Annotated in this window: 55 protein-coding genes (2 of these 55 cut by a window edge); 20 read left to right on the forward strand and 35 right to left on the reverse strand. The window is 52.6% G+C overall.

The window, feature by feature from the left end:
* From gshA to AACY98_RS11345, 6 genes are all read left to right on the forward strand, one after another.
* Window positions 1-796 carry the 3' portion of a glutamate--cysteine ligase gene (gshA, locus tag AACY98_RS11320; RefSeq protein WP_126980238.1) on the forward strand. It extends 497 nt beyond the left edge of the window, so only the last 796 of its 1,293 coding nucleotides appear in the window; its start codon lies beyond the left edge, outside the window; it ends in the stop codon at window positions 794-796.
* A 350-nt stretch (window positions 797-1,146) separates the two neighbouring features.
* Window positions 1,147-3,027, forward strand: a complete 1,881-nt coding sequence (locus tag AACY98_RS11325; protein WP_339805086.1) for a potassium transporter Kup — start codon at window positions 1,147-1,149, stop codon at window positions 3,025-3,027.
* 382 nt (window positions 3,028-3,409) lie between these two features.
* Window positions 3,410-4,096, forward strand: a complete 687-nt coding sequence (locus AACY98_RS11330; RefSeq protein WP_126980340.1) for a hydrolase — start codon at window positions 3,410-3,412, stop codon at window positions 4,094-4,096.
* A gap of 254 nt (window positions 4,097-4,350) precedes the next feature.
* Window positions 4,351-5,961 (forward strand): MFS transporter, encoded by a 1,611-nt coding sequence (locus tag AACY98_RS11335; protein ID WP_339805088.1) that lies wholly within the window; start codon window positions 4,351-4,353, stop codon window positions 5,959-5,961.
* A gap of 90 nt (window positions 5,962-6,051) precedes the next feature.
* A complete protein-coding gene (locus AACY98_RS11340; protein ID WP_339805090.1) occupies window positions 6,052-7,905 on the forward strand; it encodes an amidohydrolase in 1,854 nt (617 codons plus the stop codon).
* Window positions 7,906-8,016: 111 nt separating this feature from the next.
* Window positions 8,017-8,262, forward strand: a complete 246-nt coding sequence (locus AACY98_RS11345; RefSeq protein ID WP_339805092.1) for a hypothetical protein — start codon at window positions 8,017-8,019, stop codon at window positions 8,260-8,262.
* Here the strand turns inward: AACY98_RS11345 and AACY98_RS11350 are convergent.
* From AACY98_RS11350 to AACY98_RS11400, 11 genes are all read right to left on the reverse strand, one after another.
* Window positions 8,259-9,479, reverse strand: a complete 1,221-nt coding sequence (locus AACY98_RS11350; protein ID WP_339805093.1) for a M20 aminoacylase family protein — start codon at window positions 9,477-9,479, stop codon at window positions 8,259-8,261. The genes AACY98_RS11345 and AACY98_RS11350 overlap by 4 nt on opposite strands.
* The gene (locus AACY98_RS11355; protein ID WP_339805095.1) at window positions 9,476-10,363 is read right to left on the reverse strand and encodes an N-formylglutamate amidohydrolase; all 888 of its coding nucleotides are present in this window, start codon (window positions 10,361-10,363) and stop codon (window positions 9,476-9,478) included. The genes AACY98_RS11350 and AACY98_RS11355 overlap by 4 nt, the downstream gene beginning before the upstream one ends.
* Before the next feature lie 12 nt (window positions 10,364-10,375).
* Complete coding sequence (locus AACY98_RS11360; RefSeq protein WP_126980231.1) at window positions 10,376-11,413, reverse strand: ABC transporter ATP-binding protein; 1,038 nt, start codon at window positions 11,411-11,413, stop codon at window positions 10,376-10,378.
* The gene (locus AACY98_RS11365; RefSeq protein WP_339805098.1) at window positions 11,410-12,453 is read right to left on the reverse strand and encodes an ABC transporter ATP-binding protein; all 1,044 of its coding nucleotides are present in this window, start codon (window positions 12,451-12,453) and stop codon (window positions 11,410-11,412) included. The genes AACY98_RS11360 and AACY98_RS11365 overlap by 4 nt, the downstream gene beginning before the upstream one ends.
* Before the next feature lie 5 nt (window positions 12,454-12,458).
* Window positions 12,459-13,394: an ABC transporter permease gene (locus tag AACY98_RS11370; protein ID WP_339805099.1), complete on the reverse strand. Its 936-nt coding sequence runs from the start codon at window positions 13,392-13,394 to the stop codon at window positions 12,459-12,461.
* Window positions 13,391-14,368, reverse strand: a complete 978-nt coding sequence (locus tag AACY98_RS11375; RefSeq protein WP_339805100.1) for an ABC transporter permease — start codon at window positions 14,366-14,368, stop codon at window positions 13,391-13,393. The genes AACY98_RS11370 and AACY98_RS11375 overlap by 4 nt, the downstream gene beginning before the upstream one ends.
* A 201-nt stretch (window positions 14,369-14,569) precedes the next feature.
* Entirely contained in the window at window positions 14,570-16,105 is a 1,536-nt protein-coding gene (locus AACY98_RS11380) for an ABC transporter substrate-binding protein (protein WP_339805228.1), read from the reverse strand.
* 537 nt (window positions 16,106-16,642) lie between these two features.
* The gene (locus AACY98_RS11385) at window positions 16,643-19,693 is read right to left on the reverse strand and encodes an efflux RND transporter permease subunit (RefSeq protein ID WP_339805102.1); all 3,051 of its coding nucleotides are present in this window, start codon (window positions 19,691-19,693) and stop codon (window positions 16,643-16,645) included.
* A gap of 26 nt (window positions 19,694-19,719) precedes the next feature.
* Entirely contained in the window at window positions 19,720-20,946 is a 1,227-nt protein-coding gene (locus tag AACY98_RS11390; protein ID WP_339805104.1) for an efflux RND transporter periplasmic adaptor subunit, read from the reverse strand.
* Between the two features lie 256 nt (window positions 20,947-21,202).
* Window positions 21,203-21,715 (reverse strand): GNAT family N-acetyltransferase, encoded by a 513-nt coding sequence (locus tag AACY98_RS11395; RefSeq protein ID WP_126980224.1) that lies wholly within the window; start codon window positions 21,713-21,715, stop codon window positions 21,203-21,205.
* 134 nt (window positions 21,716-21,849) lie between these two features.
* Window positions 21,850-22,356: a TlpA family protein disulfide reductase gene (locus tag AACY98_RS11400; protein WP_339805108.1), complete on the reverse strand. Its 507-nt coding sequence runs from the start codon at window positions 22,354-22,356 to the stop codon at window positions 21,850-21,852.
* Window positions 22,357-22,471: 115 nt separating this feature from the next.
* On the opposite strand from AACY98_RS11400, the gene AACY98_RS11405 reads away from it, so the two are divergent.
* A complete protein-coding gene (locus tag AACY98_RS11405) occupies window positions 22,472-22,912 on the forward strand; it encodes a PTS sugar transporter subunit IIA (RefSeq protein WP_339805110.1) in 441 nt (146 codons plus the stop codon).
* A gap of 42 nt (window positions 22,913-22,954) precedes the next feature.
* Window positions 22,955-23,224, forward strand: a complete 270-nt coding sequence (locus AACY98_RS11410; protein WP_126980221.1) for an HPr family phosphocarrier protein — start codon at window positions 22,955-22,957, stop codon at window positions 23,222-23,224.
* Between the two features lie 79 nt (window positions 23,225-23,303).
* On the opposite strand, the gene AACY98_RS11415 is transcribed toward AACY98_RS11410, so the two are convergent.
* The 7 genes from AACY98_RS11415 to AACY98_RS11445 all read right to left on the reverse strand — a co-directional run bounded on the left by AACY98_RS11415 (window position 23,304) and on the right by AACY98_RS11445 (window position 29,608).
* Window positions 23,304-23,603: an STAS domain-containing protein gene (locus AACY98_RS11415; protein ID WP_126980220.1), complete on the reverse strand. Its 300-nt coding sequence runs from the start codon at window positions 23,601-23,603 to the stop codon at window positions 23,304-23,306.
* A gap of 40 nt (window positions 23,604-23,643) precedes the next feature.
* Window positions 23,644-24,279, reverse strand: a complete 636-nt coding sequence (locus AACY98_RS11420; RefSeq protein WP_339805112.1) for an MlaC/ttg2D family ABC transporter substrate-binding protein — start codon at window positions 24,277-24,279, stop codon at window positions 23,644-23,646.
* A 57-nt stretch (window positions 24,280-24,336) separates the two neighbouring features.
* Window positions 24,337-25,053 carry an MlaA family lipoprotein gene (locus AACY98_RS11425; RefSeq protein ID WP_339805114.1) on the reverse strand — a complete coding sequence of 239 codons (717 nt, stop codon included), beginning with the start codon at window positions 25,051-25,053 and terminating at the stop codon, window positions 24,337-24,339.
* Window positions 25,054-25,075: 22 nt separating this feature from the next.
* The gene (gene mlaD / locus AACY98_RS11430) at window positions 25,076-25,981 is read right to left on the reverse strand and encodes an outer membrane lipid asymmetry maintenance protein MlaD (RefSeq protein WP_339805116.1); all 906 of its coding nucleotides are present in this window, start codon (window positions 25,979-25,981) and stop codon (window positions 25,076-25,078) included.
* Between the two features lie 28 nt (window positions 25,982-26,009).
* Window positions 26,010-26,816: a lipid asymmetry maintenance ABC transporter permease subunit MlaE gene (mlaE, locus tag AACY98_RS11435; RefSeq protein WP_126980217.1), complete on the reverse strand. Its 807-nt coding sequence runs from the start codon at window positions 26,814-26,816 to the stop codon at window positions 26,010-26,012.
* Window positions 26,813-27,676, reverse strand: a complete 864-nt coding sequence (locus AACY98_RS11440) for an ABC transporter ATP-binding protein (protein WP_339805117.1) — start codon at window positions 27,674-27,676, stop codon at window positions 26,813-26,815. The genes mlaE and AACY98_RS11440 overlap by 4 nt, the downstream gene beginning before the upstream one ends.
* Before the next feature lie 390 nt (window positions 27,677-28,066).
* Window positions 28,067-29,608 carry a M48 family metalloprotease gene (locus AACY98_RS11445; RefSeq protein WP_339805119.1) on the reverse strand — a complete coding sequence of 514 codons (1,542 nt, stop codon included), beginning with the start codon at window positions 29,606-29,608 and terminating at the stop codon, window positions 28,067-28,069.
* Between the two features lie 122 nt (window positions 29,609-29,730).
* Here AACY98_RS11445 and moaC point away from each other — a divergent pair, with 122 nt between their 5' ends.
* Window positions 29,731-30,261, forward strand: a complete 531-nt coding sequence (moaC, locus tag AACY98_RS11450; RefSeq protein ID WP_339805121.1) for a cyclic pyranopterin monophosphate synthase MoaC — start codon at window positions 29,731-29,733, stop codon at window positions 30,259-30,261.
* A 50-nt stretch (window positions 30,262-30,311) separates the two neighbouring features.
* On the opposite strand, the gene AACY98_RS11455 is transcribed toward moaC, so the two are convergent.
* The 3 genes from AACY98_RS11455 to AACY98_RS11465 all read right to left on the reverse strand — a co-directional run bounded on the left by AACY98_RS11455 (window position 30,312) and on the right by AACY98_RS11465 (window position 31,570).
* Entirely contained in the window at window positions 30,312-30,701 is a 390-nt protein-coding gene (locus tag AACY98_RS11455; protein WP_339805123.1) for a hypothetical protein, read from the reverse strand.
* Window positions 30,702-30,771: 70 nt separating this feature from the next.
* Window positions 30,772-31,179, reverse strand: coding sequence for a phage holin family protein (locus AACY98_RS11460; protein ID WP_339805125.1), 408 nt, complete (start codon window positions 31,177-31,179; stop codon window positions 30,772-30,774).
* Window positions 31,180-31,267: 88 nt separating this feature from the next.
* Window positions 31,268-31,570: a DUF883 family protein gene (locus AACY98_RS11465; RefSeq protein WP_126980211.1), complete on the reverse strand. Its 303-nt coding sequence runs from the start codon at window positions 31,568-31,570 to the stop codon at window positions 31,268-31,270.
* Window positions 31,571-32,103: 533 nt separating this feature from the next.
* Between AACY98_RS11465 and AACY98_RS11470 the strand changes: the two genes are divergently transcribed.
* Complete coding sequence (locus AACY98_RS11470) at window positions 32,104-33,018, forward strand: SapC family protein (RefSeq protein WP_126980210.1); 915 nt, start codon at window positions 32,104-32,106, stop codon at window positions 33,016-33,018.
* A 109-nt stretch (window positions 33,019-33,127) separates the two neighbouring features.
* Here the strand turns inward: AACY98_RS11470 and AACY98_RS11475 are convergent, their stop codons facing one another.
* The 10 genes from AACY98_RS11475 to AACY98_RS11520 all read right to left on the reverse strand — a co-directional run bounded on the left by AACY98_RS11475 (window position 33,128) and on the right by AACY98_RS11520 (window position 43,107).
* Window positions 33,128-35,611 (reverse strand): CHASE2 domain-containing protein, encoded by a 2,484-nt coding sequence (locus AACY98_RS11475; RefSeq protein ID WP_339805128.1) that lies wholly within the window; start codon window positions 35,609-35,611, stop codon window positions 33,128-33,130.
* Window positions 35,612-35,722: 111 nt separating this feature from the next.
* Window positions 35,723-36,352: an ABC-type transport auxiliary lipoprotein family protein gene (locus AACY98_RS11480; protein ID WP_339805130.1), complete on the reverse strand. Its 630-nt coding sequence runs from the start codon at window positions 36,350-36,352 to the stop codon at window positions 35,723-35,725.
* A complete protein-coding gene (locus AACY98_RS11485; protein WP_339805132.1) occupies window positions 36,349-37,302 on the reverse strand; it encodes an MlaD family protein in 954 nt (317 codons plus the stop codon). Before AACY98_RS11485 ends, AACY98_RS11480 begins: the two co-directional genes overlap by 4 nt.
* Complete coding sequence (locus tag AACY98_RS11490) at window positions 37,302-38,189, reverse strand: ABC transporter ATP-binding protein (RefSeq protein WP_339805134.1); 888 nt, start codon at window positions 38,187-38,189, stop codon at window positions 37,302-37,304. Before AACY98_RS11490 ends, AACY98_RS11485 begins: the two co-directional genes overlap by 1 nt.
* Window positions 38,186-39,319 carry an MlaE family ABC transporter permease gene (locus AACY98_RS11495; protein ID WP_339805136.1) on the reverse strand — a complete coding sequence of 378 codons (1,134 nt, stop codon included), beginning with the start codon at window positions 39,317-39,319 and terminating at the stop codon, window positions 38,186-38,188. Before AACY98_RS11495 ends, AACY98_RS11490 begins: the two co-directional genes overlap by 4 nt.
* A 184-nt stretch (window positions 39,320-39,503) precedes the next feature.
* Window positions 39,504-39,875 carry an adenosylmethionine decarboxylase gene (speD, locus tag AACY98_RS11500; protein WP_339805138.1) on the reverse strand — a complete coding sequence of 124 codons (372 nt, stop codon included), beginning with the start codon at window positions 39,873-39,875 and terminating at the stop codon, window positions 39,504-39,506.
* Window positions 39,875-40,018: a hypothetical protein gene (locus tag AACY98_RS11505; RefSeq protein WP_339805140.1), complete on the reverse strand. Its 144-nt coding sequence runs from the start codon at window positions 40,016-40,018 to the stop codon at window positions 39,875-39,877. Before AACY98_RS11505 ends, speD begins: the two co-directional genes overlap by 1 nt.
* A gap of 21 nt (window positions 40,019-40,039) precedes the next feature.
* The gene (locus AACY98_RS11510; RefSeq protein ID WP_339805142.1) at window positions 40,040-41,584 is read right to left on the reverse strand and encodes a DUF4178 domain-containing protein; all 1,545 of its coding nucleotides are present in this window, start codon (window positions 41,582-41,584) and stop codon (window positions 40,040-40,042) included.
* 37 nt (window positions 41,585-41,621) lie between these two features.
* The gene (locus tag AACY98_RS11515) at window positions 41,622-42,662 is read right to left on the reverse strand and encodes an SPFH domain-containing protein (RefSeq protein WP_339805144.1); all 1,041 of its coding nucleotides are present in this window, start codon (window positions 42,660-42,662) and stop codon (window positions 41,622-41,624) included.
* Between the two features lie 40 nt (window positions 42,663-42,702).
* Window positions 42,703-43,107 carry a DUF350 domain-containing protein gene (locus AACY98_RS11520; RefSeq protein WP_204250873.1) on the reverse strand — a complete coding sequence of 135 codons (405 nt, stop codon included), beginning with the start codon at window positions 43,105-43,107 and terminating at the stop codon, window positions 42,703-42,705.
* 318 nt (window positions 43,108-43,425) lie between these two features.
* Here AACY98_RS11520 and AACY98_RS11525 point away from each other — a divergent pair, with 318 nt between their 5' ends.
* Window positions 43,426-44,937 carry a polyamine aminopropyltransferase gene (locus AACY98_RS11525; protein ID WP_339805147.1) on the forward strand — a complete coding sequence of 504 codons (1,512 nt, stop codon included), beginning with the start codon at window positions 43,426-43,428 and terminating at the stop codon, window positions 44,935-44,937.
* Window positions 44,938-44,948: 11 nt separating this feature from the next.
* Complete coding sequence (locus tag AACY98_RS11530; RefSeq protein ID WP_339805149.1) at window positions 44,949-46,601, forward strand: NAD(P)-binding protein; 1,653 nt, start codon at window positions 44,949-44,951, stop codon at window positions 46,599-46,601.
* A 57-nt stretch (window positions 46,602-46,658) separates the two neighbouring features.
* Here the strand turns inward: AACY98_RS11530 and AACY98_RS11535 are convergent, their stop codons facing one another.
* Together AACY98_RS11535 and AACY98_RS11540 are read right to left on the reverse strand one after the other, a co-directional pair.
* Window positions 46,659-47,150: a single-stranded DNA-binding protein gene (locus AACY98_RS11535; protein ID WP_339805152.1), complete on the reverse strand. Its 492-nt coding sequence runs from the start codon at window positions 47,148-47,150 to the stop codon at window positions 46,659-46,661.
* Between the two features lie 101 nt (window positions 47,151-47,251).
* Complete coding sequence (locus AACY98_RS11540) at window positions 47,252-48,469, reverse strand: MFS transporter (protein WP_339805154.1); 1,218 nt, start codon at window positions 48,467-48,469, stop codon at window positions 47,252-47,254.
* A 301-nt stretch (window positions 48,470-48,770) separates the two neighbouring features.
* On the opposite strand from AACY98_RS11540, the gene fba reads away from it, so the two are divergent.
* The 8 genes from fba (at window position 48,771) to AACY98_RS11580 (ending at window position 56,916) form a co-directional block, all read left to right on the forward strand.
* Complete coding sequence (gene fba, locus AACY98_RS11545) at window positions 48,771-49,835, forward strand: class II fructose-bisphosphate aldolase (RefSeq protein ID WP_339805157.1); 1,065 nt, start codon at window positions 48,771-48,773, stop codon at window positions 49,833-49,835.
* Window positions 49,836-49,984: 149 nt separating this feature from the next.
* On the forward strand, window positions 49,985-50,893 hold the full coding sequence (locus AACY98_RS11550; RefSeq protein WP_339805230.1) for a phosphoribosylaminoimidazolesuccinocarboxamide synthase: 909 nt from the start codon (window positions 49,985-49,987) through the stop codon (window positions 50,891-50,893).
* Between the two features lie 217 nt (window positions 50,894-51,110).
* Entirely contained in the window at window positions 51,111-52,853 is a 1,743-nt protein-coding gene (pilB, locus tag AACY98_RS11555; RefSeq protein ID WP_339805159.1) for a type IV-A pilus assembly ATPase PilB, read from the forward strand.
* Between the two features lie 67 nt (window positions 52,854-52,920).
* A complete protein-coding gene (locus AACY98_RS11560) occupies window positions 52,921-54,138 on the forward strand; it encodes a type II secretion system F family protein (RefSeq protein WP_126980197.1) in 1,218 nt (405 codons plus the stop codon).
* A 38-nt stretch (window positions 54,139-54,176) separates the two neighbouring features.
* Window positions 54,177-55,115, forward strand: a complete 939-nt coding sequence (locus tag AACY98_RS11565) for a prepilin peptidase (protein ID WP_339805162.1) — start codon at window positions 54,177-54,179, stop codon at window positions 55,113-55,115.
* Between the two features lie 63 nt (window positions 55,116-55,178).
* The gene (gene coaE, locus AACY98_RS11570; protein ID WP_339805164.1) at window positions 55,179-55,793 is read left to right on the forward strand and encodes a dephospho-CoA kinase; all 615 of its coding nucleotides are present in this window, start codon (window positions 55,179-55,181) and stop codon (window positions 55,791-55,793) included.
* 122 nt (window positions 55,794-55,915) lie between these two features.
* Window positions 55,916-56,674 carry a cell division protein ZapD gene (gene zapD, locus AACY98_RS11575; protein WP_126980194.1) on the forward strand — a complete coding sequence of 253 codons (759 nt, stop codon included), beginning with the start codon at window positions 55,916-55,918 and terminating at the stop codon, window positions 56,672-56,674.
* Window positions 56,675-56,721: 47 nt separating this feature from the next.
* Window positions 56,722-56,916: a DNA gyrase inhibitor YacG gene (locus AACY98_RS11580; protein ID WP_339805166.1), complete on the forward strand. Its 195-nt coding sequence runs from the start codon at window positions 56,722-56,724 to the stop codon at window positions 56,914-56,916.
* Here AACY98_RS11580 and mutT read toward each other — a convergent pair.
* Entirely contained in the window at window positions 56,898-57,323 is a 426-nt protein-coding gene (gene mutT, locus AACY98_RS11585) for an 8-oxo-dGTP diphosphatase MutT (RefSeq protein ID WP_339805168.1), read from the reverse strand. The two genes, AACY98_RS11580 and mutT, sit on opposite strands and share 19 nt — an antisense overlap.
* Window positions 57,323-57,671 carry the end of an ATP-binding protein gene (locus AACY98_RS11590; protein ID WP_339805170.1) on the reverse strand. Its footprint extends 539 nt past the window's final position, so 349 of the gene's 888 nt are visible here — the last part of the coding sequence; its start codon lies off the right edge, out of view — the gene reads right to left on this strand; the stop codon is at window positions 57,323-57,325. The genes mutT and AACY98_RS11590 overlap by 1 nt, the downstream gene beginning before the upstream one ends.

Raw genomic sequence — 57,671 nt, forward strand, 5'->3', positions numbered from 1 at the left:
CTTTGATCCCTGCACCATCGTTCTCAACAATGACCTGTCCGCCGGTATTCCGGCCGTATTGGAAAATCTGCACGAGCAGTTTTTGCTGCCTCCACTGCACGCAGGATGGGCCATACGACGTAAACACAACCACTTCCGGGCGTATGAAGAAGTGGCTAAAAAATTCTCCAAACTGCTGGGCATTGACCCCTGGCTGATCAACCCGTTGTACTCTTATTGCGGTGAAGTGGACTTCCAGGCCGAAGAAGGGCTGGAATGCCTGCGCTCCAATGTGGACATGCTGCTGTCGAAAATCCGCCGTAAATACAAAGAATACGGCATTCAGGAAAAGCCCTTTGTCGTTGTCAAAGCCGATGCCGGCACTTACGGCATGGGCATCATGACTGTACGCGACGTCAGAGAGCTGGACTCCCTGAACCGCCGCACACGCAACAAAATGAGCACCATTAAGGATGGCCAGACCGTCTCGGAGGTATTGATACAGGAAGGTGTTCTGACCTATGAACAGGTTAACGAAGCCGTTGCCGAGCCTGTGGTATATATGATTGACAGATACGTTGTCGGCGGGTTTTACCGGGTACATTCCAGCCGTGGTACCGATGAAAATCTGAATGCGCCAGGCGCCGGCTTTGTGCCGCTGGCGTTTGCCGAATCGCCCCATCTGCCGCAGCCAGGCATGAAGCCTGGTGCCAGCTCCCCCAACCGCTTTTACATGTACGGGGTCATTGGGCGCTTGGCCATGCTTGCCGCCAGTTACGAACTGGAGGCGACCGATCCGGAAGCCGAAGTATACTGACCCGGCTATTTTGCTATGCAAACAAAAGGAGATGCTGAGCATCTCCTTTTGTTTTTAAGCGGCCATACCACACCCCTGAAATACAACCGCGCCATCTCAGCGTGGCAATGCAAAACTGATCGGGCAGCGGTATTTTAATGAACGTGGTATTCTAGGCAAATATAACTGTTTTCCTCAGAGGCTCTCCCAACCATATGCCATATTGCCCTGTCAACCATGCAGCAGCACTGGCTTCAATCAAACTACAGTAGACATACAACCAGCAGCACCGGCTCATAAACGCCTACCCTTGTATCCAAGGCATATTTGGCAGCCGTATCGCGCCTGCATTTAATGGACACCCCACCCTTATGGCACAACCCTCTTCCCGCAATCGCATGGCGCTGTCTTTGGGTGCTTTAGGCATTGTTTATGGCGACATCGGTACCAGCCCGCTGTATGCATTGAAAGAGGTGTTTGTGCATGCGCACATTCCTCTGACTGAGCACAGTATTTTGGGCGTGCTGTCGCTGGTATTCTGGACACTGACAATCGTTGTTTCCCTGAAATATGTTTACCTGATCCTGAACAATGACAACCGCGGAGAAGGCGGGCTAATTGCCATGATGACGCTGGCCACCCAGGCCGTTCATGACAAGCCGCGTATCCGGCATGTCCTGTTACTGCTGGGCCTGTTCGGCACCGCATTGTTCTGTGGTGACGGCATCATTACACCTGCCGTATCGGTTCTGTCTGCCGTGGAAGGGCTGGAGCTGATTTCCCCCCATTTTCACCGCTATATCATTCCAATTACGCTGGTCATTCTGTTAGCGCTGTTTGCGGCGCAACGCAAAGGCACAGCAGGCATTGCCCGTTTTTTTGGCCCGGTCATGTTGCTGTGGTTTGTGGTTCTCGGAATTTTAGGGATATCGCAAATCATCCACGCCCCGCAGGTACTGCGGGCGCTCAACCCCCTTTACGCCCTTGAATTTTTTACGACATATACGACACTTGGTTTTCTGGCACTGGGTGCCGTTGTGCTCTGCGTCACCGGAGCGGAAGCCCTGTACGCCGATTTGGGGCATTTTGGCCGAACCCCCATCCGCATTGCCTGGTATGGCTGCGCCATGCCTGGCCTGCTTTTGAACTATTTTGGGCAAGGCGCTTATTTGATGTCGACAAAACCGGACCAGGTCGGCACCCCATTTTTCCAGATCGCCCCCTCCTGGGCACTGGTTCCACTGGTCTGCCTGGCCACAGTCGCCACCATCATTGCGTCCCAGGCACTGATTACAGGGGCATTCTCATGTATACGCCAGGCCATTCAACTGGGGTTTCTGCCACGGATGCGCATTATGCATACATCCATTTACCAGACCGGTCAGATCTATATCCCCGTTGTCAACTGGTCATTGTTTGCCGGCATTGTGGTTGTTGTCCTGTTCTTTAAATCATCGGGTAATCTGGCTGCCGCCTACGGTATTGCCGTCACGCTGCAAATGCTGATCACTACGCTGATGTCGTTTTTTGTCATCCGCTATGGTCGCCGTTATCCTTTATGGCTCTGTCTTGCTGCCACAGTCTTTTTCATCAGTATCGACCTGCTGTACTTCAGCTCCAATATCCTGAAGTTTACCGATGGTGGCTGGCTGCCTATTCTTGTGGCATCGCTGGTTAGCATGATCATGCTGACCTGGATGCATGGAAAACAATCTCTAAATCGGGCCCGCCTTCTCAATGCCATCCAGTTACCCCCCTTTCTGGATGCCATTTTTGCCAACCCGCCCTCCCGCGTGGAAGGTACTGCGGTCTTTATGAACAACGACCTTGGCACGGTACCGTTATCGCTGTTGCATAACCTCAAGCATAATAAAGTCATTCATGCCACCAACCTGTTTGTTTATGTTGATCTGCACGAGATCCCCTGGGTCGGGTTCAATGACCGTATCGAGTTAAAACCACTGGGCCATGATTGCTGGCAGGTCACGCTGAATTACGGCTTTAAAAACGAAGTCGATATTCCTGAAGCCCTGAAACTGCTGTCAGGCCGGGGCATTGATCTTGACCCGCTGCAGACATCTTACTTTTTCTCGCGTGAAAACATCGTATCCGCACTCGGAGGCCTCTGCCACATGATGCCCTGGCGAAAAAAGCTGTTTGCCACGTTGTACCGCAATGCTGAAGGCGCTGCGGACTTTTACAACATTCCGGCCAATCGGGTCATTGAACTGGGCAGCAAGGTTGAGATTTAAACATAAGGTGTAGGGCCAGCCCCTCACCTTGAGGCTTTCTGCGAGTCTGCACATTTGGCTGCCTCCAATCATTTTCAAAATGGACAGACTCCGCCGGGCCGCTTCAACTGTGCTCCCAGAATGGTCTATTACTCAAAACTACAAACGCCTTATTTTGCGCACTAGAATGAAATAATCCGATCCCGCAATAGGATTTGGGTTTTCAAAATGTTTGCTTTTAATGAAAGTATTTCTCTGCTGCTGTAATTTGTCGACAGGTTACATGCGCTGTGATGAACAAGTATTAATACACCACACCCATCTGACCTGACATCTGGGCCTGCTGTGCAGGATGCAGGCTAAAAACATCAGCTAAACCATGCTCACTGAAAAGGAACTTATGATGAGTAATGAAAAACTTCAGTTGTTAACCCCTAAAAACTGCCAAGTTATTTTTATTGACCAGCAGCCGCAAATGGCTTTTGGCGTGCAGTCCATGGACCGCCAGGTTTTGAAAAACAATACCGTTGGTTTGGCCAAGGGCGCTAAAATTTTTAATATCCCGACCATCATCACGACCGTTGAGTCTGAAAGCTTTTCCGGCTTTACCTACCCTGAGCTGCTGGATGTATTTCCCAAACAAAAGTTGCTGGAACGCACATCCATGAACTCCTGGGATGACCAGAAGGTACGCGATGCACTGGCCGCAAACAAACGCAAAAAAGTGGTTGTTTCGGGCTTATGGACAGAGGTGTGTAACAACAGCTTTGCGCTGTGTGCCATGCTCGAAGGCGGATACGAAATCTACATGGTTGCCGATGCTTCCGGCGGCACCACCAAAGAAGCACATGACTATGCCATGCAGCGCATGATTCAGGCCGGGGTTGTTCCTGTCACATGGCAGCAGGTTGTGCTTGAATGGCAACGTGACTGGGCCCACAAAGAAACCTATGACGCAGTGATGAATTTGGTCAAAGAACACTCCGGCGCCTATGGCATGGGCGTTGATTACGCTTATACCATGGTGCATAAGGCAGCTCAACGCACCAGCAGCAAACACGAAGTTTTGGCCCCAGTGCCCGCAAAATAATACGCTGAATTTATCTGTATTGGCGCTTGCCATGGCAGTCCTCTTGTCTGCCATGGCAAAAAGCCTGAAAAACTTCATTCTTGCGATACCGCTGCGCCAACACACTCCATCTCTCAATTGCATTTCTCACATTGGCAGCCTACACCAATCACAAGCAATCGCATGAAAATGCATCGTTATGTTACGATGTCTTCAACAACACGTCAGTTTGTGTCTGTTCATCGTATGCTATTCCATAATGAAAAGAGTATCTCATGAACGACCCCAAACACACCTCTTCCCAAGCAGGGCAGTCCTCTAAAAACCCATTTGCCTACAAAGCATTTGCTGTGCTGTGGGTAGCAACCGTTTTGTCGAATATCGGCACCTGGATGCACGATGTAGGGGCCGGCTGGTTGATGACCACCCTGTCCGACTCATCCCCGACCTGGGTCTCGCTTACCCAGGCAGCGACCGCTTTGCCGGTTTTTCTGCTGGCGCTTCCTGCAGGCGCGCTGGCCGATATTCTGAACCGGAAATACATGCTGCTGGTGGTTCAGTCTGTACTCATCTTTGTGGCTGCGGGGTTAGGCATCACGGTGGTACTGGGTATCACCACCCCCTTGCTGCTGCTGATGTTCACATTTCTCATGGGCATTGGCGCAGCCATGACGTCGCCTGTATGGCAGGCCATTGTCCCTAGCCTGGTGCCTCGTCCGGCCCTGCAACAGGCAGTAGCCATTAACAGTGTTGGCGTCAATATCAGCCGCGCCATTGGGCCGGTGCTGGCGGCCATCATTATCGGCGCTATCGGGCTGGCCGCTCCTTTTTTTGTAAATGCCTTAAGTTATGTCATCGTTGTTATTGCATTGCTCTGGTGGCGCCCTGCCGCAACAGGAAGCCACCACCTTCCTGCCGAGCATCTTCCGGGTGCGGTACAGGCCGGTTTGCGTTACGCACTGCACAGTGACCTGCTCAAAGCACCGCTGATCAAAGCCGCTGGTTTCTTTCTGTTTGCCAGCGCATACTGGGCACTGCTGCCATTGATTGCACGGCAGGTTCTGCAAGGCGGCGTGAATCTGTATGGCATTTTATTGGGGTGTATCGGTGTGGGTGCTGTTGCAGGCGCTTTTCTACTACCCACGTTACGTAAACATTTGAATGCCAATCAACTGGTGATGGCAGGCACCATAGGCACGGTTATTACCATGTGTGTTTTTGCCCTGGTTAAGCAGACATACATTACTGGTGCGGTCTGCCTTATTGCAGGTGCCTCATGGATCATGGTACTGACATCATTGAACAGCGCGGTACAGATCGCTTTACCCGAATGGGTACGCGCCCGCGGCCTGTCGGTTTTTGTCATGGTATTTTTTGGCTCGCAGACCTTAGGCAGCATCATCTGGGGGCAGGTGGCCTCTCATACCAGCATCCCGGCAGCACTGCTAATCGCCTCTGCAGGTGCAATCGTTGCGATGTTTGTAACATGGCCGTACCGGCTGCCGCAAAATGATGACATCAACCTTGCGCCATCCATGCACTGGCCGGCCCCTTTGGTGAATTTATCTGCCAATCATGACCGGGGGCCCGTTTTGATTACAATTGAATATAAAATTGACCCTGAAAAGGCTGCCGCATTTGTTTCTGCAATGGACAGGCTGCACAAAGAACGACGCCGTGATGGCGCATATGCATGGGGAATTTTTGAAGACGTGGCTCAACCTGGGCGTTATTTAGAATATTTCATTGTGGCCTCCTGGCTGGAACATCTGCGCCAGCACGAACGTGTCACCGAATATGATCGCGACATTCAGGAAGAAGCACTCGCCTTTCACACCGGGGAACAGCCCCCTGTGGTTTCTCATTTTCTTGCACCGGGCTCTTAACGCATTCCAAAATTTCGTACAACCATGTATGATTCACCCCGAAAATGAATGTGTGTCAATAACGCTTATACGGATACCTGAGAGGAAGACATGAAACCAGATCTTATTCTTGTAAATGGCCAATTCACGACACTGGACCGCAGCAACCCGGCTGCACAGGCCGTTGCCATTAAGGATAACGTCTTTTTTGCCGTAGGCACAGAGCAAGAGGTGCTGGAGTTCAAAGGCGAACATACGCGGGTCATCGACCTCGGCGGGCGGCGTGTCATTCCCGGACTGATCGACAGTCACCAGCATCTTATCCGGGGCGGGCTTAACTACAATATGGAGCTGCGCTGGGATGGCGTCACCTCTTTATCCGATGCCATGTCCATGCTGAAACGGCAGGTCGAGCATACGCCAGCGCCGCAATGGGTGCGTGTGGTGGGCGGTTTTACCGAACACCAGTTTGCCGAAAAACGCTTGCCAACCATCGATGAGCTGAATGCCATTGCACCGGACACACCGGTTTTTATTCTGCACCTGTACGACCGGGCCATTTTGAACCGTGCCGCGTTGCGCGTTGCCGGGTATACCAAAGACACACCCAACCCTCCCGGAGGGGAAATACAGCGCGATGTCAATGGCAACCCAACCGGGCTGCTACTGGCGCAGCCTAATGCCACCATTCTTTATGCCACGCTGGCCAAAGGCCCGAAACTGCCGCTCGAATACCAGTTGAACTCGACCAGACACTTTATGCGCGAACTGAACCGCCTGGGCATTACCGGGGTGATCGATGCCGGCGGTGGCTCGCAAAACTATCCTGATGACTATCAAGTCATCGAAAAACTCGCCGCCAATGGCGAGCTTACGGTACGCATTGCCTACAATCTGTTCACACAACACCCGGGCGCAGAGCTGGATGACTTTAAAGGCTGGGTCCAGTCCGTGACACCAGGTGATGGCGACAGCTATTACCGCCACAACGGGGCTGGTGAAATGCTGGTTTATTCTGCCGCTGATTTTGAAGACTTCCGCGTCCCCCGCCCTGAAATGCCGCAGAACATGGAGCAGGAGCTTGAGCCCGTGATTCGTGTACTGGCTGAAAACCGCTGGCCGTGGCGCTTGCACGCCACTTATGATGAAACCATTTCACGTGCTCTGGACGTTTACGAAAAAGTCAACAAGGATATCCCTTTTGACGGCCTGCACTGGTTCTTTGACCATGCCGAAACCATCAGCCAGCGCAACATTGACCGTATTGCCGCACTGGGCGGGGGCATTGCCATTCAGCACCGCATGGCTTATCAGGGCGAGTATTTTGTCGAGCGCTATGGTGTCAAAGCGGCTGAGGAAACACCGCCAATTGTCAAAATGCTGGAAGCCGGCGTGCCGGTCGGTGCCGGTACCGACGCCACCCGGGTCGCTTCTTACAACCCCTGGGTTGCCCTTTCATGGCTGGTGACTGGCCAGACACTGGGAGGCCTGAACCTGTATCCGCGGCGTAACTGCGTTGACCGCGAACAGGCGCTGCGCCTATGGACAAAGGCCAATGCGTGGTTTTCGGGTGAGGAAGGCAAAAAAGGGCAGATCAAAAAAGGACAGTATGCCGATCTCGCCGTTCTCTCGGATGATTACTTCAAACTGCCCGAAAATGAAATCAAGCAGATTGAATCTGTTCTCACACTGGTCGGCGGCAAAATCGTCTACGGTACAGACCACTTTGAATCACTGGCGCCGCCCCTGCCGGCTGCCATGCCGGACTGGTCCCCTGTACGCGAGTTTGGCGGCTATCAGCGTGCCAACACAGCCATGCAGAACAAAGTGTTTTCGTCGCTGTGCAGTTGTGCACGACAATGCAACCTGCATGGGCACGCCCATGCCAGCGCCTACAGCGAAGCGGTTTCTGCCGATAACCAGAAAGGATTCTGGGGCGCATTTGGTTGCAGTTGCTGGGTGTAAAACAAGTGTGTAAAAAAGCTGCTGACCAGGCAGCTTTTTAATTTAAAATCATGATAGAGACTTATCAACAAGCCACTTTTTCCATCTCATTTATGAGATAGGCATGATTTTATGACCAATAATGATAAACATCATTTCTTGATAGGGCTGGGATTTGTATTTTTTACGTTGTGTCTGCAGTGTCTTTATACAGGAGACCTGAGCTTTTCATCCGGCAGATGGCATTGGCTGGCTTCTATTTTCCCAGAAGAGATCGGCGGCGCAGCTTTATGCTATGGGCTAGTAGGCGCCGCCTTAGTTACCGGCGGACTGGCTGGCAAGTACATTGACAGGAAAAACACCAAAAACCGAAACTAGCCTCTCCCGTTACCCCTTTGAAAAAACGCCTGCGCCAGACGCACCCAGTAGGTGGCACCAATAGGCAGCAATGCATCGTTAAAATCATAATTGGGGTTGTGCAGTTCGCATGGCCCCATGCCTTCATAGGCAGCTTCACGGTGCTCACCACCGCCATTGCCAATAAACAGGTAGCAACCGGGCACTTTTTCCAAAAAGAACGAAAAGTCCTCTGCTCCGCTTAAACGTGGCGTATCACGATCCACCCGATCTTTGCCAAACACCTGCTCTGCGACAGAAGCCGCAAAGTCGGTCTGCGCATCCCAGTTCACCAGTACCGGATAAGCCCGCACAAAATCCAACGCCCCTGTACCGCCATGTACCTGCGGCAGTGTTTGAACCACCTGACGCATTCTGTCTTCAATCAGGTCTAGTGTTGGCGTATCAAATGTACGCACCGTGCCTTTAATCACCGCTTCATCAGGGATTACATTGAACGCATCGCCGGCATGAATCTGCGTCACAGACAGCACCGCACTGGCATCCGGGTTTTTATGCCGTGAAATTACCGTTTGCAGTGCCCCGACCATTTCTGCCGCTATGACAATGGGATCCACGGTTTTATGCGGCATGGCGGCATGTCCGCCAATGCCTTTGATGGTGATGGTAAAGCGGTTGCTTGAAGCCATCATGGCACCTTTGCGAAAATTCAGGGTACCCGCGGCAAGACCCGGCATATTGTGCATACCGTAAATCTCATCACAGGCGAAACGCTCCAGCAGACCATCCTCAATCATATAGCGTGCGCCAGCATTCCCGCCTTCTTCAGCCGGTTGGAAAATAAAATGGATGGTTCCGGCAAAATCACGGTGCCCGGCCAGATAATGCGCAGCACCCAGCAGCATGGTGGTGTGCCCGTCATGACCGCAGCCATGCATGCGCCCCTGTATCAGCGATTTGTGTGCAAAACGGTTGTATTCGGGCATTGGCAATGCATCCATATCTGCACGCAACCCCAGGGTGCGAGACCCCGCACCCTGGCTGCCACGCAACACGCCCACCAGGCCGGTCTGGCCAAGCCCGCGGTGCACTTCAATGCCCCATTTCTCCAGCAAAGCGGCGACCAGATCAGAGGTTCGCTGTTCTTCAAATGCCGTTTCAGGGTGTGCATGGATATCCCGCCGGATTTCAACCAGCCTGGGATGTTCGGTCTGTATTTCCGTGATCAGACTGCTCATTTAACCTGCTCCCTGATATAAGCAGCAATTTCCGTAGAAAGCGCTGTCAGATTGGCCTGCAATGTGCTGAAGCCGGCACTACGCTCCCGCGTTTGCTCATCCATATACAAGCCACGATGAATTTCAATCTGCAGGCTGTGCCGGTTTTCCGCCGGACGGCCCAGACGGGCAATCAGCGCAACCCCCTTGTATGGATCATTGATCGCTACCGTATACCCTTTGGCACGCAAAGACTGCGCCACCAGTTGGGTAAACTCCTCAGAGCACGTGGTCCCATCGCGATTACCCAGCACAAAATCAGCCAGTGTGTAATTCCCGCTCATTTCCAACCCTTCGTACGCGTTGGCAGGCATGGAATGCAGGTTCAAATGCCATACCGCACCGAACTGGGAGTAGGCACGCTCAATATGGTTGCGCAATGCCGCGTGGTAGGGCTGATAATACGTTTCAATTCTGGCCTGCACCTCTTTGGAAGTCAGCAAGCGGTCATAAATAGGGTGCCTTCCGTCATTGCCCGCAACTTTCCAGATCAGCCCAATACCCAGGCGGGATTTTTCTGTAGGGCATGCTTCTCCCGGCCACGCGTCAGACAACATGGTCACATCAATATCATCGGCATCGCGGTTGGGGTCAATATAGCTGCGTGGAAACTCTGCGGCCAGCAGCACGCCGCCCACATCCGGCAGCCCCTGCCACAATGCATGCACGTCGGTATCTTCGCCCGAGCGCAAAATATCAAACGGCACCGAAAACCCGAAGTCCGCCGGGTAACGTACCCCGCTGTGCGGAGAGTCGCAAACCAGCGGAATCGCATCCGCCTTGGGCAACGCCAGGACAAAAGGGGGAAACGGTGTCGGGGTGCTGGGGGTAACAGCTTCTGTCATAACGCAGTTCCTTCAATAGGGTGAAAGCTTGGTCAGATCGTTCAGGTGGCAGGCGCTGATGTGCCCTGCCTCAATAACCTGGTGCAAAGGCATTTCTTTTTTACAGCGCTCCATTGCATTGGGGCAGCGTGGATGAAAGGTGCACCCCGGCGGGGGCGCCAGCGGTGAAGGCAGCTCGCCTTTGATCGGCTGAAACGCGCGCTTCACGGTATCCAGTGTTGGCAGTTCTGATAAAAGCGCCTGCGTATAAGGGTGGTTCGGGTTGTTGAATACCGTTTCGGTCGGCGCAATTTCAACCAGACGCCCCAGATACATGATCAGCACGCGGTCCGAAATATGCCCCACCACGCCCAGGTTATGGCTGATGAAAAGGTAGGTCAGGTTCAGCGTTTCGCGCAGCTCCATGAACAGGTTCAGCACCTGCGCCTGAATGGAAACGTCCAGCGCCGCCACCGCCTCATCACACACAATAACTTTGGGCTTAAGCGCCAGTGCCCGGGCAATGCCAATGCGCTGGCGCTGCCCGCCGGAAAACTGGTGCGGGTAGCGTTGCGCATAATCAGGGTCCAGGCCAACCTGCTCCATCAGGCTGGCCACATATTCTTTCTTTTGCGCCTTTGAAACAATGCCATGTACCACAGGCGCTTCGCCGATGATATCCAGCACGCGCATGCGCGGGTTCAGCGACGCCATCGGGTTTTGAAAAATCATCTGCACACTGAGCTCGTACGCACGGCGCTCGGCGGTCTCCATGGCGCTGATCTTTTTGCCCATATAGGAGATTTCGCCCGCCGTCGGGGGATTGATGCCGGCAATAATGCGCCCCAGGGTCGATTTGCCGCACCCTGATTCGCCCACAATACCAATGACCTCCCCCGGGTAAACGTCCAGGTCCACACCATCCACGGCATGCACGACAGACGGTTTGTTTTTGGCACCCAGCAGGTTAGCGATTCTGTCGGCCAGGTCAATCGACTGGACAAAACGCTTTTCTATCCCTCTGAGCTTCAGCAAAGGTTCGCTTGACGATGTAGCTGCTGTCTCAATCATGTTGCTTTAAATCCATTATCGGTATGGGTCAGTGCGTTCCAGCAGCGAACCTTCTGGGTGGATGTGACAGCCGCCGGCTGCGGGTTCTGCAGACAGGCATCGGTTGCATAATCACACCGCGGGCGAAATGCACAGCCACGCGGCAGATGCAGCAAAGAAGGCGTCATGCCGCGAATCTGCCGCAGCATCTGCCCGTTGGTGGTGCGTGCAGGAATGGAGTTCATCAGCCCCAGCGTATAAGGATGCGCCGGATGTTTGATCACCGATTCAACCGGCCCGCTTTCGACAATGCGCCCGGCATACATCACCGATATTTCATCGGCCAGCCGCGAAACAATCGCCAGGTCATGTGTAATCCAGATCAGGGCAGTACCGGTTTCCTCACACAGCTTCTGCACTTCATACAGAATCTGGGCCTGAATTGTCACGTCCAGCGCTGTTGTCGGCTCATCGGCAATGATCAGTTTCGGATGGTTGAGCAACGCAATGGCAATTGCCACACGCTGCCGCATACCACCGGAAAGTTCATGCGGATATGTCTTCAGCCGTTCTTTCGGTGCCGGAATTCCGACCATTGCCAAAGCCTCTTCCGAACGCTTGAGCGCCGCCTCACGACTGACACTTTTGTCGTGTACCAGAATTGCCTCAACCATTTGTGTATCGATGCGCAGCACCGGGTTGAGCGTCATCATCGGGTCCTGGAAAATCATTGCAATATCTTTGCCCCGCAGCTTCTGCATCCGCTCTTCGCCAATGCCGACCAGCTCCTGCCCCATGAACTTGATGCTGCCATCCACAACACGTCCGGGCGCGTCAATCAACCCCATGATGGAGAACCCGGTGATGCTTTTGCCGGAGCCAGACTCTCCAACCAGCCCCAGAATCTCACCCTGCCGGATCGTCAAATCCACACCGTCCACCGCTTTCACCGCACCATCATGCGTGAAAAAATGCGTTTTAAGCCCCCGCACCTCCAGCACCGGAACGGCTGACGCTGTTAGCGGCATCGCGGATGTCTGTTGTTCTGTTTCTGTATTCATGTGGTTCAGTTTGAATTATGCGGGTTGAGGACATCACGCAACTGATCGCCCACCAGATTGATACTGATGATGGCAATTGCCAGCGCAATTCCCGGGTAAAAGCAAATCCAGTATTCGCCCGACTGAATATAGTCAAACCCGTTTTTAATCAGCATTCCCAACGAAGGCTCTGTTACCGGTACGCCCACCCCCAGAAATGAAAGCGTGGACTCCAGAATAATTGCGTGTGCAATGTTGATCGTGGCAATCACAATCAACGGCGGCAGGCAGTTGGGCAACAGGTGCTTGATCAAGATGCGCATCGGCCGCAGCGACATGCATTGTGCCGCTTCAATATATTCCTTGGAACGCTCCACCAGTGCCGAGCCGCGCGCCGCACGGGCGAAATAGGCCCACTGCGCGATGATCAGCGCATACACCACCTTGTCAACCCCCTGCCCCAGCACCGCCAGCAAAATCAGCGCAATCAAAATAGAGGGAAATGACAGCTGAATATCCACAATGCGCATCAGTACCGAGTCGACCCAGCCGCCAAAGTATGCTGCCGCCAGGCCGACCAGACAGCCAACCACCAGCGCCACTGCCACGGAAACAAACCCGACCATCAGACTGGTACGCAGGCCATAAAAAATAGCCGAGAGCATGTCACGCCCCTGCCCGTCAGTGCCCAGCCAATATGTCATGCCGGAAAATTCGCTTACACTGCCAGGAGGTAGCTTGGAATCAAAAATCTCCAGGGCCGCCAGGTCATAAGGGTCCTGTGGCGACACCCAGGGTGCAAACACCGCAACAAACAAGGTCAGCAGAAAAAGCACCAGTGCAATAATGGCAATTTTGCTCGAGCAGTATTCACGCCGAAAACGCTGCCAGGGGGTTTCCGGCGGCGGCAATGCAATAGCCGTGTCTTCAGCAGAAAGTGCAGCGGAAGTTGTGTCATTCATGATTTGGCTCCTTGCACCCGCACCCGCGGATCCAAAACGGAATACAACACATCCACAATCAGATTCAGCATCACCAATAAAAACACAATCAGAATCAGATAGGCCACCACAATCGGCCGATCCAGATTCTGAATCGACTGGATCAGATACTGCCCCATGCCCGGCCACGAGAAAATAGTCTCCGTCACCACCGCAAAAGCAATCACCTGGCCATACTCCAGCCCGGCAATCGTGATAATGGGAATCAGGATATTTTTCAGCAGATGCGTGCGCAGAATTTTGCCGCGCGGCACCCCTTTGGCACGCGCAAACTTGATATATTCCATCGGCAATGCTTCGCGCGTGGCGGCACGTGTCACCCGGATGATCAGCGCCGCCTTGGCACACGCAATGGTAAATGCCGGCAGCAGGATATACTTCCACCCCTCCAGCGTCAGAATGCTCAGATCGATCGGGCCAATGGACACAACCGGCCCTCTGCCGCCGGATGGCAGCCATTTCAGGTACACGGCAAACAGGATAATGAACATCAGCCCAATCCAGAAATTGGGCAGCGAGAAGCCCAGTGTCGAAACCGACATGATGCCGCGCGAACTCAGCGCATTCGGCTTGAGCCCAGCCCAAATACCCAGCGGAATTCCTATCAGCAGAGAAATCAGCATTGCAACCGTTGCCAGTTCAAGCGTTGCCGGCATACGCTGCAAAATCAGTTTCATGGCCGGTTCACCGTCATGAAAACTGTTGCCAAAATTCAGTTGCAGTGCCTGCCCCAGAAAATGAAGATACTGCACCACCAGCGGCTTATCCAGCCCCAGGTTCTGCCGGATCGCCGCGCGCTCAAGCTCTGTCGCCTCCGGGCTGGCCATCATGGCCACCGGGTCGCCCACCATATAAAGACCGCAGAAAACCAAGGCTGACATGACCAGCATGACCAACATGGCCTGCAAAATACGACGAATGATGTAAGCAAGCATGTTCTAAATATTTATTTCAGCGTGGAAAACAAATTATGCACGATGTCCTGCCCCATTATGCACAGGTTTTAACAAATCGCCACCCGCGCACGGCAATTAAAATACGCTGATGTCCCATTCACTATCCCATTAACCGCTTTGCTGCAGGAAATGCAGCAAAGCCTGAAGGCTGCAAGCAGCCTCCTCCTGACACCTATCAGATCATTTACCGGCAGGAACAACCTCCTGCGCCAGCGTCATCTGGTCAACACGTCCGGGGTAATCGATATCATTTTTCATCGCCCACACCGACTGTTCAAAATGAAGTGGCAACATTGCAAAATCGGCCATCGCCATTTCATTGGCCTGCCTGAGCAGGTCAGCGCGCCGGGCGTCATCCATTTCGGTCGCTGCGGATTCAACCAGTTTGTCCATTTCAGGGTTAGAGTAACGGCTGCGGTTGGTTGTCCCCACACCTTTTTCAATGTTGGGCGTAACCAGCAGCGCATTGAGCGTATTGGACATTTCACCGGTTGTGGTCGACCACCCTGCTAAATATGCACTGTACTCGTGACCATCACGTTTTTTAAAAAATACCGGCGGTGCAACAGCATCCACAGTGGTCTTGATACCGATCCGGCTCCACATGGCCGCCAGTGTCTGCGCCACTTTGCTGTCATTGATATAGCGCCCGTTCGGCGTCCCCAGAATCAGCGTAAACCCCTGTGCATAACCGGCCTGCGCCAGCAGTTCCTTGGCACGCTCCAGGTCGGCTGCGGGAATCTGCGTCAGTTTCTGGCTAGTGCCAAACATCGGGTAGGGCAGCAGTTGTGCGGCAGGCGTTGCAATGCCGCCCATCACACGCTCCACAATGGCTTTGCGATCCAGCGCCAATGACATGGCTTCACGCACACGGTGATCCAGCAGCGGGTTCTTGTTGCCAGTGCCCGAAATACCCGGCGTTTGCTCGCCATGCTGATCCAGTGCCGCATAAATCACCCGGTTTGATGCCTTGGTCACCACCCGGATACCCGCATTGTTTCTCAGGCGGGGCAAGTCTTCTGTGGGTGGATCTTCAATCAGATCCACATCCCCTGACAGCAAAGCCGCAATACGCGATGCCGGATTGGTAATGAACCGGTATGTCACCTTGTCCCATGCCGGTGGTGTGCCCCAATAATATGGATTGCGCTCAAATACAATCTCAGAGCCGCGACGCCATGATACAAAACGATACGGCCCCGTACCCACCAGCCCTTCACCGGCATTCAGTTGTGTTGTCGTTTTACCCTCAGGCGCTGCCCCTGATGCAGCCTTGGCCGACATGATCTGCAGGCTCGCCAGATTGTTGGGCAGCAGCGGATACGGTTTTTCTGTTGTAATGCGCACCGTCAGCGGATCAACAGCTTCAACACTGGTGATCTGCTGCGTATAAATCACATAAGATGATGGGCTGTTAGGCACCAAGGGCACACGCTTGAATGTAAACACCACATCGTCTGCCGTTAATGGGGAGCCATCAGAGAACTTGACATCCGGGCGCAGCTTGATGGTCCAGACATTGCCATCCGATGTCCAGGACTCGGCCAGGCAGGGTTTCAACTGCAGATCATTGTCATTGCAAATCAGCGGTTCAAACAAGGTCTGAGAAAACTGGATATTGGATGTCAGTGCATGGTACTGCGGGTCCATGGAGGTCGGCTCAGAGCGTATCGCAATCACCAGATCCCGTGCTGACGCCGCCATACTGCCGGCCATCAGCAGCAAAGAAAAAACACCGGCACACAGCAGCCTTTGCAGGCCCTGCCTGTCTGTTGTCAAACTGAAATTCATGAATAAACTCCTCATCGTGCGTTCGTTTGAATGAAGATAATTCGTGTGTATGCAATTTTTGCGCCCAGACAAATACCTTCAAAGCAGACAAACTGATTTTTCTGCTCTTCGTCCCTCAGCGTGAAACTGTACCGGCTCCATATACACAACCGGCAAGGCCGGGTGATACCCCCGAACCATCACACAACGGCATGAAATTCTTACAACAGCGGCCAGTCACATCATGCAAGTTGGAATTGTTTTGCAGCAACATACTTAAGCAAGTACATGCATCCAATGCGTACTGGAACGGCCATGTTATCACACGCAAATTTGGTGCATTGGCAAATCCAGCAGGCCATTATGGACAATCCATGCACCAGAACAGTTCTGGTAAATGCATTTATTTGGGGAAATGCCGCTACAGAACACAGCGCAGACGAGGTGTTTTCTACCGCCCGATAACCCCAAAAAATATACGGATCAGTGTGCTGCCTGTGGTTTGTGATGGTGGTTGAACAGGCGGTCCAAAGCCAGGAAAACGATAGGCGTTGTAAACAGCGTCAGCATCTGGCTGATCAGCAACCCGCCCGCAATCGCAATCCCCAGTGGCTGACGCAGTTCCGAACCTGCGCCAAAAGCCAAGATCAAAGGTATTGCACCCAGCATCGCAGCAATAGTTGTCATCATGATCGGCCGGAAGCGAATCAGACACGCTTTATGAATCGCATCCTTTGCAGAAAGCCCCTGCTCACGCATGGCATGCAAAGCAAAGTCAATCAGCAAAATTCCGTTCTTTTTGACAATGCCGATCAGCAGAATCACACCAATCAGCGCCATGATGGAAAAGTCCAGCTTCCATAGCCACAAGAACAGCACCGCGCCAATCCCGGCCGACGGCAGGGTAGAAAGAATAGTCAGCGGGTGGACAAAGCTCTCATACAGCACCCCCAGAATAATATACACCGCCAGAATGGCCGCCAGGATCAGCAGCGGTTGTGAGGCCAGCGAATCCTGAAACACCTGCGCAGTCCCCTGGAACGACCCCAGCACATTGGCAGGCATATTCAATTCGTTTGCAATGCCTTGCAAGCGAGTAACCGCTACGCCCAGCGGCGTTCCCTGCGGCAAATTGAATGAGATATTGGCTGCGGGCTGCATGCTTAAATGGCTGATGGACACCGGCCCCAAAGAAGGCTGCCCCATGTTCACAAATGTACGCAGCGGCACCATCTCACCCGTCAAGGGCGAGCGCAGATAAAAATAAGCCAGGCTTTCAGCACTGCCACGCCGCTCGGCATCCAGCTCCAGCACCACCTGGTATTGATTGGTCTGGGTCTGAATTTCATTGATCTGGCGCTGTCCGAATGCATCGTACAACGCATTATCAATATCCTGCGCAGAAAAGCCATACTGCGCGGCCATTTCGCGGTCAATGGTCATGTTGATGACGTGTGCATCCCACTCCAGGTCATTGGAGATATCCAAAAACATGGGGTCCTGCTTCAAACGGTCGGTCAGCGCCTGCGCCCAATAGGCCAGATCGGCGCTGTTTTGCGTACGGATGGTATACAGGTACTGTGCCCGCCTTGTTCCTGCGCCCACATTGATATCCTGCGATGCGCGCAAAAACACCTCAATCCCCGGTATCTTTACAAACTCACTTCGCAGACGGTCAATCACCTCGTGAATGGAGGCTTTGCGCTCGTCCTGATCCTTCAGCACAATCATCAGGCTTCCGCTGCCCACGGAAGAGTTGCTGCCCACCGTGTTATTAAAGCCGGCAATATCCGGGTCGGCTTTCAAGATATTTTCTATCTGCCGGTGCTTGGCCACCATGTCTTCATACGAAATATCGGAAGCGGCCCGGGTCGAGCCGAACATGAACCCGGTATCCTGCAGGGGAAAAAATCCTTTGGGAATGAAAACAAACCCCAGCACACTGATGAATAAAGTCAGAAAGAAAACAACCAGTGTTGTGCGCTGATGCTCCAGCACCCAATTCAAGCCGTGGTCGTAGACGCCAATCAGTCGGCTGAAAAATCCGCGCTCCTGTTGCTTGTGATGTTGCTCATCCAGCTTTTTCATGAACAGGCTGCCCAGCGTCGGTGCCAGCGTCAGGCAGACCAGAACAGAGATCAGGATAGCCGCCGTTGCCGTCACGGCAAATTCGCGGAACAGTTTACCGACGATTCCGCCCATAAACAGCAGCGGAATAAATGCGGCCGCCAGCGAAATGCTGATGGAAAACACGGTGAATCCGATTTCTTTGATGCCTTTCAGTGCTGCATCAAATTTGCTGTTGCCGGCTTCAAGATAGCGGTGGATATTTTCAATGACAATAATGGCATCGTCCACAATAAACCCGACAGAAATCACAATCGCCACCAGCGTCAGGTTGTTCAAAGTAAAGCCACAGATATACATGACAGCACACGTGGCAATCAGTGTGACACACAGCACAATGGTAACAATCACTGTTGCAGCCATCTGCCGCAAAAACAGCGCCATCACACCAATCACCAGGGCAATGGTCACCGCAAGCGTCAGTTGTACCTCGTGCAGTGAAGCCCGGATGGTGCGGGTGCGGTCATTGAGCACGCTCACCTTCATTGACGAAGGCAACATGGCCTGCAACTGCGGCAGAGCCTCCTGAATGCGGTTCACCGTATCAATGATATTGGCCCCCGGTTGCCGGCGGATCACCACCCCAACACCCGGCACCCCGTCCGGCCACGAAGCGGTGAATTCATTTTCCGGTCCAATGCTGACCGTCGCCAGATCTTTCAGATAAATCGGCGCATTGTTCTTCCACGTGATGATCAGATTTTCATAATCCTGCGGCTGTAACAACTGGTCATTGATTTCCAGCAAAGAGGACTGCGTGCTCCCGTAGATGGTGCCCTTTGGCTGATTCACGCTGGCCTGTTGCACTACGGAGCGGATATCGGCCAAAGTCACCCCTGCGGCAGCCAATACTTCAGGACGCGCCTGAATGCGAATCGCCGGGCGCCGCAAACCCCATATGGCCACCTCTCCCACACCATCAATCTGGGTTAACTGCCGCGACAAAATCGTCTCTGTCAGATCACTCAGTTCCGTGATGGACATGCTGTCCGATGTCACGCTCAACATCAGCACTGGTGCATCGGCTGGGTTGATTTTGCGCCATGTCGGCGCGCTGGGCATATCATCCGGAAGCCGGCGCGAGGCGGTATTGATGGCCGCCTGCACTTCCTGCACAGCAACGTTAATGTCTTTATCAAGTGTGAACTGCAGCGTCAGCGAGACCGAGCCTGTTGAGCTGGTAGAAATCATTTCCGTGACGCCCGGCACATTACTGAGCTGAACCTCCAGCGGCGTGGCAACCGAAGAGGCCATGGTTTCAGGCGATGCACCGGGCAGGCTGGCGCTGATGCGAATGGTGGGGAAATCCGTTTCCGGCAAGGACGCCACAGGCAGTTGCAAATACCCCAGCACCCCCAGCAACACCAGCGCAGCCGTCAGCAGCACGGTGCCAATGGGATGAGTCATGCACCAGAGGTAAACGCTACGCTGTTTCATAGGCGGTCAGGTTCGGCCTGCACAGGAGGTGAAGATTCAGCAACAGGATCGGGGTCAGCAGATACCGGGGGCGGCTCGTTGTCAGGAACCACTACCGGCTCTTCTGCATTGGTGCGCCGGACCAGCGCCCCCTCTTGCAACCTTGATGCACCGTCAGTCACCACTTCAGCCCCCACTTCCAGCCCGGTCACTGCAACCAGGTTTTCATCGGTATGTACAACTTCAACCGTTACCGGCGCAGCATGATCATCGCGAATCTGCCAGACATAGGTATACCGGTTGCCCTGCCGAATCGCTGTTTGGGGAATCACAATGGCATTTTCAATCTGTCTGAGCTGGATAGAGGTCAGCACCGTCTGGCCAGGCCATAACGCACGGTTACTGTTTTCAAACTCGGCCCTGACCCTAATCGTCCCGGTTGCAGTAGCAACACGGTTATCAATCAAAGACAAATGCCCCTGGGCCAGTAACTGCTGCCCCGTGCTGTCATACGCTGTAACCGGAATGCTGGTGAGTGAATTGGTTCGGGTCAAAGGCAGAAGCTGCGAGAGCAGATTCTGCGGTAAGGCAATTTCGACACCTATCGGATCAATCTGCACAATGGAAAACAGGCTCTGTGTATCGCCTGCGCGCACATAATTCCCCTGATGGGTATTTAAGATACCCACCATGCCGGTAATTGGCGACTGAATTCGCGTATAGGAGAGCATGACCTCCTGTTCGTCAATAACGGCTTTTTGTGTCTGCAAGGCCTGACGCAACTGTTGCACCAGCGCCTTCTGCTGATCCAGTATCTGGCCTGAAATGGCTTTTTGTGCCTGCAGTTCTTCATAGCGCTTCAAATCCAGCAGCGCCACATCCAGTTGTGCCTGCCGGTTGGCCAGCTCTGCACGCTGCTGCACCAGTACCGCCCGGATGCTGCGGTCATCAATGCGGGCAACCAGATCGCCCTGCTTGACCGTCTGCCCCTCCTTCACGTCCTGCGCAATCAGAATCCCGTCCACCTGCGTGCGCACTTCCACACTGTGCAGGGATACGACCGAACCGATGGAGCGCACCCGCACCGGCATATTATCCTGCCTGGCGTATGCCGTTGTCACCGGAACGGTAGGAGCGGGAGGCGTCGAATCTGAAGAAGAGGACGATTTGAACCCGAAATAGGCACCGGCAGCAACTGCTGCCAATGCGATGAAAGCAGGGATAAACAGTTTGGAGGTAGCCATAGCTTTTCCGGCTGATCAAGTCCTATCAGGCCACAGCGCCCGAAAAGATACTGAAAACAGCATACTCCATTTTTGATACATCATCAGGCACATGATTCTCACTTGCCATATGCCTGTTAAGCCCCGGGCAAAAGGATAATGCCCTGAATATAACGCCTATGGCTTCTTGGCATGATTATCAACCAAAAAAGCTTCCCATGCACAAACCCTTTATGACAGGCATCAGATAAATCTGTTTAATTCTGCCGAGAAAAAACTAAACCAGCTCGGCTTTCAGATAGTGCGTCCCAGGCATGGGGTTAAAGTAATAAGGGGGAATTTCCTCAAATCCCAAAGATCTGTACAGTTCACGCGCTAGGTCCATCTGATCCATGGTATCGAGCAACATCGTCGTATAACCGGTGTTTTTCGCGCACTCCAGCAAGGCTTCCGTTAACTGGCGGCCAACGCCAAAACCACGAAAAGACGGGCGGACATACAGCCGCTTCATTTCGCAGGCATTGGCATAATCACAGTCCCTCTGAGGACGAAAGGCACCACACCCGGCCAGATGCTCATCCACAAAGGCCAGTAAAACCAGACCATCAGGCTCGGCATAATCTCCCGGCAATGTGGCAAGTTCGTTTTCAAAATCCTGAAAGCTGAGGTCAAACCCAAGCGACAGTGCGTACTCTTGGAAAATTTCCCGCGCTAAACTGATATCCCGCTCCGTAGACAAGGGACGAAGAACAATATCAGGTAATGACGCAGGTAACGACTCTGAATCCATATCCGTTTTGTGACTATCCAGACAATATATTGAAGAATGTACAGTTTAACAGCGTACCGTCAAATCTCAAAAGAAGGGAATTTCAGGGTATTTTTGTGCAAAACGGGGCTTTTCAGCCCATCTTGTTTTCTGCTTTATAGCAGCCCTTCAATCAGGCGGTTAAATTGAGCCATGTCCACCGTACCGGTAAAGCGCTCAACCACACGGCCCTGCCGGTCAATCACAATTGTGGTGGGCGTATACCGGATACCGCCCCAGTCCTTGGCAACACTGCCGGTAGAGTCGTAGGCCACCTTGAACGGCAATGCCTGGGAACGGGCATAGTTCACCACTTTCTGAGGCGAATCCCCATATACGGCAACCGCAATCATCTCCAGCCCGCGCGGGCTGTATCGCTCATAGGTTCTGGCCAGATGCGGCATTTCCCGTAAACAGGGGCCACAACTGGTCGCCCAGAAATTAAGCACCACCACCTGCCCCGAAAAATGGTTCAGATTGACCGAACTGCCATCCACCAGGCGAAACGTTGTCTGAGATGCAGGCTTGTCGGTAAGCATCCGGTAAGCCCAGAAAGCAATGAATAACGCCGCAACCACCAGCAAAATGCGGGTAAAGCCAAGGGTTGTACGTTGAGCAGCCATATCTTTATTTTTCAATCATTTGCCAAGCATTGACATTATTATCACCAAATTTTTCATGTAATCCAATTTATAATAACAAATCAATTTTTATTTTTGCTCGCATACTCCTTGACCTATGGCGCCAGAAACGAGTCCTTTTCATACGGGTATTTTGCTGATTGCGCATGCGCCCTTGGCTTCCGCACTGAAAACCTGTGCCCTGCATGTCTTTCCGGAATGCGAGCCATTGATCCAGGCCTACGATGTCACGCCTGAAACATCACTGGAACAGGGTCTCACACATGGCCTTAAACTGGCACGCCGCCTGCATACCAACCAGATCCTGGTTCTGACCGATATTGTTGGCGCAACCCCTTTTAATATTGGGAAGCGGCTGATGGACACGCTGGCACATACGCAAGGTTTTTCCAAAGCCATCAGACTGGTTTGCGGTACCAATGTCCCCATGCTGATGCGCGCACTGACTTATCGCCATGAACAACTGGAAAAACTGACCGATCTGGTCGTCACAGGAGGCGCGCGCGGTATCATTCATGTATCGCCCCAGCTACCATGATCTCTTCAAACTAATTAAACAATAACGATTCCCTGCCCCTAAATGCTTGAACAAACCATTACCATTTCCAATAAACTGGGACTGCATGCGCGTGCATCAGCCAAATTGACAAAAGCTGCCGGGCAGTTTCAAAGTGATGTCTGGTTGACGCGCAACAGCCGCCGTGTCAACGGCAAAAGCATCATGGGCGTCATGATGCTGGCTGCGGGTATTGGCAGCGAAGTTCTGCTTGAAACGGACGGGCCGGACGAGGCACAGGCCATGCAGGCACTTGTCGACCTGATCAATGACAAGTTCGGTGAGGGGGAATAAAGCCTGGCATGCCATTGGCACGCTGGCATCTGTCTTTCAGCCCTGTGTATTCCTGTTATTTATTCAGAAAAACCAATAATCAGGCGGCATCCGGCAGAAGCTCAGCCACACCATACAGGTGGGTGAGCTCCCTCAGTTGAGAAGGCATGTTTTGAATGGCAATGGTGCACTTTAACGCATCGGCATCGCGCCGGCACTGCAACAGCACTGCCAGCGCAGAAGAATCAAAAGACCCCACGGCGCTGGCATCAATCACAGCCACCGTATTACCCGTGGCACGATTCGCCTGACAGACCTCGGCGATTGCCTTTTTAAGCAACGCACTGCATTCCACCGCATTCTCAAACACCATGCGTTCCGGCAGTTTCAGTGCAGACATTGAACCCGATGTTGCCATATATATACGTTGATATACGTTGTTATTTGCCACCACCGGCATTTTGCCGATTGCGCTCTTGCAGCACTTTGATCAGGCCATCAATACCGCCGGAGCTGAGCTGGGGCTGGAACTGGCTGCGGTAGCTCTCCACCATCCATACGCCGGCCACATTCACGTTGTATACCTTCCACTGGTCATTCTCCAGCCGCATCCGGTATGACAACTCCACCGGGTTACCCTGCCCGCGGACTTCGGTATTGACCGTGACGTCGGTATCCGTAGCTGCCGCCCGGTATGGTCGCATGGCAATTGACTGGTTCTGGCTGACCTGATCCAACGCCCCGGAATAAGTCCGTACCAACAGCAACTCAAACTCATCCTGTAATTGCTGGCGTTGCTCTGGTGTGGCTTCGCGCCATGCGGGCCCAACGGCCAACGCCGTCATGCGCGCAAAATTCACATGGGGCATGACTTTTTCATCCACCACTTCCATAACACGCTCAATATTGCCAGAGCGCAGCGCCTGATCTTTTTTCAACAGATCCAGCACTTCGTTGGAAACACGCTCAATCAGCACATTAGGCGCTTCAGCCGCATTTGCACCCTGTGCCAAAGCGGCTGTCATGCCTGCAAAAATCAGCCCTGTTGCAACAAGTAGGGATTTCAACCATTTCATATGCAAATTCCTTATAAATATCCCGTTAAAAGTGTCAATTGTTTTCACAACACACATTTATAAATCGTCATCATCAATATCAAAGTCCAGATCCATGGGCGGATTACCATCATAAATCAGGTTTTGCCGCCGCTGCATGTAACCATCACGGACAAACAGATACTTATCCAGCGCAGCTCCTTCCAGCACATTATCGGCACCAATCAGCTCCGCACGCAGGTTAATGCCGTGCAGTGCGATCACACCATAGCGCGTTCCATCGTCCTGAATATAGGTGATGGGAGAACCATACCAGTCTGCAACCATCCCGACGGAGTCACGCACATTGGATGAGCCCAGAATCGGCCACACAATGTAAGGGCCAGGGCCAACCCCCCAGTACCCCAGGGTCTGCCCGAAATCCTCCTGCGGACTGTCCAGCCCCATGCCTGTTGCAACGTCAACCAGGCCACCAAAACCAAAAATGGTATTAACACCCAGACGAAACACACCCGTCAGAAATTTTTCCGGCTTCAGCTGCAAGGCCGCATTCAGAGTACCCCAGGCATCTGAGGCGTTATTGAAAAAATTACTGACATGCTGGCGGGCAAATTCCGGCGTGACCGCCTTATACCCGGTTGCCACCGGTTTTAAAATGGCCTGGTCCACACCGTCATTAAACGAATAGACCGCCCGGTTCCATGGCTCCAGCGGATCTTTCGGATCGCTGCTGGCACACCCGGCAGCCCAAAAACTCAAAGCTACAGTCGTTAAGACGACAATTTGTTTTTTCATCCCATCACCGTTTTTATAAGGATCAGTCAGCGCTGGCAGTACCTTTGTCTGCCGCTGTATTGTAAAGGAACTGCCCGATCAGGTCTTCCAGCACAATGGCGGACTGCGTCTGCGTCACCATCAATGGCTGCCCATTGTTCTGTGCCTGCGCTTTAGTGGTAGCCTCTTCAAGCGTTTCATCCTCGATTCCTGGAGAAACTGCTACATACTGGCTGCCAATCAGCCCGGAAGACATGATTTTTAATGAGCTGTCACTTGGAAATGCATACTGCGACTGCAAATCCAATGTGGCTACCGCCTGGAACATGTGGTCATCAAAGCGGATAGAGCGGACGTGTCCGACAATCACCCCGGAGCTCTTGACCGTTGCACCAGCCTTCAGCGAACCGATATCCGTAAACCGCGCATTGATCGTATAGATTTTTCCTGTCAGCGGCTGGCTGCCATCTGCGCCCGGAATGATCTGTGAAACCATCTCGCCCAATGAAACAGAAGCCTGAGTCCGCGTCACGAGCAACGGCGCGCCGCCCTGAGCGCTTTGTGCCTGCTGTGTCGCATGTTCAAGCGTCGTTTCTTCAATACCGGGAACAATGCTGATGTATTCTTCACCGAGCAAGCCTGAGGTCAGAATCCTCAACGTGCTGTCGACAGGAAACTCATAACGGGACTGTAACTCTATATTGGCAACTGCCTGGTCGATCTCATTGTCATAAACAACACTGCGGACACGGCCCACAACCACCCCCGCACTTTTAACGGGAGAGCCTGATTTGACACCACCAATATTGGAAAACTGTGCATTGACCGCATACGTTTTATCAAATGAAAAATTGACCAGATTGCCAACCTTCAGCGCCAAAAACACGATGGACAAAATGCCCAGCATGACAAACAGACCTACCCAGATGTCGTATTTTGAACGTTGCATAATTGTTTATCCTGAGATCCACTTTCTATTACGAGGCCATGAACATGAATATGGTCAGCACCACATCCAAAGCCAGTGTTGTAAATGACGCGACCACAACCGTTCGGGTTGTTGCACGTGATACGCCTTCCGGCGTTGGCTGGCAGTTAAACCCCTGCCACAACGCAATGAAGGTGACCGCCACGCCAAAAATCAGACTTTTCAGCAATCCATTACCAATATCGTGAAAGATATCAATGCTGTTTTGCATCAGTGACCAGAATGAGCCGCCATCCAGGCCGATCATCGGCACACACACCAGGTAAGCACCAATGATCCCGATGGCGATAAAAATCGCCGACAGCAAAGGCACAGCAATCACCCCGGCCCAAAAACGCGGCGCCAGCACATCCCGCACCGGATCGACCGCCATCATCTCCATGGCCGTTAACTCATCATTCGACTTCATCAACCCGATTTCCGCCGTCAATGAAGTTCCGGCACGCCCGGCAAACAGAATCGCGGTCAGCGCAGGCCCTAACTCTCTGAGCAACGCAAACCCTGTGATCATGCCAACCACATCTGCTGCGCCAAACTGCTGCAGGATGTTATACATCTGCAGTGCCAGCACAAACCCGACAAACAGACCGCACAGCACAATGATCGACAGCGACCGGTTCCCCAAAATAAACAACTGTTTCACCAGTGCACGAAACTGGGAGAACATGCTCCCCAACAGCACCAGCAAGCGCAGTAAAAGCCGGGTGGAAGTGCCAAATACATCCAGCAGCTGGCGCACGCGGTATCCCAGTTCACCGGGACTCAGCCACGGCGATGCGTTCTTTTTATCGCTCATTCGGCCTCCTGCAAATAATCCTGCGCCGCATCCATGGCAGGATAATGAAAGTGCACCGGCCCGTCAGCCTCAGCATTGACAAATTGTTTCACCATTGGATCCTGTGACGCCCGGAGCTCCTGTGGACTGCCCTCGGCAATCGCAATGCCATTGGCCAAGAAGATCACGTGATCAGCAATGTCAAATGTTTCCGCCAAATCATGCGAAACCACCAGGCTGGTCACCCCCAGCACGCGGTTTAAATCCCGGATCAGCCGTGCAGAAACACCCAGTGAAATCGGGTCCAGCCCGGCAAACGGCTCATCATACATCACCAGGTCCGGATCCAGCGCAATCGCTCTGGCCAATGCCACACGCCGGGCCATACCGCCAGAGATTTCATTGGTCATCAGATCACGCGCACCACGCAGCCCCACCGCATCGAGCTTCATCAAAACCAGATCACGGATCATCGGCTCGGTCAGGTTGGTGTGCTTGCGCAGCGGAAACGCCACATTCTCAAATACATCCAGATCGCTGAACAAGGCGCCAAACTGAAACAACATGCCCATGCGGCGCCGGATGGCATACAAACCATCCATATTCAGCGCGCTGACATTTTGCCCGTCAAACAACACCTCGCCACTGCTGGCGCGGTACTGGCCTGTCAGCAAACGCAGTACGGTGGTTTTTCCACCGCCCGAAACCCCCATCAGCGCCGTGACCTTGCCTTTGGGAATTTTAAAATTGAGGTGATCAAGCACCCGATGCTGCCCACCATAACCGAAACAAACATCACGAAACTCCGCCAATAAGGCCGGACTTTCTGTTTGCTGGGTTTTTTCCTGACGAAAAATTTCCTGTGCGCCTGGTGGAGTCATCTTAAATTACTGAATACCTTTATGATCTGTACGCTTTGAAAGAGAATACATCTCCTGACAGTCTGCCGATAAACCTACATGACTGTATGTAAATGACGATTATCCTACAAATTCCGAATTCCTTGTTTTCCCATATGGCAGATACCCATTGAGCCGCAGCGAATAACACTGCGCCTGACCTGGTTTACACGCAGATTGTTGTCAATACATTGGTCAAACCGGAATTTCCACGGGAATCATAGGGGGCAACAACCCAATAACCATGAGCACAAAGCGGGAACAGTCTGTTGACAGTTCAAAAAGCCTTTTCTATTCCCAGCCCATTGACCGGCGCCGAGCTGACATGATCCGCAAACAGCAGAATAATCTCATCAACGCCTGCGCGGCAAATTACCTCATCTGCTCCATACGATCTTTCTGGGCCTGTTCCGCCACCCTTAACCTGGCCTGAATCAACTCCAGATCATAAATCGTGGCATTGTTCTGCCGCCCCTGGCTTAATGCGACTTTAAAACGGTCTATGGCACCGCCAAAATCACCCACCACCATACGCGACTCGCCCTCGGCCCGCAACGCCAACGTCGGCTGACGGTTCATGCTGTATGCGGTAGACAACAGCGTCCAGGCCACATCATCATCTGTCTGCTTAAATACCCAGGGCTGCAATGAGTCAATGGCCTGTACCGGCTGCCCTGATGCCAGCGCTGTTTGTGCCCGCAGCAAACGCTCCGGACGCGCCAGTACGGCAACCGTGGTGGGTTCGTCTCCCAGCCATTGCAAGGCCTGCGCAGGATTATTTTCAGCCAATGCAATTTCAGCCCCCAGCAACTGGGCAATCCGTTCCGCCACGGGTTGCCCCTGAACCTGCTCCACCAATTGCCGCTGCAACTGGTTTGCCTGCTCAAACTGCCGTAACTTGACAGCCGCCAGTGCTCCTGCATATAAATCCCCGGCGCGTGAATCTGCTTCACGCCCGGCGATAGGCGCGCCCATACCCGTTTGCAACAGTTGGCGCAACGCATCGGGCTGGCTGCGTGCCAATACTTTGGCCCGCGCGCCCATCAGCGCCTGCTGGTAATCCATCGGCCTGGAAGCGGTATGCAGGTCAATACCTGCACGCACCTGCGCTTCGGCAATACGTTCGTTGGTTAACGGGTGTGTGCGCAGATAGGGATAGCTTGTGGTGTCACTGTACCGCGCTGCATCGGCCAGTTTTTGAAACATTTCTGCCATCCCCTGGGGACGAAAGCCCGCATCCACCAGAACCTTATACCCGATACGGTCCGCCTCATATTCCATTGTGCGCGTAAAGTTGATCTGCCCCTGTATTGCAGCGGCCTGTCCTCCCATCAGAATGGCACTGCCCACCGAAGGGTTGGCACTGGCAGCCGCAGCACCAATGATCAATGACGCAATGGAGATCAAAGAGAAGTTTTTACTTTCTGCATACAGCCGCGCAATATGCCGCTGAAAAATATGCACCGATTCATGCGCCAACACAGAAGCCAGTTCATCGCGCGTATTGACAATGGAGACCAACCCAAGATTGACGCCAATATAAGCTCCAGGCAACGCAAAGGCATTGACTGTGGGGTCCCGTATCAGAAACATCTTCCATGCCATACGCTGATGCAGGTCTTTACTCAACTCTCCATCGCGCAGCGATGCATTGAGAAGCCTCTGCCAGATATCGTTGACATATTCGTGCAGCAAGGGGTCGCGTTCATATACAGGGTCTTGCTGAATCTGGTAAGCAATCTCATCGCCGATTTGACGCTCCTCCACCCAACTCAGCCCAGTATCAGCCCCCCCTAAAGAAGGCAACATACCTCCTGAGCCGCTCATCGGGACAGGAACCAAATCAGGGACCTGCGCATAACTCACAGCACTGAAGGCAAATGACAACGCGGTCAACCATACAGCAAAACGCATAGACAACCCTATGATGCAATTAAAATAAGCACTGGCACAACCCAAAAACCTGGTTGCTCAAGCACAATGAAAATACGTTAGAGTCTCTATCGTACCCGAAATTCCATTTTTCGATATGGCTTATGACACATTCCAATACCCCAAAACAACTGACCCATTTTGATCATCAGGGCCAGGCCCATATGGTTGACGTGGGGGCCAAGCAACCCACGCACCGTAGCGCCACGGCACATGGCTACATCCTGATGCAACCGGCTACGCTGGATACCATTCTCAGTGGCCAGGCACGTAAAGGAGATGTTCTGGGTATTGCGCGCATTGCCGCCATCATGGGAGCCAAAAAAACGGCAGACCTCATTCCTTTATGCCATCCCATTGCGCTGACCCGTGTCACGGTTGAATTTGAAACGTTTGCCCAATTTAACAGTACACAACATGCAGCAGTGCGCTGCATCGCCACCACAGAAACAATCGGGCAAACCGGTGTTGAAATGGAAGCACTCACAGCCGTACAGGTTGGGCTGCTGACCATTTACGACATGTGCAAAGCAATTGATCGCGCCATGAGCATGTGCGATGTGGCTTTACTGGAAAAAAAGGGAGGTAAGTCCGGCCACTACCAGGCCCCTGCATCTGAAATACCGAATAAATAGCCGCGTACAGTGCGCTACAGCAGCACTGCAAACCACAGCTTTATCATTCGTTACGGTGCAGGAGGATGTTTTTTCTGGTGCTTTTTCTCCAGCCAGTTTAAAACCAGGGGAGAAATCACACCGGCCCAGCGCCATACCCTCTTATAGCCGCCGCGGCGTAACAGCAAAGGCAGCAACAAGACGGCAAGCCCGGCACAGGCAGCCAAAGAGGGATTCTTTATTAAGGCGCGCATGGTTTTGCTGCGCGGGAAAACATTGGGGGATTCCGCTGCCAATGTCTGTGTATGCAAAGCATCCGCATCTTCATGCTGCCGTGGCGCACTGGCCATCAGGCGCGTACGCTGGGCCGCAATCCGGGCAGCAAGCGCCGTTTTTTCGTGCGGCACATGCACAAATTCCGGAGGAACCATTCGATGCTGAGTTACTTTCTTTTTTGCCATGATTTCAGTTCGCTGTAAGCCTCATTCACCGGATCAGCACAGTACCAGAATGCAGCCGCCTCTGACCCTATCAAAGACGCTCTTTCAATGCCTCCCAGTCCTGCGACAGCTCTTTTCGAGTTAACTCGAATGCCTGACGGGATTTCCGGGCGACCTGCAGCAGCAAAACAAGCATAACCACCCAGACAACGATCCAAAACAGCACAACCCCCCAGGCCACCATCACTCGGAACGGCGTGTCCCAAAAGGTCACGATGACGGCCATGGATATGCCCATCAATATGCCCACAGTCAGCCCAGTACACACCAAAAACAAAATCGTCAGTTGCTGTAACCGACGCTTTTCCTCCTGCCACTCCAGCTTGGCCAGCAACGCCCTTGCCTCAAGCCCACTGGTGCCTTCCGCCATGGCCTCACGCATACGCTCAGACCATGAATCGATCCACCGGTCAACGCCCAAAAGAGACAATAAACTCATGGCTTGTGCTTTAACTTTCTCAAACCGCGATGCAACGCAAAGTCAGTATTCACATCTACTGCCTTTGCAATGCATCTGCTCAGGTTTTTTAACGGCGTCCGAGCAAAAATCCGATTGCCATCCCCACAGCCACAGCCGCACCAACAATGCGCCAGGGCTCTTCGTGTGCATACTCATCGGCAGCACGTGCTGCACGTTTAGCACGGTATGCCGCTTCTCTGGCTGCATCGACAGCAGATTCACGAATATCATGCAACTGGTTTTCTACACGCGCACGCAATACCTTCACTTTGGCATTGCCAGCCAGCGCTTCCTCTTCCAGCACTTCTTTCAAGTCTTGCGCCAAGTTCTGCAGCTCTTCAGCGACTTTAGCCGTATTTTCAGTACCCATTACCTATCTCCTGTTGAATTCTGTATAGACCCATCGGTCAACAACCATAGTGTACCGGACTTGCATTGACCATGTACACACCCCATAACGCGTTAGCAGTTTTTTAGATAACAGGGCGTATCAAAAGTTTCTACACGTTTTATCGGATGCTGAAATATTCAGCTCACGATACGGATTTAAAAATCGTTGATTTTCACTTTCAATATTGCCGGGACTGTCAGCCAATTACCTAATCCTGCCCAATATCGGCTATTGTTCGCGTTTATTTACATCAAACGCCTCACACTCCACCTTTATTGCCTATACATACAATTTATGATATACATTATAAATATCCGTTTTTAAGCCATTTTAAAATGGAATTTTTTCACGTTTTTGTGATAAATGTTGTTTTCGCGGATATATAAAGGGTCCAGAATATATTTTCCCGGAGATTCTGATTTACACTGTAACGTTGTCTAAATAAAAATTTCAGGGATGAGTTTACTTTATCCATAGAACCGATCACTACAATAATTTACTGACAGCAAATTATGGCCACAACGTCCTCTTTACCTGATGCGAGCAACGCTAGCAGATTAGGCCCGACCAGACTGCTGCAGAAGTTTGAGCCTTTAACTTATGACCGTTACTGGCGTTATGGACTGCTGCGACCGGATACACAATACGCCTTCTATCGCAATGTGAATTCTGCTCCGATTGGCGTATCAGAGTTTGCCCAGATCAGTGCTCATCTGCCGATTGTTTTTATGGATGATGACAAGCAGCATCCTTATGTCGTGCTTGGCCTTCTGCCCCACATCAATCTGGCGCTGAGCCACAAAGACGTATGGCGTACCGGCCTTTATCAACCCAACTACATCCGGCTTTACCCGTTTGGCTCGATCGTGTTACAGGAGCAACGGACTGAAGGCGTATTTTCTGACAGCGTCCCGATCCCGGAAGATCAGGACTCTATGTCTCATAACAAAACGCTGTTGGCAATCGACACATCGACACCTTTGCTGGTACCGATGCAAAACAACCCGGACGCAACCCCGCTGTTCGAGCAGGATGGTTCGGTAACACCGGTTGTCACACAAATTATTGCGTTGCAGTCCACCCTGAAACGCGATCAGGTGGCTACTTCTTCATTCTTGGCGGCCATGCGGGCCAATAAACTGCTGAGTGAAAAGTCCATCAAAATCCACTTTGATGACAACACCACGCTGACGGTGAGTGGATTCAGCACGATCAGCCGCACCAAGTTCAACCAGTTATCTCCTACCGTGATAGAGCGATGGAAAGAACTGGGCTACCTCAGCCTGATTGAACACCACTGGAACTCTCAGAAAAAATGGGGGCTGCTGATTGCATTGCATGAAAGAAGAATGTCCCGTGATCTGCGGGCACTGCGCAAGAAAAGAGGCGCAATGCCGCCATTTACATCACCGGATACGCAGATTTAAGCGCATTTTGCTGTGGCAATGCATGTACCGTTTCGCACCCCATGCGCGCTTGGGGCCTAGCGCCGCCACAGCCTTGGGTGTTTCCATCGGCCTTGAACCCCAAACACGATCAGACCATAAACTCAATCATCACCCCGATTGAGCGCTCCGTTTGCTCCACCCTGACAGTGCCGGCATGGCGCGTCATGGTCACATTCACCGCCCACCACTGCAGCGTCTCGGGCTCAATTTCGGCAGGCAAAGTCTCTTGTGGTACCGGCTGCTTAAAAATATGCTTTTTCTGCTCATAAGCGGAAATATCTGTCACCGGGAATATCAGATAGACCTGTTTATGCCGCACCATTTTCTGCGCTGCCCCAAAATCCTGCCGCTGCTTGACCTTGATCACGGGCATTTTCCCGCCCCCGCTGATGCAAACCAGCAATGAAACAACCGTATGCAACGCCTTGCTCAAAATCTGCGGGTCCCCTTTCATCATCAGGCTTTCCGTCAGCGGTATTTGAGACAAATCCCATGGCAGATCCTGTTCTGCACAAACACGGGCAAGCTCATGCAGCAGCAGCTCTGATAAATCCAGTTTCTCGCTGATATAAATCGATGTCTGGGCGTACTCAAAATCCAAAAATCCCCGCACCTGCATGACCAAATCCGCAAGGCTCTGCCGTACCCACTTTTCACAACGGTGCGATTCCGTATTTTTCTCTAAACCAATTAACTGCTCACACACATTTTCCTGCAGGTAGCGCAACACCTGATCTCTTTGTATTTCAGAGCGCTGTCCGCCAGACAGGTTCACCAGCGTCACAAGCCATCCTTGCGAACGTTCAATGGTCATCACCCGGGGCACTATTTTCAACAGATAAGGTGCCCCCGTCTTGCCATCGTTCACCTCAACCCATCCAGCCTGAAGTACAGAGGAATCCTCTGCCATAAAGTCAATTAACGCTTTTGCATATGCACTTTGCTCATACTGTTGTAACAGGCTTCTGAGGAAATGAGATGACAACAATGCCGATAAATGATGCGCCTGCACCTCCGTATCCCCAAAGAACTCCTCTCCTCCTAGTGCCGGCTCAAACGCCATGGTCGGTAGTGGCGGATTCACCCGAAACAGCCTGCGGGCTTCTGTATTTGACAAAATCACCTGCCCACTCGCATCAGTGACCAGCATGACATACGGCAGTTCATCCAGGCTTTGGCGAACCATCTGCTGCAACTCCCTCAGTTGCCATGCCGCACTTTCAAAAGCCTGTAAATTCCTCTCCAGACGGTCTCCGTAAACATGTTGTGGATCGCGGAAAAATCCGTTTTCCCTGCGCATACGGGAAAATTCCGCCATGATCTGCTGCATGGCCAGTTCCAGCCTGCGCCAGCTCCATAGCGGATACGCCAGCATCAGACAAACCAGAGAGGCGGCGGGCAACACCTGAATAGAGGCAAACCGCCGCAACAGCCACATGCAGATCAGGTCCAGCAGCATCAGCAATACGATTCCGCTCAACACCGTGCGGGGCTGCCCCAGATAAAACAACGGGATTGCCAGCAAAACAGGAATCAGATTAAAAATGATATTGCCCCACAGCGGAGCCGGATACCGGTGCACATTCTGCAACAAACCATCCAGCACATTGGCAATGATCTCCACCCCCGGCATCAGCGCATCGGTGCTGGACATGGGCGTTGCAAATGTATCCCCCAGTCCCAGCGCCGTTCCACCCACCAGAACGTATTTGCCACTTAACTGTTCTGCCCCGACTTTGCCCTCATACACATCAATATACGAATACCGCTGATAACTGCCCGGAGGGCCTGCATAAGGAATCAGCATGTGGTAATCCTGCAGCCACTCCCGGCCAATCACATGTCCGTCAGGCCCTTCACTTTCAAGTTTTTTGATTGCATCAATAACATTCCGCGACGCCCTGACACCTGGAATCAGATATTGCTGACCTTTTTTCTGCTGCCCCAGTTCCCACATCGCCAATGCCATATGGTTCCAGATACCACCCGCAGCACCATCCCGCCCTTCACGCAGATTAATACTGCGGGCAATGCCATCAGGGTCCGGGATTAAGTTAATATGCGCCAGTTGCTCAGCACTATCGGCCAACTCTCCGGCAGGCTTCAAAACCTCTATCCAGCCATCACCTCCGGCAGGCTGGTATGTGGATATCGGCAGCACAACCGGATTATTTTGCCGGATGGAAGACGCAAGTACGGTATCTGCCAGAGGGTCCATGCGCTCCTCTTCCGGCATAAAAATATCCAGCCCGACAACTTTGGCGCCAGCCTCATGCAAACGGCTCAGCAACACCGCATGTGTTTGCCTTGGCCACGGCCAGCGGCCAAACCCCAATCCGGCAGATTTCGCAAATTCTGCAATGCTGTCGTCATCAATGGCAACAATCACAATATCGGACGACACTCTGCGCCCATCCAGCCGCGCACTCAGATCGGCCAAAAGGCGATCCACCCGGCCCAACCCGTTCATCAGGGATAAACCTATGGTCAGCACCAGCAGCCCAGCCACAAAGATCATCCAATGACGGCGAGCCCGCTGCCTGCGCCAGTACTGCTGCATCTGCCACAACATACCGCATCAATCCTTTAAGGCCATCATGATGTATGCCAAAACACACTTTCCTTTAAAAAGGAGCAGAGTACCCGGTTTCGCTGTACCGATCTGATTCCGTACACGTCACCTTCATTTTCGAATCCGGCCTTCAACCCATTGTGACACCTGCTGCACCACAATGTCTGAGGCCTGAGCCAGCGCCTGCACCGCACCAGCGGCGTTAGCCGAGCCGGCCACCTGCTCCACATGAAAAAGCTTTTGCTCCAGAACTTCGCCATTGCGCAGCAAAGTCGCACGCAACTGAACTACCCCGGCACTATGCTGCTCACTGGTAAAGTGCTGTGAAAAATCCTCCAGCGTCAGCAGCAATATCCAGCCTTCTTTACCGGACCACTCGCCATACAGAACCACCGGATAATGCAGCCCCAACTGCTGCTGCAACCTGATCCGCAGCATTTCCGCCGGGGGCTGTGCCCACCGGGACTCGTTATAAACCCTGGGTTCATACGACTGCGCCTGTGCAAAACGATACACAATCCTCTGCCCATCAATCACGCCGCGTGCATCAATCTCCGGAATCACAATCACATCCTGCTGCGCAGAAGGAGGTGTAGCTGTTACAGACGCAGGCGTCCACACCCCCAGATCATACTGAACCGGCTCCGGCCCCCGGGGGCCAATGGGCGCACACGCCCCCACAATGGCGGCCATTGCCAGCAGGAAAAACACTCGAGACAGATTCAAGAAATAACGGCTCATGGATTTCCTCTTTGTGATGAGTAAGGTGATTCAAACCCTGCTTCTCCAGGGCCCGGCCGGGGCTGCCCATAGCCAAAAATCAAAGACTGCGGCTGTCCGTCAAGCCGCTGTAAAAACCGCTTCAAAGACGAAAACATCCGGTCAGCACTGCGGGCTGCCTGATCAATACGCGGCAGCGTCACGGCATTCAAATGATCTGCCGCGCCTGCCAACGCCTGCGTCCCTGCCACAATGTTTTCAATGGCCCCACCTGGCGCCACCAGTCCGGAAACCATTTTATCGGCATTATGTGCCAGACTTCTGACCTCGCTCAGCGTGCTGCTCGCGTCGGTCATCACCCGGTCCATCTTGGTATCCAGCGTCCGGCTCAATTGTGAAACCTGGTCTGCCGCCTGCCCAATACTCTCAACTGCACTGAACAGCGTCTGTTCATTGTCTTTTGATAACCAGCTGTTCAGATTCTTTAATGTGTCTTCTGCCTGGGTCAGCACTCCCTGTGCTGTTTCCGCAAAGCTTTGCAGTGTATTGGCCTGCAGCGGAATCTGCGGCACCCCGGAGGTATCATCTGTATAAAGCGGCTGGCCACGCTGATCCGTTGGCGATTTCAGGTCATTCATCAACTCAATATATACCAGCCCCGTCACCCCCCGGTAATTGAATACAGCATATGTTGAGCGGGTAATTGGCGCCTGTTCATCAATCTGCATCCGAATACGGACTTTATTCGGTTGGTCCGCAAGAAACTCAACCGATTCAACCACCCCGACATTGATCCCCTGCAACTGGACGCTGGCCTGTGGTGCAATGCCGTTGACAGAACTGGTGGTCACGATGTCATAAGGAACACGCACCGTCTTGTCCTTTGAAAACCAGAGCACAACACAGATCACCATGGCAATCATGATCACCACAAACGCGCCAGCTATGGTTGCATGCGCCTTGCTTTCCATTAAAAATCTCCTTGTTCTGACTTCGCCACTGGCTCTTGCCGGGCCTGCACGGATAAATCACTTCGATCTGCCAGGGCCCCCTGCGCACGTTTGCCACGTGCACCATTAAAAAAGTGATCAATAAACGGATGCTTGAGCTGAACCACTTTTTCAGGTGCATCCATAATCAATACCTTTTTTTCTGCCAGCACCGCCACGTGTGTTGCCACTTCAAAAATAGTATCCAGGTCGTGCGTCACCATGACCACGGTCAACGCCATTTCCCTGTGCATAGACGCCAGCAGCGCCACAAAATCCTCAGAAGCTTCCGGGTCCAGCCCGGCGGTCGGCTCATCCAGCAGCAACAGCGGCGGATCCATGATCAGTGCCCGAGCCAATGCCACCCGCTTGATCATGCCCCCGGACAGATCTGAAGGCCGTTTCCAGGCATCCGTCATTTTAAGCCCGACCATCTGCAGTTTGACGGCTGCACTCTGCAATGCTGCTTCACGCGATACCGCACCATGTTCCAGCAGCGGGAATGCAATGTTTTCAATCACCGAAAAAGTTGAAAACAACGCCCCCTGCTGAAACAGCATACCAATCCGTGCTGCCGCCACACGCCGCAATTCCGGCGCATCCGGCGGGTTACCCTGAATCATCACCGTTCCAGCGCTCGGGTGCAACAGCCCAAGCATTTGTTTAAGCAGCGTCGTTTTCCCCGAACCCGATCCCCCCACCAGCGCCACGATCTGCTTGCGCCGGACAATCAAATTCACATGCTCGTGAATCACAGCGGTGCCAAACTGGGTTTTCAGGTCTTTCACCTCAATCACCACATCATCACCCTGCCCTGAAGAGGATGATGCAGGTGCTGCAGCATGGGTGTTTTGCTGGGCTTCTGTCATATCGGCACATTCCTGCACAGAATCGCAAACACGGCATCCGCCAGAATCACCGCGGTGATGGACGTCACCACGGAAGCCGTGGTGCCATTGCCCAGACTTTCGGTATCTGACTTCACCCGCAGCCCATAGTGGCAGCCGATCAGTGCCACCAGTATGCCAAACACAACGCTCTTGCCCAGATTCATCCAGATGTTCCCCATGGACACCGCTTCAGGCAGGCTTTGCAGGAAATACTGGTATGAAATATCCATCGACATTCCGGCAACCACCATCCCGCCAAAAATCATCATCAGCGAAGTCCACATGGAAACCAGCGGCATCGAAAATGCCAATGCCACAACCCGGGGCCAGACCAAACGATATGTCGCCGGAATCCCCAGCACATGCATGGCATCCAGCTCTTCGCGCAGGCGCATCACCCCGATCTGGGCTGTGATGGTAGAGCCGGAGCGCCCCGCCACCAGAATGGCCGCCAGCAACGGCCCGATTTCGCGCATGGCGGTCAGCCCGATGAAATTCACAATATATTCCTGGGCGCCAAAAGTACGCAACAGGTTAGAGAGCAAGTACACAAACACCACACCAATCAGCAGACCGACCAGTCCTGTAATCGGCAGTGCCTGCGCGCCCATGCGCAATACCTGTGCCGACAAATCCTTCCATGGCGCCTTGGCCGGATTTTTGATAACCCGCCCGGTATCCAGAACCCACTGGCCTAACAACTGCATAAACACCAGCAGGTGCTCCATCAGCCGAAAGAATGCATACCCCAGATTCGCCAGTATGCCGTTACGGGGAGCGGGTGGTGCCAGCTCATCGCCCTGGGATACGGTAAAAGCCTCCAGCCGCTTAAACAAATCCGCCTGCCCCGGCTCCAGTTGAATTTTCTCGGGCAACTGACCGCTCCAGCACTGCCATAACAACTGGGCACCAATATGATCCAGCCAGATTCCGGTCAAATCCCATTGGGTTTGAGACGCTTTTTTCTGCAGCAACTGTTGCCGTAACTGGTTGACCTGCTTGCGGTTTTGCAACGCGGCAACCACCCAGTCCCCCTCAAGCACGCAGGCCTGCCCCTCAACCTTCAGAGACGGCGGGCTTAATTGCAAAGAATGAGAGGCCAAGGTCATTTGTAATGGGTTGCGTCAGAATTACAGAGGGGTGTTCAATTTCTTCTGCCGGGTTTGGGCATACATTTTATCTGCTGTAGTTTACATGACCTGCTGAAAACACGTGAAAGGCCCAGATTCGCAGCATTCCGTTTTGACGACAAAAGGCCTTCCGTTTCTGCACCCCACAGGGTCCGGCATTCCATCATGCGGCCGGTGGTTTGCCTCTTTGGTGCAGATTAAAAACAAAGCTCTGCGGCCCGAAAGCCTGCTTGAGATAATCCACGGCACAGTGGATCTGGTGCGCACCACACATGAAGATATCAATCGCAGCAAACTGGTGCTCAGGCCAGGTATGGATACTGATATGGGACTCGCTGAGCAGTAACACACCCGTGATCCCCAGGTTTTGTCCAAAATGGTGAAAATTGCTCTGCAATACCGTCGCCCCTGCTAAACGGGCCGCCTCCAGCAAATACTGCCGAATCAGCCCCTCATCGCAAGCCAACTCTGCATCAATACCGTAAAGGTCGAGCAGCCCATGCTCACCAACAGCAGGAAAGGTTGCTCCCATCATTATTTATGCCAGATGCTGCCGCTACGGCCACTGCTGTAGGAGCTGCCCGAAGACCAACTGCGATCCGGCCCGGATACCCAGTAGTTGATACCCGTACCAATCAAAACCACTGTAATGCAATACCAGATAAGAAAATCTTTCATATCGCCACCATCTTTTTGCAGTTAATCATCTTCCGCTTCTGAAAAAGGAGACCCCAGCAAGAGATACACAACAACCGTCACCATGATGACCCCAATCAGTCCGCCCGAACTCAGGCTGCGCATAAAAGCCGGTATGTTCAACACGATGAAAATGATCATCATCACACTGGTAATATGTCCACCCGAGGCACCAGCCCCACGGGCCAGCGCTACCTGCTCCAGGTCCGGGCGGCCAAACCATTTCGCCAACTCCGCTGCACTGACAGGCCGTGAAACACTCCAGTTCAACTCTTCACGGGTCCGCTCCGCGCACAGCTTGCCTTTGTCATAGCGGTAATCCTGGTAATAAGTAATGTCACCAGGCTGAATATGCCAGTAGAAAGCACCTGCCGCATAGGCTACTTCACCGCCGTAATTGTACAGCTTGGTCAGCCGTTTTCCTGCTGACAGCGGCTCCAACCGCTCGTTGAACTCTGGCCAGCTATCCGGCGCATGGGATATGTCCCATTTGCCCTCACTTTGCACCAGCCACAGGAACCCTTTTTGCGGATGGTAAAGCAGATATTCCATCCAGTCGGCACTTTCAATCGGTACATGTTTGCGCCGGCCCTGGATGTATTCCAGGGTTTCATCAGGCAGCAACTCCTGAATTTTGGTCATGCCGATCAGCGTCCATTGGACACCGTTGATCTGCGCCACCTCACCCAGTTTCAGCGGGGCCTGTGCAATTTGAGCCTGGCGCATTTCATAGGTCTGCATCACCTGCGCCTTGTTCTCATCCAGGTTGATGTCGCTGTGGCAACTGGGGCAGATGATATTTTGCGCCACGCCCGGATACCAGTCTAAAGAGGCGCCGCAGCTGGGGCATTTGAATGCCGTGCGTTGCCCCCGGAGTTTTCCGGCCGTTTCCTGGATCTGCTCATTGGAGCGCAGATTCTGACAGCGCAGGTTTTCCAATGTGACCGCTTTGCCATGGTATACCAGAGGTGTTTTGGGGTCCTGGCTGTAATCCAGCGTCATGAACAGTTGCCGGTGCCGGAAATCCGCCCCCAGCACAAGCTCATCTTCTTTGAGTACAAACGGCAACTCACCCCGCGCATTGGCCTTGACGCTGGTGGCGTTCCGCACGTCAGAAGCCACAAAGCTATACTGGGCATACTGCACCTGCGTGACACCTGCCACAATATCTTTGAACGCCGGCGGTTTATTCAGCGGCTTGGCAATGCGGGTCATGACATACTGACCACTGAAATCAGCCAGCCAGCCATATGAGCTGTCATCATAAAGCACATACCACTCATTCCAGAAGCCGCGGTTGTACTGAATCTGCAGTTGCCCGATGATGGTAAACGCTTTGCCCTGAAATGTACCGCTGGTATAAAGCTGCAGAGGAGAAAAGTTCTCAATCAGCGCCGATTTTTTCCCAGAGTCGACCGCACCATCACCTGAACGGATCAGCGTACTGTGGCAATACTCGCAGACCACCAGCGCAGATGTTGCCGAATACACAGGAACCGTCGCACCGCAACTGGGGCAACTTAAAGAAAAAACCGCGTTCAGAGCCATACCAACCAATCAGCCTAATTTATATTTTTTTTCGATATCATCCCACCAGTTTTTTCAGAATTTCTGTTTTGGTCGCGTCATAATCCTGCTGCGTGATCAGCCCCTTGTCCAGCATCTCTTTCAGCTTGGCCAGCTTGGCATCAGGCGACTCCTGCCGGGGTGCAACGACCGGCTCTGCCGGGTTTGCGGCAGCCGGCGTGGCCTGCGCGCCTACGGCCATGTTCTGCGCCATAGCGGTAGACATGACCTGCCCCATATTCATACCGGCAGCCAATCCAGCGCCGATACCGGCAATGCCGCCTTCATTTTGTGCCGCCAGCGGAATACTGGAAGCGGTCTGGTACTGCGTGTACTTGCCCATGTCGCCAATAATCCCCATGGAAATGCGCTCATCCATGGCTTTTTGCAGCGCTTCGGGCAGTGAGATGCTTTCCACTGCAAACGTATCCAGCTCCAGGCCGTAACACTCAAATGCCGGCGCCATGGCTTCGGCCATTTTCTGCGACAGCGCCATCTGATTGGCAGCCATATCAATGAACGGAATCTCTGAGCCGCCAAACAGGCTGCTCAACGTCGTCATAACCAGGTTGCGCAGTTGCCCTTCCAGGGTTTTGCCATCGTACTCGCTGCAAACCCCGGAGATCTCTTTGAAGAAATGAGCCGGGTTGGTAATGCGGTACGAGTACATGCCGAAAGCACGCACACTGACAATACCAAACTCTTTGTCGCGGATGGTAATCGGCTGTGGTGTACCCCATTTACGACCAAGCTGCAGTTTGGTATTGAAGAAATACACATCCGATTTAAACGGAGACTCAAAAAACTTGTCCCAGTTTTTCAGATACGTCAGAATCGGCAGCGTTTGCGTATTGAGCTTGTACATGCCCGGGCCAAATGTATCAGCCACCTTGCCTTCATCGACAAACAGCGCCATCTGCGACTCACGCACCGTCAGTTGCGCGCCGGTCTGAATTTCCTCATCCTGCATGGGAAAGCGCCACACCAGAATTTCATCCTGCGGATCAGGCCACTGGATGACATCAATAAATTGCTTCTTGATAAAACTCATCAGTCCCATACCAGACTCCTTCTCAAATCCTCAAATTAAAAATGTCGTTTCAGCTCAGGCATGCAGCATTGATAATGCCAATACCCAGCGATATCACACAAAACAGCGTACCCACAGCCACATTGTTATCTTCCAGTTCCATCCTGGCATTGGGGATCAGGCGTGCAATCACAAAAAACACCAGCAACTGCACCACCGCAGAACACGCCCCCCAGACCATGAACGTCAGCAGGTTGTCTGCGTGCGCAATGCTGGAGGCCAGCGTCAGAGAGAACCCGACCAGCGCGCCACCAAATGAGAGCGCCGCAGCAACACAGCCCTCTTTAATCAGCGTCAGCTCCTTGACCGGCGTCATATGGACATATATGAAGATAAACACCGCCATCATCAAAATACCGGCACCGATATACGACAAATATAACGAAAACTGGCTAAGCGTAATGGTGATACTCATAAACTCTCTCTTTGTTTGTCCTGCTCTTTTTCACAATCCGGCATTCACATGTAACCGAAACGATAAATACTGACGTCAATGCCATACAATGCGATAATTCTTTCGCACTTCAAAATCCTGTAGCAACATCAAAAGCTGGATCTGCACCGCATTTTCTTACATGAAATGACAGAAACGCTCATGGATTTTGGCGATGATACCATGTGAATGCCAAGGTAAACTATTTTTTAACGCTTCAAAATCATTTTTGTATCAAACAGCCGCATTTATGCATCTTTTTTCACATCTGCCCACTGATGCCCCCGGTTGCAATCCCATATGTTAAACCGCACACTCATTATTTCCGTTTTCATTGTTGCCTCCTGCGGACTGGCTTATGAACTGATTGCCGGCGCGCTATCCAGCTACCTGCTGGGGGACTCCATTTTGCAGTTCTCCTCCATCATCGGCAGCTACCTGTTTGCCATGGGCATTGGCGCACATCTGTCCAAATATGTCAAAGACGAAGACGCACTCGCCCGGTTCATCGACATAGAGTTGCTGGTCGGCCTGATTGGCGGCCTGTCTGCTTTATTTTTGTTTGTGGTATTTGCCTGGGCTGCCGCACCTTTTCGCACCGTGCTGTATGCACTGGTACTGATCATCGGCATTCTGGTCGGCATGGAAATTCCACTCGTAATGCGTGTGCTCAATCTGCGCGAAACGGACTTCAAGGAAATGGTCAGCAAGGTGCTGACATTTGATTACCTGGGAGCGCTGGCGGTTTCGTTGCTGTTCCCGCTGGTACTGGCGCCGCGGCTGGGCATGTCGCGCACCGCACTGTTGTTTGGCGTGCTCAATGCCGCAGTCGCTTTTCTGGCTACCCATATTTTCCGCCGGGAACTGCCTGGCTACCGGAAAATACATATCCGCTCCACAGTGGTGCTGACATTGCTCATCACCGCTTTTGTATTTGCCAACAAGGTCACCTACTGGGCCGAACAATCCTATTTTGGCGACCCGATTGTCTATACCACCACAACCCCTTACCAGCGCATTGTCATTACCCGCTGGCAAGATGATACCCGCCTGTTTCTGAACGGCAACCTGCAGTTCTCCTCCAAAGATGAACACCGCTATCACGAAGCGCTGGTATTGCCTGCCATGGAAGCAGCGCCGCAAGCCAGGCACATTCTGGTACTGGGTGGCGGCGACGGGCTGGCCGTGCGTGAAATACTCAAATACCCTCAGGTAGAAAGCATTACGCTGGTTGACCTGGACCCGGCCATGACTCAGTTGTTCACAACGTCGGCTGACTTATCTGAGCTGAACCAGCAGTCACTGAGCAACCCTAAAGTTCAGGTGATCAACGACGACGCCGGGAAGTGGATCGAAACCAACCGGCAGATCTATGACCTGATTATCGTCGACCTGCCGGACCCCTCCAACTTTGCATTGGGTAAACTGTACTCGGTACCGATGTACCGCCAGCTCTCACGCTCGTTAAGCGACCATGGGTACATGGTGGTGCAGTCCACCTCACCCTATTTTGCGCCCCGCGCCTACTGGTGCATTGTGGAAACGTTAAAAACGGCCGGGTTTACCACCTGGCCTTACCATGCGTATGTGCCATCTTTTGGAGAATGGGGTTATGTGCTGGTCAGCAAGGCACAACCGTTTACACCACCGGAACACTACAGCGTGCCGGCCCGCTTTCTCAATGGCTACACGACCAGGCTGATGTTTGACTTTCCGCCCGATATGCAGGCGATGGAAGTGCAGCCCAATTACCTTAACACCCAGGCACTGGTGAATTATTTTGAAGCCGACTGGAATAACTCTATCCGCTGACATATCACACCATGACTGAACCGACATGGACCCGCAGACGTCTGGCAGGCAACGCTTTAGGGCTTGCGGCCGCCAGTGCTTTTCCATGGTACTGGTATACCCACCTCAGGCCCCAGCCGCCCCGGATCAACGTGCACCGTCCGGGCATCACCATGGGGCACCAGGTACGTGATCATCGGTCATTTCCTGCGCCCAAGCATACCTGGTCATGTGACGTCATGATCGTCGGCAGTGGCGCTGCCGCCTTAACTGCCGCCTGGAAACTCAAGCGTGAGAGATATACCCGCTTTGTCATGCTGGAAGGCCCCGAACCCAATGGCAATAATGCAGGCATCACCAACCGGGAGCTCAATTACCCCAGCGGCGCACACTATCTGGCACTGCCATCGCAGGAATCGCGCCACATCCGTGAAATGCTCGCAGATATTGGTGTGCTGCAAAGCGACCCCTATGCCTTGGCACCGGTATACGACGAAATGGTACTGGTACATGCACCGGAAGAAAGACTGCTGCACAAAGGCACCTGGCAGGAAACCATGTTGCCGCAGGAGGATGCGGACAGCACCCGTTTTTTTGCGCTGGTTGAGCAGCTCAGCCAGACCAGGGGCAACGATGGCAAGCCCTTGTTTGCCATTCCGCTGGCGCTGTCATCGCAGGATACTGAGTGGCGCGCGTTGGACGGCATGACATTCCAACAATGGCTGCAGGACAACCATTACCAGTCACCTTCTCTGCTGTGGTATTTAAATTACTGCTGCCGCGACGATTACGGTCAGGGTATTCAAAAAGTTTCCGCATGGGCCGGGCTGCACTACTTCGCCTGCCGTACCGGACACGCCCAGCACGCCGGCAAAGGCGCGGTACTGACCTGGCCTGACGGACTGGCCACGCTGAGCAACAAGCTGCGTGATTTTGTCGGTTTTCAAAAGCAGACTGCTTTTGAGCCGCAACTGGATATAGGCCCTGTCAACATGGCCGGAACGCTTTTGCAGGCACAGGAGTACCCTGATCATGTGGAACTGCTGATCGGCGTCATGAACCAGCAGCAACTGCAAACGGTGCGTGTACAGGCCCAAAAAGTCATTTGTGCCATGCCGCTGTATATTGCCTCACATGTTGTGCAAAATATCAAACAATACGGCTTTGAGCCGGCCATACATATGCCGGTATATGCCCCCTGGATGATTTCCAATTTTGTATTCACCTCTTTCCCCAACGAGTCAGAAGGCGCCCCTTTATCCTGGGATAACGTTGTGCACAACGGGCCGGGACTGGGATATGTCGTCTCCACCCACCAGCTGATCCGCGCGGCCAAGCCGGAACGCACGGCCTTCACCGCCTACTATGCGATGGACGAGGCGGAACCCTCAGCCGTGCGCAACTGGATGATAGAGGCCAACGAGCCAAAACTGGTTGACAAGGCCATCAGCGATCTGAAACTGGCTTACCCCGACGATTTATCGCGGCATCTGCAACAAATTGACATTACCCTGCGCGGCCATGCCATGGCCAGCCCGACACCGGGCTATTTGAACAACGAAGGATTCAAAGCGCTGCAACAAAATAACAGCCGCATGCTGTTTGCGCACTCCGATCTGTCTGGCTATTCGGTATTTGAAGAGGCGGCATGGTGGGGTTATCAAGCGGCTTTACGCATACTGTAACCCATAAAAAAACCTTGCCAGCGTTCTGGCAAGGTTTGGCATTCTGCGCTGATTTGTTTAAAACGGGATATCGTCGTCCATATCGTCAAAACCCGAGCCTTCATTGGCAGAACTGGCAGGCTGGCGCGCCGGAGCAGGTTTGCTTGCCGGCTGCTGTGCTGCTCTGGGTGCATAACCGCCATCATAACTGCCGCCGCCGGAACCGCCACCATCGCCTCTGCCGCCCAGCAGCTTCATGCTCTCCGCAATGATTTCAGTGGTATAGCGGTCCATCCCCTCTTTGTCCTGCCATTTGCGGGTACGCAAACGGCCCTCAATGTAGCAGGAACTGCCTTTTTTCAGATACTCGCCTGCAATTTCGGCCAGCCGGTCATACAGCACAACGCGATGCCATTCGGTTTCTTCCTGCCGCTCACCCGTATTGCGATCTTTCCATTGGCGTGACGTCGCTAGCGTCAGATTACATATCGCCGAACCCGATGCCGCGTACCGGATTTCCGGATCACGTCCAAGGTTTCCAATCAGAATCACTTTATTTACCGATGCCATGAGCCTGTGCTCTCCTGTTACTTACTTTGATACTTGTCTAGATTATGCCTGACCCATCAAAAATTACCCAGGGCAGCCATAAAACGCCCACTCAGGGCATTTTAAGAGTTGCGCAATAACCGGCTTTTTTCCAGAGGTGGCGCAATACACACCACCACCAGCCAGATCAGCACCAGTATGGCACATACGGAAAATACCACGCTGTTACCAAAAAAGGCGCTGATATGTCCGCCTAAAATACCGCCGGCAAAAAAACCCAGTGACTGGGTGGTGTTATACACCCCCAACGCCAGCCCTTTAGACTGTGGCGGCGCCACACGGGAGACCAGCGAGGGCAAACAGGCCTCCAGAATATTGAACCCGAGAAAAAATAAAAATACCGCCGATAGCAGCACTGTCGGGGTTTCCCATCCCAAAGCCAGCAATGTCTGTGTGCACAGCAATACCACAATGGCGCTGATAAACACCAGGCGCATCCGGCCATATTTTTCCGCCATGATGATCGCGGGCACCATCAGCGCCAGGCTGCCCACCAGTGCAGGCAGATACACTTTCCAGTGCGCTCCCTGCGCCAATCCGACATATTTAACCAGCGCGACCGGAATCACAACAAACATAGCCACCTGCATCAGGTGCAGCAAAAAAATACCCAGGTTCAGACGCAACAGTTCCGGCATCAGCAGCACATCGCGCCAGTGCGGTTTGTCACTTTGCGGCCTGGCCTGATCTTCCCGGGGTACTTCAGCAGGAACCACAAACAGCACCACCGCAATCGCCAGCAGTGCCAGTACTCCGGTGCCCCAGAACAACCCGTCCATACCGATGCGATCATAAAGAATGGGGCCAAACACCAGGCTGCAGGCAAATGTCAACCCGATGGAAGCGCCGATCATCGCCATCGCGCGGGTGCGGACTTCTGCCCTTGTGGTATCTGCCACCATGGCGGTGATGGCCGCAGAAATAGCCCCCGCACCTTGCAGTGCACGGCCCACAGCCATCATGCGCAACGTTTCTGCCTCGGCTGCCACAAATGAGCCGAATGCAAAAATCAGCAGCCCGATCACCATGATGCGCTTACGTCCGAAATGGTCGCTTGCCAGCCCCAAAGGAATCTGCATCAATGCCTGTGTCAGGCCATAAATTCCCAGAGCAATACCCAGCAACAGCGAGTTGTTACTGCCAGGCAATGTATCGGCATACAAAGACAATACCGGCAGCACCAGAAACAGCCCCAGCATCCGCAATGCAAAAATACCCGCCAGTGAGATGCTGGCACGGCGTTCCAGTGGCGTTAAACGCAGGCCTTTTACAGAAGTCATGGTTCTGCCCCCCAATGACCCGGCCACCAGTCAGCCAAACAGAAGACTCTGTTTAAATGGTTTTTGACAGACATTTCATGTCTTCGCAATGCATCGTGGTTGAAATTATGAATAAAACATACTGTAGCGTAATTTTATTATTCCGGCATTACTGCCCGGATTACCTGCAGACCTCTCATTTTTACGCCGTTTTAGATAAAACGGTAAAATAAAACCAATGATTCTCTGCAGCCTTCAGGTGCAGAGATTGGTTATTTAATCTGCGGTTTTTCTGTATCGCTTTTTCTGAGAGGTTCTCACCATGGCTCTTGTCTCAATGCGCCAGCTTTTGGATCATGCCGCCGAAAATGGCTATGGCATTCCGGCTTTCAACGTCAATAACTTGGAACAGGTTCAGGCTGTGATGTCTGCGGCAGATGAAGCAGGGGCTCCTGTCATTTTGCAAGCCAGTGCCGGCGCACGGAAATACGCAGGAGAGAGTTTCATCAAACACCTGATCCGCGCTGCCGTGGAAGCCTACCCGCATGTGCCGTTGTCCATGCATCAGGATCATGGTCAAAACCCCGCAGTCTGCCGGGGTGCGATTGACCTCGGGTTTTCGTCCGTCATGATGGACGGCTCTCTTGAAGCCGATGGTAAAACCATTTCCTCCTACGAATACAACGTCAAAGTCACCCAGGAAGTGGTGAAGATGGCGCATCCGTTAGGCGTCACGGTAGAGGGTGAACTGGGTTGTCTGGGCTCTCTGGAAACCATGACAGGCGACAAGGAAGACGGACACGGTGCCGAAGGCACGATGACCGCAGAGCAGTTGCTCACAGACCCCGAACAGGCGGCTGACTTTGTCAGGCAAACGCAACTGGATGCGCTGGCCATTGCCATTGGCACCAGCCATGGCGCCTATAAATTTACACGCAAGCCCACCGGCGACATTCTTTCGATCCAGCGGGTTAAAGAGATTCATGCCCGCATTCCCAATACCCACCTGGTGATGCACGGCTCTTCCAGCGTACCGCAGGAATTGCTGGCCATCATTCGCCAGTACGGTGGCGATATGAAAGAGACCTATGGCGTTCCGGTAGAGGAACTTCAGGAAGCGATCAAATACGGTGTGCGTAAGATCAATATTGATACCGATATTCGCCTGGCAATGACCGGGGCTGTACGCAAATACCTGCAGGAAAACCCAGACAAGTTTGACCCGCGTGACTTTTTGAAGCCCGCCCGCGAGGCCGCTAAAGCCGTCTGTAAAGCACGCTATCTGGCTTTTGGCTGCGAGGGGCAAGGCGCAAAAATTAAGCCCATTGCACTGACAGACATGGCCGCCCGCTATGCCAAAGGTGAATTAACCCAGGTTATTAAATGATTTCTGGCGTATCTGCCATGTTGACTTCATGACAGGCACAACACATTTTTAACTGAACTTTGCTCATGTATGCATTTGCTTTGTGTTTCATTTTTACAACAACACTCTGGCAAATGCATCATGTGTTTTTGACTGCCTGAAAGACCATGATGAACTCCACCGTTCTTGATCCTGCCATTTCTTCTCTCCCCTTGCTGTCCAAAGGCAAGGTCCGTAACAACTATGCTGTAGGAAAGCACCAGATTCTGATGGTTGCCAGCGACCGGCTTTCCGCTTTTGATGTCATTCTGGATCAGCCCATTCCGGGCAAAGGCATTTTATTGACCCAGATGGCCTTGTTCTGGTTTGAGCGGCTCAAACACATTGTGCCCAACCATCTGACAGGGATTGACCCTCAGACCGTTGTCACAAAAGAGGAAATCCCCCAGGTTCAAGGACGCGCCATGCTGGTTAAACGGTTACAGCCGGTCATGGTTGAAGCGGTGGTGCGAGGCTATCTGGCCGGCAGCGGCTGGAAAGAATACCAACAATCTCAAACCATTTGCGGCGTTGGCTTGCCAGCGAGCCTGCACAATGCCGATCAGTTGCCAGAACCCATTTTCACCCCCGCCGCCAAAGCGGCAGTGGGAGAGCATGATGAAAACATCACTTTTGCAGAAATGTCCAACCGCATTGGCACCTCTTTAGCCCGGCAGATTCAGGACATTTCCATCCAGCTGTACCAGCAGGCAGCAGCCTTTGCTTTGACCAAAGGCATTATCATTGCCGACACTAAATTTGAGTTTGGCATTGATGACAATGGCCAGTTGACGCTGATGGATGAAATCCTGACCCCGGACTCCTCCCGCTACTGGCCTGTGGATGGCTATGAAACCGCGCATGCTGCTGGACAAAACCCGCCCAGCTACGACAAACAGTTTGTACGTGACTGGCTGGAAGCCGTCCGCATTGACGGAAAGCCGTGGAATAAACAACCTCCCGCCCCCACCCTGCCCGAGCAGGTCATGCAACAAACTGCCATGAAGTATCAGGAAGCATTTACAAAGCTGCAGAGCTGATGCGGCAAAGCCAGAAAAGGGCTGGCTTGACCAACAGATGCTTTCTTTTTACTTTGCATCATTGTGTTGCAGATAAATTGTTATTTTGGTGCATTTTTGCGCATTTTTGAGGTGTGATTGACACGTATCTCCCTTTATATTGCTTGCGAACCTATGCTTTGCGCTTAATTTAGCATATCATTTAGTTTGCGTTATTTTGTTTTTACCTGTAACGGTTATGGCTGATTCAACTTCTTTTGCCAGTCCACAGGAGGGCAATATTCAAATCCCCCCTGTCGCGCGTAAGCTCATCGATGAAAAGCAACTGACACAACAGCAAGCTGAGCAATTGCTGGCGAAAGCCCATGGGAAAAATGGCAGTTTCATTGGCGAACTGATCGATGCCCATATTGTCAATGAAGCCATCCTCGCGCACACCATCTCCACATTGTTTTCAATGCCTTTGGTCGATATCAGTGCCATTGACCTGCAGAAAATACCGAAGGACAAAGTTGACGTTAAACTGATGAGAGACTTTCAGATTCTGCCCCTGAGTATCCGGGGCAGCAATCTGGTTATGGCAACTGCAGATCCGACTCTGAGCGAAGTACAGGAAAAAATCAAATTTACTTCGCAGATGCCGGTAGACTGGGTCATTGCCGAAGCCGACAAGCTTAAAACAGCCGTTACCGGCGCGACAAAATCAACAACCGAATCACTTAAACAGATTGTTGGCAATGAGCCTTTTGACTTTGGTGAAATTGCCGCGGCTTCAGCAGACGAACCGCCACCGCAGGAAGATGAAGTTGATGAAGAAGACGCGCCTATCGTGCGTTTTCTGCATAAGATGCTGGTTGACGCCATTGAGATGAAGGCTTCTGACTTGCACTTTGAACCGTATGAGTTTTCTTACCGGGTCCGCTATCGTGTGGACGGCGAGTTACGGGAAATTGTCCACCCGCCGGTTGCCATTAAAGAAAAACTGGCGTCGCGTATCAAAGTGATTTCGCGCATGGACATCTCGGAAAAACGTGTTCCTCAGGATGGTCGTATGAAACTGCGCATCAGTGCAGATAAAGTCATCGACTTTCGTGTCAGCACCTTGCCAACGCTGTTTGGCGAAAAGATTGTGATCCGTATTTTGGATCCGTCATCTGCCACACTGGGCATTGAAGCATTGGGCTATGAGCCGGAAGAAAAGAAACGCCTGCTGGATGCGATTGCCCGGCCTTACGGCATGATTCTGGTGACCGGTCCGACCGGCTCCGGCAAAACGGTTTCGCTGTATACCTGTTTAAACCTGCTGAATAAACCCGAGGTCAATATTTCCACTGCAGAAGACCCTGCTGAAATCAACATGCCCGGCATCAACCAGGTCAACGTGAATGAAAAAGCCGGGTTGACGTTTGCGGCGGCGTTACGGTCTTTCCTGCGTCAGGATCCTGACATCATCATGGTGGGGGAAATTCGTGACCTAGAAACGGCCGATATTGCGATTAAGGCGGCCCAAACAGGTCACTTGGTGATGTCTACGCTGCACACCAACGATGCGCCCACCACCCTGACCCGTTTGCGCAACATGGGTGTTGCCCCATTTAATATTGCATCCAGCGTCCTACTGATCACGGCCCAGCGTCTGGCTCGGCGCCTATGTCCAAAATGCAAGGTCCCGGCAAATATTCCAAGGCAAACCCTGGTACAAGCCGGCTTTCGCCCGGATGAAATTGATGGCACCTGGCAGCCCTATCGCCCGGTTGGTTGTCCTGCATGCAATAATGGGTATAAAGGCCGGGTAGGTATTTACCAGGTCATGCCAATTTCAGAAGAAATTCAGCGCCTGATTCTCTCTGATGGCACAGCCATGGACATTGAAGCGCAAACCATCAAAGAAGGCATCAGAACATTACGCCAGTCGGGGCTGGTCAAAGTCAAAGCAGGATTAACCTCCTTGGAGGAAGTGGAAGGGTGCACCAACGAATAAAACAAATGGTGCCGATTGGGAATTTTATATAATAGTTGCAATATACTCGAGGGAACGGGAGTGATATATGGCCACAGCAAGATCAAGACAAGTGCCAGAATTGTATTTTGATTGGACCGGAAAAGACCGGCGCGGCAAAGTCATCAAGGGTGAGTTGCGTGCACGTGGTGAAGCTGCGGCTACCGCACAGCTTCGCAGGCAAGGCATTATTGTCACCAAAATACGCAAACGCCGCACCAGCCGTGGCAAAAAGATCACGACTGCGGATATTACCGTATTTACCCGGCAATTGGCGACCATGATGCGGGCCGGTATTCCTTTGCTGCAGGCCTTCGACATTGTCGGGCAAGGGCACCCCAACCCCAGCATGTCACGCCTGCTGGACTCTATCCGTAAAGACATTGAAACCGGTACCAGTATGGCCAATGCTTTTCGCAAGCACCCAATGCAATTCAATGCGCTCTACTGCAACCTGGTAGAAGCAGGGGAAGCCGCCGGTATTCTGGAAGGCCTGTTAGACCGCTTGGCGCAATACCTTGAAAAAACGGAAGACCTTAAGCGCAAAATCAAATCCGCCCTCATGTATCCTGCCGTTATCATTTTAGCGGTGATTGTTGTGGTTGCAGTGATGATGATCTTTGTGATCCCTACGTTTAAAACCGTTTTTGAAGGCATGGGAGCAGAACTTCCTGGACCAACCCAGTTTGTCATGAGCATGTCTGAATTTTTTGTGGCTTACTGGTGGGTCATGCTGGGGATTATCATTGGTGGTGGCTACTTCTTTTTTCAAGCATATAAACGCTCCGAAAAACTGCGTAACCGCATCGATAAATTCTTATTGAACATGCCCATGTTCGGCCCATTGGTCACCAAATCTGTCATTGCCCGCTGGACAAGAACACTGGCCACCATGTTTTCCGCTGGGGTTCCATTGGTAGATTCACTCGATTCAGTGGGAGGAGCCTCTGGCAACGCGGTTTACCGGGAGGCAACCCGTAAAATTCAGCAGGATGTAACCACCGGTACCAGCCTGACCATGGCAATGAGCACTGCCGATGTATTCCCTCCATTGGTGCTGCAGATGACTGGCATTGGCGAAGAGTCCGGCGCGCTGGATGATATGCTGGGCAATGTCGCTGATTTTTATGAAGCAGAAGTAGACGAAATGGTCAAGGGGCTGTCATCAATGATGGAACCACTGATCATTATTCTTCTTGGGGGTGTTGTTGGGGCGCTGGTCGTTGCCATGTACCTGCCGATCTTCAACCTCGGAAATATCATGTAATGATTGAAGCGCTAATTGCTTTACCGACAGGGGCCTTCGTGGCTCTTGTTGTCATTTTGGGATTGCTGATCGGCAGCTTTCTCAATGTTGTGATTTACCGCCTGCCCAAGATGATCGAACGCGATCAGGATGAGGCCATTGCAGAAGTCATTGAACAGAAAATCACAGGCAACGCTGATCTGGACTTTCTCCCGCTATCATCAACCTGCCCGAATTGTCAGCACACATTCCGCTGGAGCCAGGGCATTGCGGTCTCTGCCACAGAAACTGCGCCAAAAAAGTCATTTAGTCTGACTTACCCGCCATCAGCCTGCCCGCATTGTGGTCACAAAATCCGCTGGTGGGAAAATATTCCTGTCATCAGCTGGCTATTCCTGCGTGGCCGCTGCTCATCGTGTAAGGCACGCATCAGCTTCCGTTATCCTCTGATCGAACTGTTAACTGGCATTCTTTTTGGTGTGGTCGCCTGGCACTATGGAGCCACCATACAAACCATTCTGTGGTGTTTTTTTGTGGCCATGAATATCGCCATTGCCATGATCGACTGGGATACCACCTGGCTGCCGGACTCTCTCAGCCTGACATTAATGTGGGCCGGTTTGCTGGCAGCCTTGACAGGCTGGAGTATCCCTGTAGCCGGTGCAATGTGGGGTGCTGTATTTGGTTACATGATTTTATGGATCGTGGCTACGCTGTTCAAGCTGTTAACCGGGCGTATCGCCATGGCCAATGGCGACTTTAAAATGCTGGCCGCACTGGGTGCGTGGTTTGGATGGGAATTTCTATTACCTATTTTGCTGGCGTCTTCATTGGTAGGGGCAGTTACCGGTCTGACACTGAAGGCCATTCAAAGTAAAACCGGCCTGTTTGAAGGTAAATATATTCCTTACGGCCCTTTTCTTGCCGGGGCAGGCCTTCTCATTTTGATCTGTTCACCCAGCCGAATTCAAGCATGGTTTCCTTTTCTCTTTTTCTAAAGACCCAATAGAGATATTTTCAGGAGCGTTTGATCATTTCTACATGATGAAGGAGACTGTGCAATGACAACATTGCGCGCTGGCCTGACAGGCGGCATAGGCAGCGGAAAAAGCACCGTCAGCGCTATTTTTCAGCGTCTGGGTATTCCCGTCATTGATACTGACCAGATCTCACGCCATCTGACCCAGCTTCAAGGTGCGGCCATCCCGCACATCAAAGCTGTCTTCGGCCATACGTTATTTGACGCGGATGGCAGCTTATCCCGCCAGCGGTTGAGAGAACTGATTTTTAGCTCTCCTTCTCATAAAAAGCAATTAGAAGCTATTTTGCACCCTCTCATCCGGGAAGAAGCCGAAAAACAATTTACGCAATATGCTCATCAATCCGATGTCGTCGTATTTGATATTCCACTGCTTGCACCTGGCAGTGTCTGGCTGCAAGGTCTGCAACGCATCCTTGTCATCGACTGTCAGGAGCAGACCCAGGTTCAGCGCGTAGTTTCCCGTTCCGGCTGGTCTGCCCAGCAGGTCAAGGCCGTCATTGCACAACAGGCCAGCCGAGAACAACGCCTGAGCATTGCCACCGATGTGATTGTCAATGACGATATCACACTGGCTCAACTGGAGCGTCAGGTTCAAGGCATATTGGACCGGTGGCGCCAGCCCGGCACGGCTTAACCAGCAGGCCGATCAACCGCAAACTAGCATACACATACCCTGCAATACACATGCATGCATCAGATTGTGCACAATATGTCAAAATAAGCTTTGTCCCTACGCATTTGAAATAAAGGTCTTTTGTGATTCTTTACGAACACCCCTTCAATGAACGTATCCGTACCTGGCTCAGGCTGGAGCGCCTGTTTGTTTATTTGGGAACACTGATCAGGCGTGAAGAACTGATCGACCACCATTACGCTTTGCATACCTTGTTTGAAATCATGGATGTGGCTTCCCGCTCAGACCTCAAGGCAGATATTCTGACTGAGCTGGATAAGCAAAAGCAAATGCTGAATTCACTGCACGGCAACCCGGCCATTTCGGAAGAAACGCTGGCCCAAGTCATTGGCCAGTTGCAAGCATGCTATGACTCCCTCAACCAGCAGGGCAGCATCCGGGCCGGCACCGAACTTGCCAATAACGAATGGCTGATGGCGGTCCGCAATCGCATGTCCATTCCAGGGGGTACGTGTGAGTTCGACCTGCCGGCCTACCATGCCTGGCTGCATTACCCGGCCAAGGAGCGTCTGGCCAATCTTTATGGATGGGTCGCACAAATGGCTCCTCTGGCTGATTCGGTGACCAACCTGCTGCAATTATTGCGTGATGGTGGTATTTTTCAAAAAGCCCTGGCAACACAGGGGCAGTTTGAACTTTCGTTACCCCCTGGTCGTACTTTCCAGCTCCTGCGCATTATGATTGATGAGCGTACAGGCTTATTGCCGGAAATCAGCGCCAACCGCCTGTTGATTTCATTACGCTGGGTCAGACAGGATGCCAACTGGAAATTACTCTCCGTCAAAGAAGATGTTGATTTTGAATTTGCATTGTGTGCCTGAACCTGTGTCAGTGATCTGTTATTGCCCTGAATAAAAGCGAAAAAACAATGGCCACACCCCCTACCTCACGCCAAGTCAAATGCCCTCGCTGCGGTAAAACGACGTTATACAGCCAAGACAACCGCTGGCGTCCGTTTTGCAGTGAACATTGCTATACACTAGACTTGGGGGCATGGGCCAGCGAGAACTACCGGATCAGCGAAAAAGGAGACCCGGATTCACCTCAGCAGGAAGAACCGTAAACCCCCTCTGCTGACAGCCAGTCCAAGATCGGGAATGCACCCGGCAAAACAGGTGCTACGGTTAAAGGAAGATGTTGCCAGGCAAATTGCTGTCCTTCACGCATCTGCAACGCTCCTGTCCAGGCATTCACTTTGCACCAGTGAAGCCGAACCAGATTGTGCGGGTAATCATGTTCCGTTACTTTCCATATCTGTGCCGCACCGATGAGTACCCCCAGCTCCTCCTGCAGCTCGCGGCGCAACGCCTGCTCCACCGTTTCCCCCGCTTCCAGCTTACCGCCGGGAAACTCCCAGTAACCGGCCATGGGCTTTCCTGACGGGCGTGACGTCAGCAATAACTGGCGATCAGCAGAAATTAAAATACCTACAGCAACATCAATCCGCTTTTGCGTTTTTTCACTGTTCATCAAAAAGATCTTTCCGTTGCCTGGGCACGCCCGGCATAATCACGCGCAAACTGGTAGGCCACCCGTCCTGAACGCGATCCACGCTCCAAAGCCCATACCAGCGCTTCAGCATTCGCCCGTTCAATATGCTGGGGTGACACCTCAAAATGCAGCAACCATTGCCGGACAATCGCCAGATACTCATCCTGGCTAAACGGATAAAAACTCAGCCACAGGCCAAAGCGCTCGGACAAAGATACTTTCTCTTCAACCACTTCACCCGGATGCAGCTCACCATCTGCGGTATGGCGGTAGCTGTCATTGTCTGACATGTACTCAGGCATCAGGTGGCGCCGGTTGGATGTCGCA

The sequence above is a fragment of the Saezia sanguinis genome (assembly GCF_963921665.1).
Lineage (GTDB): Bacteria > Pseudomonadota > Gammaproteobacteria > Burkholderiales > Burkholderiaceae_C > Saezia > Saezia sanguinis.

Excerpts from the sequence above, each read along its gene's own strand:
- AACY98_RS11325 (WP_339805086.1), top strand. The coding sequence starts at position 1,147 with ATGGCACAACCCTCTTCCCGCAATCGCATGGCGCTGTCTTTGGGTGCT.
- AACY98_RS11330 (WP_126980340.1), top strand. The coding sequence starts at position 3,410 with ATGAGTAATGAAAAACTTCAGTTGTTAACCCCTAAAAACTGCCAAGTT.
- AACY98_RS11335 (WP_339805088.1), top strand. The coding sequence starts at position 4,351 with ATGAACGACCCCAAACACACCTCTTCCCAAGCAGGGCAGTCCTCTAAA.
- AACY98_RS11340 (WP_339805090.1), top strand. The coding sequence starts at position 6,052 with ATGAAACCAGATCTTATTCTTGTAAATGGCCAATTCACGACACTGGAC.
- AACY98_RS11345 (WP_339805092.1), top strand. The coding sequence starts at position 8,017 with ATGACCAATAATGATAAACATCATTTCTTGATAGGGCTGGGATTTGTA.
- AACY98_RS11350 (WP_339805093.1), bottom strand. The coding sequence starts at position 9,479 with ATGAGCAGTCTGATCACGGAAATACAGACCGAACATCCCAGGCTGGTT.
- AACY98_RS11355 (WP_339805095.1), bottom strand. The coding sequence starts at position 10,363 with ATGACAGAAGCTGTTACCCCCAGCACCCCGACACCGTTTCCCCCTTTT.
- AACY98_RS11360 (WP_126980231.1), bottom strand. The coding sequence starts at position 11,413 with ATGATTGAGACAGCAGCTACATCGTCAAGCGAACCTTTGCTGAAGCTC.
- AACY98_RS11365 (WP_339805098.1), bottom strand. The coding sequence starts at position 12,453 with ATGAATACAGAAACAGAACAACAGACATCCGCGATGCCGCTAACAGCG.
- AACY98_RS11370 (WP_339805099.1), bottom strand. The coding sequence starts at position 13,394 with ATGAATGACACAACTTCCGCTGCACTTTCTGCTGAAGACACGGCTATT.
- AACY98_RS11375 (WP_339805100.1), bottom strand. The coding sequence starts at position 14,368 with ATGCTTGCTTACATCATTCGTCGTATTTTGCAGGCCATGTTGGTCATG.
- AACY98_RS11380 (WP_339805228.1), bottom strand. The coding sequence starts at position 16,105 with ATGGCCGGCAGTATGGCGGCGTCAGCACGGGATCTGGTGATTGCGATA.
- AACY98_RS11385 (WP_339805102.1), bottom strand. The coding sequence starts at position 19,693 with ATGACTCATCCCATTGGCACCGTGCTGCTGACGGCTGCGCTGGTGTTG.
- AACY98_RS11390 (WP_339805104.1), bottom strand. The coding sequence starts at position 20,946 with ATGGCTACCTCCAAACTGTTTATCCCTGCTTTCATCGCATTGGCAGCA.
- AACY98_RS11395 (WP_126980224.1), bottom strand. The coding sequence starts at position 21,715 with ATGGATTCAGAGTCGTTACCTGCGTCATTACCTGATATTGTTCTTCGT.
- AACY98_RS11400 (WP_339805108.1), bottom strand. The coding sequence starts at position 22,356 with ATGGCTGCTCAACGTACAACCCTTGGCTTTACCCGCATTTTGCTGGTG.
- AACY98_RS11405 (WP_339805110.1), top strand. The coding sequence starts at position 22,472 with ATGGCGCCAGAAACGAGTCCTTTTCATACGGGTATTTTGCTGATTGCG.
- AACY98_RS11410 (WP_126980221.1), top strand. The coding sequence starts at position 22,955 with ATGCTTGAACAAACCATTACCATTTCCAATAAACTGGGACTGCATGCG.
- AACY98_RS11415 (WP_126980220.1), bottom strand. The coding sequence starts at position 23,603 with ATGTCTGCACTGAAACTGCCGGAACGCATGGTGTTTGAGAATGCGGTG.
- AACY98_RS11420 (WP_339805112.1), bottom strand. The coding sequence starts at position 24,279 with ATGAAATGGTTGAAATCCCTACTTGTTGCAACAGGGCTGATTTTTGCA.
- AACY98_RS11425 (WP_339805114.1), bottom strand. The coding sequence starts at position 25,053 with ATGAAAAAACAAATTGTCGTCTTAACGACTGTAGCTTTGAGTTTTTGG.
- mlaD (WP_339805116.1), bottom strand. The coding sequence starts at position 25,981 with ATGCAACGTTCAAAATACGACATCTGGGTAGGTCTGTTTGTCATGCTG.
- mlaE (WP_126980217.1), bottom strand. The coding sequence starts at position 26,816 with ATGAGCGATAAAAAGAACGCATCGCCGTGGCTGAGTCCCGGTGAACTG.
- AACY98_RS11440 (WP_339805117.1), bottom strand. The coding sequence starts at position 27,676 with ATGACTCCACCAGGCGCACAGGAAATTTTTCGTCAGGAAAAAACCCAG.
- AACY98_RS11445 (WP_339805119.1), bottom strand. The coding sequence starts at position 29,608 with ATGCGTTTTGCTGTATGGTTGACCGCGTTGTCATTTGCCTTCAGTGCT.
- moaC (WP_339805121.1), top strand. The coding sequence starts at position 29,731 with ATGACACATTCCAATACCCCAAAACAACTGACCCATTTTGATCATCAG.
- AACY98_RS11455 (WP_339805123.1), bottom strand. The coding sequence starts at position 30,701 with ATGGCAAAAAAGAAAGTAACTCAGCATCGAATGGTTCCTCCGGAATTT.
- AACY98_RS11460 (WP_339805125.1), bottom strand. The coding sequence starts at position 31,179 with ATGAGTTTATTGTCTCTTTTGGGCGTTGACCGGTGGATCGATTCATGG.
- AACY98_RS11465 (WP_126980211.1), bottom strand. The coding sequence starts at position 31,570 with ATGGGTACTGAAAATACGGCTAAAGTCGCTGAAGAGCTGCAGAACTTG.
- AACY98_RS11470 (WP_126980210.1), top strand. The coding sequence starts at position 32,104 with ATGGCCACAACGTCCTCTTTACCTGATGCGAGCAACGCTAGCAGATTA.
- AACY98_RS11475 (WP_339805128.1), bottom strand. The coding sequence starts at position 35,611 with ATGTTGTGGCAGATGCAGCAGTACTGGCGCAGGCAGCGGGCTCGCCGT.
- AACY98_RS11480 (WP_339805130.1), bottom strand. The coding sequence starts at position 36,352 with ATGAGCCGTTATTTCTTGAATCTGTCTCGAGTGTTTTTCCTGCTGGCA.
- AACY98_RS11485 (WP_339805132.1), bottom strand. The coding sequence starts at position 37,302 with ATGGAAAGCAAGGCGCATGCAACCATAGCTGGCGCGTTTGTGGTGATC.
- AACY98_RS11490 (WP_339805134.1), bottom strand. The coding sequence starts at position 38,189 with ATGACAGAAGCCCAGCAAAACACCCATGCTGCAGCACCTGCATCATCC.
- AACY98_RS11495 (WP_339805136.1), bottom strand. The coding sequence starts at position 39,319 with ATGACCTTGGCCTCTCATTCTTTGCAATTAAGCCCGCCGTCTCTGAAG.
- speD (WP_339805138.1), bottom strand. The coding sequence starts at position 39,875 with ATGATGGGAGCAACCTTTCCTGCTGTTGGTGAGCATGGGCTGCTCGAC.
- AACY98_RS11505 (WP_339805140.1), bottom strand. The coding sequence starts at position 40,018 with ATGAAAGATTTTCTTATCTGGTATTGCATTACAGTGGTTTTGATTGGT.
- AACY98_RS11510 (WP_339805142.1), bottom strand. The coding sequence starts at position 41,584 with ATGGCTCTGAACGCGGTTTTTTCTTTAAGTTGCCCCAGTTGCGGTGCG.
- AACY98_RS11515 (WP_339805144.1), bottom strand. The coding sequence starts at position 42,662 with ATGGGACTGATGAGTTTTATCAAGAAGCAATTTATTGATGTCATCCAG.
- AACY98_RS11520 (WP_204250873.1), bottom strand. The coding sequence starts at position 43,107 with ATGAGTATCACCATTACGCTTAGCCAGTTTTCGTTATATTTGTCGTAT.
- AACY98_RS11525 (WP_339805147.1), top strand. The coding sequence starts at position 43,426 with ATGTTAAACCGCACACTCATTATTTCCGTTTTCATTGTTGCCTCCTGC.
- AACY98_RS11530 (WP_339805149.1), top strand. The coding sequence starts at position 44,949 with ATGACTGAACCGACATGGACCCGCAGACGTCTGGCAGGCAACGCTTTA.
- AACY98_RS11535 (WP_339805152.1), bottom strand. The coding sequence starts at position 47,150 with ATGGCATCGGTAAATAAAGTGATTCTGATTGGAAACCTTGGACGTGAT.
- AACY98_RS11540 (WP_339805154.1), bottom strand. The coding sequence starts at position 48,469 with ATGACTTCTGTAAAAGGCCTGCGTTTAACGCCACTGGAACGCCGTGCC.
- fba (WP_339805157.1), top strand. The coding sequence starts at position 48,771 with ATGGCTCTTGTCTCAATGCGCCAGCTTTTGGATCATGCCGCCGAAAAT.
- AACY98_RS11550 (WP_339805230.1), top strand. The coding sequence starts at position 49,985 with ATGAACTCCACCGTTCTTGATCCTGCCATTTCTTCTCTCCCCTTGCTG.
- pilB (WP_339805159.1), top strand. The coding sequence starts at position 51,111 with ATGGCTGATTCAACTTCTTTTGCCAGTCCACAGGAGGGCAATATTCAA.
- AACY98_RS11560 (WP_126980197.1), top strand. The coding sequence starts at position 52,921 with ATGGCCACAGCAAGATCAAGACAAGTGCCAGAATTGTATTTTGATTGG.
- coaE (WP_339805164.1), top strand. The coding sequence starts at position 55,179 with ATGACAACATTGCGCGCTGGCCTGACAGGCGGCATAGGCAGCGGAAAA.
- AACY98_RS11580 (WP_339805166.1), top strand. The coding sequence starts at position 56,722 with ATGGCCACACCCCCTACCTCACGCCAAGTCAAATGCCCTCGCTGCGGT.
- mutT (WP_339805168.1), bottom strand. The coding sequence starts at position 57,323 with ATGAACAGTGAAAAAACGCAAAAGCGGATTGATGTTGCTGTAGGTATT.